Source organism: Pseudoclavibacter sp. RFBJ3 (genome assembly GCF_002931375.1).
GTDB lineage: Bacteria > Actinomycetota > Actinomycetes > Actinomycetales > Microbacteriaceae > Pseudoclavibacter.
In genome coordinates this window covers 1-55,980 of sequence record NZ_PSXZ01000011.1, presented here as the reverse complement: position 1 = coordinate 55,980, position 55,980 = coordinate 1, and the positions used below count along the sequence as shown (strand labels likewise).

Sequence of the window (55,980 nt, the reverse complement as noted above, 5' to 3'; positions counted from 1 at the left end):
CTTGGTTGTAAACGTTGTGTTTCCTGAGAAAAATCGGAGTCGTTGACAATTCTGTGGCATGCCAGCTAGCGTTCTTGTATGCAACAGATCACGCCGTTGGGTCTCAGCGATGAGGCGTACGCAGACCTCCCTCTCCTCGAGCGACTCCGCCGTCTCGTGACGAGCGGCACGTACCCACCCGGCGACCCGATGCCGGAGCTCGTGCTCGCGCAGGAGTTCGGCGTGAGCCGCACCCCCATCCGCGAGGCGCTCAAGCAGCTGGAGAACGAGGGTCTCGTCGAGATCCGTCCCCGCGTCGGGACGTTCGTGCGAACACCCACCCGGCGGGAGATCGTCGAGCTGTTCCAGCTCAAGGAATCGCTGGAAGGGCTCGCCGCGAACCTGCTCGCCCGCCGCGGCCCCACCTCGGAGGTCGCCGCCCTCTCGCGCAATCTCGACGAGAGCGACGCCGCCGCCAAGGCCGGCGACACGGCTGAGTACGCCCGCCTCGTGCACGAGTTCCACTGGACCATCGTGCTCGGCGCCGACAACGCCAAACTCGCGGAGCACTACGAGCGCCTCATGAACCAGCTCGCCTACCACCGCATCGTGCTGCGCACGATCGAGCGCCCCGGCCGTCTGCTCGCCTCCAACCACGAGCACCGCGCGGTTGTGCGCTCGATCGTGGAGAAGGATGCGATCGGCGCCGAGTTCGCCATGCGAACGCACGTCGAGGCGTCGAGCCGCGCAGCCCTCGCGCCGGCCGATCACGGCAACCCGGCCGACAGCGAGTCGATCACCGCCTGAGTCGCCGACGCCCATCCGGGCACATCAGACGTTCGAGGAGACCAGGAGCCACCATGACCACCACCGCCACAGCGACCGAGCGTCGCGGCGAGACGCTGCGCGAGCGCGCCGTCGCCCTCGGCGTGCGCAAGATCTCGACTGCCTACGAGGACATCATCTCGGACGGCGGCGTCGACGCCCCGACCGCGATCCGGCAGGCGAGCGCCGTCGCCGTCGTCCGCAACCCGTGGGTCGGGGCCGGACCCATCGCCGACCTCACGGAGGCCACGTCCGAGATCGCCCCCATCGTCGCCAAGCTCCTCAGCGACCGCCTCCTGGAGGCGCTCGGCGGGGCCGCGAACGTCGAAGCGTTCGGGAAGGCCGCCGTCGTCGGCGTCGACGGCGAGATCGAGCACGCCGGCGCGCTCATCCACACCCCGTACTTCGGCAACCTGCTCCGCGAGTTCCTCGAGGGCACCTCGATCATCTGCTTCTCGGACACGAGAGCCGAGGCCGGGGGCGACCTGCGAGTGCCGCTCTGGCACAAGACCGCCGCGGCAACGCGCAGCCACTACCAGTCGCTCGACGTGCACCTCGCGGATGCGCCGCACCGCGACGAGATCGCGGTCATCGCGGTCGCGTCGTCCGGCCCCCGCCCTCACCCCCGGATCGGAGACCGCACGACCGACGTGAAGGTCACCTCCGACATCCTGAAAGGAATCGCAGCATGAAGGTTCGCAGAGTCATCACCATCGTCGACGAGACACTCATCGAGGGCGGCCGCACGGTCTCGCCCGCGGCGAGGACCGCGGTCGTCGCCGCCATCATCGAGAACCCGTGGGCCGGCCAGGGCTTCGTCGAGGACCTGAGCGCCGGCATCGACGCCGTCGCATCCGAGCTCGGAGCGCTGCTCGCCCCCCGCGTCATGGAGGCACTCGGAGCACCGCTCGAGGCATACGGCAAGGCCGCGATCATCGGGTTGAACGGCGAGGTCGAGCACGGCTCGGCGCTCATCCACACGCTCAAGTTCGGCGACCACTTCCGGAAGGCGGCGAACGCGAGCACCCTGCTGCCCGCCGTCGAGAAGCGCGGGCCGGCCGGTGTCGCGTTCGACATCCCGCTCAAGCACTTCACCGACGCGACGATCCGGTCGCATCATCAGTCGTTCGAGGTGCGGATCGCGGACGCGCCGCACCCGGACGAGATCCTCGTCGCCCTGGCCGGGGCTGCCCAGGGGCGCCCGCAGCAGCGACTCGCGGCGCTCTCGACCGAGCTGTAGCGGGGCGCCGACGTGAGCTCGACGCCGACACGCACGCCCATCGTGCTGCTGCACGGGGTGGGGCTCGATCGGACCATGTGGGGCCGCGTCGAGGAGCTGCTCGACCGGCCGACGATCGCCCTCGACCTGCCGGGGCATGGAGCCCAGCCGCGGCTGCGCGGGGCGATGTCGCTCGCCGAGTTCGCGGCCGACGTCGCCGAGCGACTTCCGAGCGGGCCGGTCCACCTCGTGGGCTTCTCGCTCGGGGCGCTCGTCGCCCAGCGAATCGCGAGCCACTCGATCGACCGAGTCCGGTCGCTCGTCTGCGTCAGCTCCGTCTGCCAGCGGACCCCGGAGGAGCGCGACGCCGTGCTCGCCCGGCTCGCCTCTGCGCGGACCGACTTCGCAGCGACCGTCGAGCGCTCGCTCGAACGCTGGTACTCGGGGAGCGACGTCGCTCCCGAGACGGTCGACGCGACGAGGCGCGTGCTCGAAGCCAACGACGTCGAGTCGTTCGGGCACGCCTACGAGATCTTCGCGACGGGTGACCGGCAGATCGAAGCTGATCTGGCGTCCATCTCCGTCCCGACCCTCGCCATCACGGGGGAGCTCGACCCCGGCTCGACGCCCGACATGAGCCGCAGGCTCGCGGCCGCCATCCCGGATGCCCGGTCGCGCATCGTCGCCGGCGTGCGGCACATGCTTCCCGTCGAAGCGCCCGAGGCCTTCGCCGCGGAGCTCGCGGAGCACATCGAAGACACGGAACTCGCCAACTCCAGGCACCACGAAGGAGCACACCATGACTGACCGCTACGGACATTTCATCGACGGGGGCTGGCGCGATCCCGCCGGCGGCGCCTACTTCGAGAGCATCAACCCCGCGACCCTCGACGTGCTGTACGAGGCGGCGAGGGGCGACGCCGCCGACGTCGAGCTGGCGGTCTCCGCCGCCAGCCGGGCGTTCGAGGCGCCGAGCTGGCGTGGCCTCACGGCGACGCAGCGGGGCAAGCTGCTGCGCCGCCTCGGCGACCTGGTAGCCGAGAACGCCGACGAGCTCGCCCGCCTGGAGAGCCTCGACAACGGCAAGCTCCTGCGCGAGATGCGCGGCCAGCTCGCGTCACTGCCCGAGTACCTCTACTACTACGGCGGGCTCGCCGACAAGATCCAGGGCTCGCAGATCCCAACCAGCAACCTGCAGATCCTCAACTACACGCAGCACGAGCCGCTCGGCGTGGTCGGCGCGATCACGCCGTGGAACTCCCCGCTGACGCTCACGACCTCGAAGCTCGCGCCTGCGCTCGCAGCCGGGAACACCGTCGTCATCAAGCCCAGCGAGTACACCTCGCGCACGGTGCTCCGCTTCGCCCAGCTCGCGAGCGAGGCCGGGTTCCCCGACGGCGTCGTCAACGTCGTCACGGGCCTCGGCGCGGAGGCAGGCGCGGCGCTCGTCGAGAGTCCCCTCATCGCGAAGATCTCCTTCACGGGGTCGACGCGCACGGGCTCGGCCATCGCGGCGAGCGCGGCGGCACGCTTCATCGGATGCACGCTCGAGCTCGGCGGGAAGAGCCCGAACATCGTGTTCGACGACGCGAACATCGAGAACGCGGCGATGGGCGTCATCGCGGGTATCTACGCCGCGGCGGGCCAGACCTGCATCGCCGGGAGCCGCGTCTTCGCGCATCGCTCCGTCTACGACGAGCTGCTCGAGCGCGTCTCCGCTCGTGCGAAGTCCATCGTCATCGGCGACCCCCTCGACGATGCGACCGAGCTCGGCCCCCTCGCCTTCAGCGACCAGCTCGAGAAGGTCAGATCGTATGTCGGCATCGGTGTCGACGAGGGCGCGACCCTCTACGCCGGAGGCGGCCGCCCCGACGTGCAGCTCCCCGGCTACTACTTCGAGCCCACCGTGCTGACCGACGTCACCAACAGCATGCGCGTCGTCCGCGAGGAGATCTTCGGGCCCGTCGCCGCCATCATGCCCTTCGACACGGAGGACGAGGTCGTCGGGCTGGCCAACGACACCGAGTTCGGCCTCGCGGCCGGCGTGTGGACGCAGAACCTCGCCCGCGCCCATCGCCTCTCGCGTCGCCTCGACGCCGGCACCATCTGGGTCAACACCTACCGCGCCATGTCGCCCATGTCGCCGAGGCAGGGCTTCAAGAACTCCGGCGTCGGCATCGAGCACGGCATCGAGTCCATGCACGAGTACACGCGCCTCAAGAGCGTGTGGATCAACACCGACGAATCGCCCGTCGCCGACCCGTTCGTGATGCGGGGGTAGGGCCGCATGCCACTCATCGACATCTCCATCGCCAAGGGGCGCACCCCGGAGCAGCTCAGGGCCCTCATCGACGGCGTGCACCGCGTCGCAGAGGAGACCGTGGGCGCCGCACCCGAGAACATCACGGTCGTCATCCGCGAGATCGAGCACGAGCACTGGTCTCGCGGGAACACCACCATCGCGGAACGCGCCAGCCGCCGCTGACGGCAGCAGCACCTCCACTCTCGAAAGGACACGACAATGCGTTTCTCTCTGTTCATCCACATGGAGCGCTGGGACGACTCCGTCAGCACCGAGCAGCTCTTCGCCGAGCTCGTCGAGCTCACGCTCCTGGCCGAGAAGGCCGGTTTCAGCACGGTGTGGATCGGCGAGCACCACTCGATGGAGTACACGATCTCCCCGAGCCCCATGCCGCAGCTCGCGTACCTCGCCGCGGTCACCACGAAGATCCGCCTCGGCGCAGGCACGATCATCGCCCCCTTCTGGAACCCGCTCCGGGTGGCCGGAGAGACGGCCCTGCTCGACGTCATCAGCGGCGGGCGCGCCGAGGTTGGACTGGCGCGCGGCGCGTACCAGTTCGAGTTCGACCGCCTCGCGGGCGGCATGCCAGGCAAGGAGGGCGGCAAGCACCTGCGCGAGCTGATCCCCGCCGTGCGCGAGCTCTGGCAGGGCGACTATGCCCACGACGGCGAGGTCTGGCAGTTCCCCGTCTCCACGAGCGTCCCGAAGCCCGTGCAGCAGCCGACTCCGCCGATGTGGGTCGCGGCCCGCGACCCCGACACGCACGACTTCGCGGTCGCCAACGGCTGCAACGTCATGGTGACGCCGCTCATGAAGGGCGACGAGGAGGTCGCCGACCTCGTGACCAAGTTCGAGACGGCGGTGTCGAACCATCCCGAGGTCGCACGCCCCGAGATCATGGTGCTGCGCCACACCTACGTGCACGAGGAGAGCGACCCAGACGGCTGGCGACCGGCCGCAGAGGGGGTCAACAAGTTCTACCGCACCTTCGATGCCTGGTTCGGCAACACGACCGACCCCGTCGACGGGTTCCTCGAGCCGAGCCCGGAGGCGAAGTTCTCGGAGCGGCCCGAGTTCACGCCCGAGTCACTGCACAAGACCGCCATGATCGGCACGCCGGACGAGGTCATCGCCCGCCTGCGCGAGTACGAGTCGCTCGGGGTCGACGAGTTCAGCTTCTGGAGCGACAACTCCCTCTCCCACGAGCAGAAGAAGCGCTCGCTCGAGCTGTTCATCGAGCACGTCGTACCCGCCTTCCAGTAGCTCGGGGCTCACGCGCCCCGGCCGAGGTCAGGGGCGCGTGAGCTTCAGCAGGAGCACGGGCGTCTTCGCCTTGTACTCCTCGTAGTCGGCGTCGCCGCCCCACTTCTTGTCGGCCTTGGCCTCGAGCAGCGGCACTCCGCTGACCTTCGAGAGCAGCAGCACGACGAAGACCGGCGAGATGAGCGCGATCCACTGCCAGTCGACCAGGACGGGGATGGCGACGATGGCGACGCCAACCCAGAGCAGGATCTCGCCGAAGTAGTTGGGGTGGCGCGAACGCGACCAGAGGCCCGTGCGGATGAACCGACCCTTGTTCGCCGGGTCGGCCTTGAACGCGTTCTTCTGCAGGTCGGCGACGACCTCGATGACGAACCCGGCCACCCAGATGACGATGCCGACGATGCCGAGCCAGCCGATGGGCTCGCGCTCCGCGGTGCCCCCGGCGATCGCGATCCACGCGGCGGCGGCCGTGAGGCTCACCCAGAGGCCCTGCATGATCCAGACCCGCAGGAACCGCAGCTTGTCGCCCTTGATGTCGTCGAAGCGATCGTCGGAGCCCGAGCGGTGGATGCGCGCGAAGAGGAACGAGCCGAGCCGCAGGGCCCACAGGATCACCATGGCTCCGAGGATCCAGGAGCGAGCATCCGGTGCCGGTGCCGCGATGAGCAGGCCGATGGTGACGACGATGAACGTCGCGCTTCCCGTGAGGTCGAAGAACCGCTCGGTCTTCGCCGCCGCCGAGGGCAGGTAGACGAGTACCTGGATGAGGAACGCGGCCGCGACGGCCCACGCGTAGAGCGGGAACCCGGCCAGCTCCGCCCCACCCTGGCTGCCGGCGAGCGCGACGAGCGCGCCGATCAGCACGGCGATGGCGATCGTGATGATCGTCGCCCGGTTCTTGCTTCCCGCGGTGCTCGTGCCGCCTGGGGTGATGTCGCTCGTCATGCTGCTGCCTCTCGAGGCGCTGTGCGCCAGGGGGAATGGGGTGATCAGGAAGAGTGGTGATCAGGAAGAGTAGAGGGCGTCGACGACGTCCGTGCTGCGCTGCAGCACCGCTGCGCGCTTGAGCTTGAGCGTCGGCGTCACGAAGGTCGGATCGTCGAGGTCCGTCGCGATGAGCGTGAAGCGTCGCACCTGCTCGCTGCGGGCGACGAGCTCGTTGGCGCGGTCGACGGCGCGCTGGACGTGCTCGCGCGCCTTCGCATCCACCACCGTCAGGAGCTCATGCTGCTCTGGCCTCGGGTGGGCGCTCGCTGCGACCTCGGCGGAGAACTCGGCGAGTGCCACTGGGTCGAGGATGATGAGCGCCGAGAGGTAGTTGCGTCCCTCGCCGATCATGACGGCGTGCGAGACGAGGGAATCCGACTCGACGGAGGACTCCCACCGCATGGGAACGATGGTCTTGCCGTTCGAGGTGACGATGACGTCCTTCAGGCGGCCCTCGAGGACAACCCGGCCCTGCTCGTCGAGGCGGCCGAGGTCGCCGGTGCGGAAGAAGCCGTCGACGAACGCGTCTTGGTTGTGCTCGGGGTTGCGGTAGCCGCTGAAGACGCCGATACCGCGGGCCAGGATCTCCCCGTCGTCGCTGATGCGGACCGTGGAGCCGGGCAGCGGCCGACCCACCGTTCCCGAGCGGATGTCGCTCGGGAGGTTGCCGGTCAGGGGCGCCGTCGTCTCGGTGAGGCCGTAGCCCTCGATGACGGGCACGCCGATGCCGCCGAAGAAGAGGGAGAGCTCGGCGTCGAGGGTGGCGCCTCCGGAGAGGATGTGGGTGACGCGGCCGCCCATGACCTGCCGCAGTCGGCGGTAGAAGACCGAGTCGAAGAGGCGGTGCCGGATGCGCAGGCCAAGAGGGGCGCGTGCGGCCGGAGCTCTCGTCTCGAGGAACTCACCCCACTGGACGGCGGTGCTCTGCGCCGACGCCCAGACCTTGGCGAGCCCGCTCGCGGCGGCCTTGGCACCGGCTGCAGCCTGGATCTTCTGCAGGACGCGGGGCACGACGACGAGGAACGTCGGCTTCAGCTGCCCGAGGGTGCCGACGACGGCGGTCGGGTCGGCGAGGTGGGCGATGCGCATGCCGCTCGCGAGGCAGATGAGCTGCAGTCCGCGGGCGAGCACGTGGGCGAGGGGCAGGAAGATGATGGTGTTGCCCGCGGGATGCACGACCTCGCCGTAGGCGGCTGCGATGTTGAGGACCTGGCCGAGGAAGTTCTCGTGCGTGAGCACGGCCCCCTTGGGCTCTCCCGTGGTGCCGGAGGTGTAGACGATCGTCGCGGGGGAGTCGGGGGTCGCGAGCAGGCGGCGCTCCTCGAGGGCCTCGTCGGCGACGCCGAGCCCGAGGGCGGCGAGGCGCTCGAGGTCTCGGTGCTCGCCGGGGCCGTCGGCCGCATCCATCGACCAGACGCCGAGCGCGTCGGATCCGCGCGCATCGAGCGGCGTCGTGAGCAGTCCCACGTGGTGGGCGCTGCCGCCGACCGCGAGCACCACCTTGGCGTCGTGGATGATGGCCGAGACCTGGGTGGGTGCCGAGGTCTCGTAGATCGGCACGACGACGCCGCCGGCGAACCACACCGCGAGGTCTGCGACGGCCCACTCGTAGCGGGTGGGCGCCATGATGGCGATCGCGTCGCCGGGGCGCACGCCGATGGCGAGCAGCCCCTTGGCGACGGCTCGCACGGTCTCCGTGAACTCGCTCGTCGATACGTTGCGCCACGGAGCACTCGGATCGGTGGGGTCACTCGGCACCTCGAATGCCGCGTGGTCCGGGGCGATCTCGGCACGTCGGGCGAGCAGATCGGTGACGTTGCGGTACCCGCCAGGGGCTCCGATGACGTCGGGGCCCACGAGGAGGGGAGTCGAGGATTCCAGCACTGCAGCCGCCTTTCGCGCGCCGGGCTGTCTCGCCCGTGTACGAAGGATTCGGAGCAGGGGAAGCCGGTGGATTGGACCGTATCGTGTCTTCGGCTTCGGGGGCTATCGACCCGCCAGATTTTTGCTAGCCAGGCTAGCTATTACGCCGTCTGGGCGACTGCGTGGCGCTCAGCGCTGGCGGTGCGAGCGCTGCGCGGTCGACGCAGGAGGGCGTCGACGGCCCACCGTCCGCCTCCCGTGAGGACAAGCGCGAAGCCGAGGAGTGCCAGGACGAGCACGAACTCGTAGCCGCCGTCCTGCGCGAAGAAGCCGGCCGTGAAGTGCACCGTGAACATGGCACCGAGTGAGACGAGCGCGAGCAGGGCTGCGGCGACGCGAGTGAAGAGGCCCGCGATGAGCAGTGCCCCCGCACTGATCTCCACGAAGGGGAGGGCGACGCCGGCCACGTCGGCGAGCGGGACGCCGAGACCCGCGAGCATCTCCTGGACCCCGCCGATTCCCGTGGTCGTGAGCTTCTGGACTCCGTGGAGCAGCATGGTCGCGCCGAGCGCGATACGGAGGATGAGCAGAGCGGCATTCGCTGAGGTTGACATGCGGTCGACGCTAGGAAGCGAGGCAAGCGGGAACCTGAGAAGCGCGGGGCGGGGGCGACGCCGAGCTGTCCGGGTGCGCCCCGGGTGTTCCAGCCCGTCCGCGAGGCGAGCTTCACCGACGCTTTTGCCAGGCCCGCGGGGGCGTGCCTGGTGGAAAACCGGGAGGGTGAACGGCTCTTCATCCCGAACCCGTCTGTATGACTTTGCTATGACTCAGAGCTCCCCAGCCCTGGCCGGGCGTGCCTGCCCGGCGTGGTCGCCGGGGTCAGCCGGCGAGCGGCTCGATCGTCGTGCCGCTCTCGATCGTCGTGCCGCTCTCGTTCGCTTTGCCGAACTTCGGTGCCTCGCCGACGAACGTGCATCCGCGGAACGTCGTGGCTGCGTTGAACTTGGCTCCGGTGAAGCTGCAGTCGATGAACCGCGTGTTCGTGAACTCGGCGCCGGAGAGCTCGGCGCCATCGAAGGCGCAGTTCGAGAAGACCGTGCCGGGGACGGCGCGGAGGCGTCGCAGCTTCGCGTCGCGGAACGTGCAGTCGGAGACCTCCGGCCCGATGGAGGCCTGCGGGATGCTCGCGCCCGTGAAGGCGCAGGCCCGCAGGGAGCCCTCGAGTCGGGTGTGCGCCGTCAGCTTGGCGCCGTCGAAGTGGCAGTGCGTGAGGGTGCTGTTGCTGATGCTGAGTCCGCCGACGAGTCCGCTGGCGTCGACGTTCGAGAGCTCCAGGTGCGCGATGGCGATGCCGAGACTGCCGGCCTGCAGCTCGCGGAGGTCCGTGGCTCCAGCGGACGCGTCGTGCCAGCTGGGGGTGAGCCGATGCGGGCCGGGCACGACGCTCGAGAGGCGCGAGAGCTGGGTGCGCAGCGACGAGAGCTCCGCGGAGGTCCAGCGTTCGCGGAGGGTCTTGCGTTCGGCGGCGCTCATGCCCTCGAGCGTAGCGGGCCAGGCTCATGGGGCTGAGCTGAGGGGATCGGGCAGACGTGGGGTAGGAGCCTCGGGCAGGCGCGGGTCGCCTTCGTCTTCGCTATCCTGTTCGCAGCGTCGCGTGCCGCTGGCAGTTCGTGTCAGGCATGGAGGCGCCGAATCGAAGGAGAACGGCGATGATGTCGTCACCCCCTTCGCCCTCGTGTGACTGAGGGCGAACCTGATGAGTGCGAACGAGAAAGCCAGGCTCATTGCCTGGAGCAGCGAGCTGAGGGACGTGCACGCGCGTCTGCGCGCCGCCCTGCGAGTCACCAGGGAAGCGGTCGAGAACGGTGATCCGGCAGAGCCGGCGGCGAGGGACCTGTTGCTGTACTGCCACGGTTTCTGCTCGGCGCTCGATGGGCACCATCGTGGCGAGGACCGCGAGCTGTTCCCGGCGATCGCGGCGGCGCATCCCGAGCTGCGCGACACGCTGCGGTACCTGCAGCAGGACCATTCGATGATCGCGCACCTCCTCTCGGGGCTGCAGTCGTCCGTGGACGCGGGTGCGTCGCCCCGTGTGCTCGACCGCCACCTCGAGGGCATCGCGGCGATCATGGAGTCGCACTTCCGCTACGAGGAGCGGCAGTTGCTCGAGGTGCTCGAGACGCTGGCGTTCGACGCCGATCCCTCTGCCGTGCTCGGGCCCCTGTAGTGCGTCAGTCGCGGTGCCTCTCGGTGTCGGTCGTGTCGCTGGGCTCGGTCCGCTGCCGCTGCTCGCGGGGCGCGCGGGATCGGTGCGACGACCAGGCGGCCCACAGCTCACGGTAGGGGCCCTCGGAATCGAGCAGCTCGTCGTGCGTTCCGTCCTCCACGATGCGGCCGTGCTCCATGACGAGCACCCGTTCGGCGCTGCTCGCCTGCGTCAGGTGGTGGGCGACGGTGACGACCGTCCGCCCCGCGAGGGCCCGCCGTGCCGCGGCCTCGAGGGCGCGTGCGTCGGTCGTGTCGGCGTCGGCCGTCGCCTCGTCGAGGATGACGATGGGGGCGCGGGTCACGAGCGCACGAGCGAGGGCGAGACGGTGCGCATCCGTGGCCGTGAGCTCGGCGTTGCCCTCGCCGATGAGCGTCTCGAGGCCGTCGGCGAACGTGTGCCGCCATCGTGGCCCCGCGACCGATTCGAGGGCTTCGTGCAGCTCCGCGTCACTTGCGTTCTCGCGCGCCATGAGGAGGTTGTGGCGGAGGGTCCCCGAGAAGACGTGCACGTCCTGGCTCACCATCACGACCCGTCGCGCCCGCTCGTTCTCCTCCATGAGCGCCGGGTCGAGACCGGCGACGTCGACGCGCCCTTCGCGCACGTCGAGGAGCCCCATCAGCACGCGCGCGAGGGTGCTCTTGCCTGCGCCGGACGAGCCGACGATCGCGACGCGCTGGCCTGCCGGGATGCGCAGCTCGTCGATCCAGAGGACCGCCGGGCGGCCAGGGTATGTGGCGACGACGCCGCGCAGCTCCACGTCGGGGGTGGCTGGCTCCCCGGCGACGGCGGCCGCGATCGCGGCGCCTGCCGCGGAGGCGGGTGCGGAGAGCCCGGCCGGTGCCGGAGCGAGCTGGATGACGCCCGCGACGCGGGCGAGCGAGGCGCCCGCCGACTGCAGGTCGTCGACGAGCATGAGCAGCGCGATGAAGGGCCCGAAGAGGGCTTGGAAGAGCAGCGCCGCGGTCGTGACCTCGCCGATCGTCGCCGAACCGCTGAAGGCGAGCCAGGCGCCGACGAGGAGGACCGATGCCAGGCCGACGGCCTCGGCCATGTTCATGCGGAACCCGAAGCGGCTCTGCACGATGCGGGTGCGCAGCGACCAGCGCAGCACGTTCCAGGAGCGCGTGCGGATGCGCTCGGTGATGGCCTTGCCCCACCCGAAGGCGTGCACGGTGGGGAGGGCCTGGATGGCGGAGACCATCTCGCGGGAGCGCGCCGCGACGGCGACCCGCTCGGCGGCGTAGAGGCGTGGCGCCTTCCGCAGGTAGCGCCACAAGGCGAAGGCGTGCACGGGCACGACGGTGAGCATGGCGAGCAGGAACAGGGGGTTGAGGACGGCGAGGCCGATGCCCGTCGCGATGACCGCGAGGCCCGCCGAGACGACGGCAGGCACGGCGCCCGTGGTCACCTCGCCGACGGTGTCGACGTCGTCGGTGGCCCGGGAGACGAGCTCGCCGTCGGCGATCTCGTCGACGAGGACGGGCGGCAGGGAGAGCGCGGCGGAGACGAAGTCCTCGCGGAGGCGGGCGAGCGCCGTCTCCAGGACCGCGGCGAGCGCCATCGAGCCGAGGGCGCCGAGGGCCGCGCTGCCCGCGATCCCGGCGATGAGCAGGAGCGCGACGTCGAGGAGGCTGTGGTCGACGCCCGTGACGGCGTCGACGAGACGCCCCAGCCCCGTGGGCACGAGCAGCGCTGCGCCCGCGGCGGCCCCGAGCAGGGCGATCGAGAGCACGAGCATCCACGGGCGAAGGGTGAGCAGATGCCAGGCGAGCCTGGCTGCGCGCTTGCCGCTCGCGGTCGGCAGCGTCGCGGGCTTGGCCGACGAGTGCACGCCCGTCATGCGACCGCCTCCGCGTAGCGGGGGTCCGTCGACATCAGCTCGTCGTGGGTTCCCTCTGCCGCGATGCTGCCGTCGCGGAGCACGAGCACGCGGTCGGCCCTGACGAGGAGCTGCGGGTTGGAGCAGACCACGACGGTCGCGCGCTGGGCCGTGGCCGTGCGCATCCGCTCGCCGATGTGCTGCTCGGTGACGGCGTCGATGGATCCGGTCGGCTCGTGCAGCACGAGGACGGGGGCCGGGGCGGCGAGGGCCCTGGCGAGGGCGAGCCGCTGGCGCTGGCCGCCGGAGAGGGTGCGCCCCGCACCGCCGAGTGGGGTGCGGATGCCGTTCGGCAGCTGCTCGAGCACGTCCTCGAAGGCGGCGGCCGCGAGCGCGTCGTCGGGCGATCGTCGCGCGCCGGCGACCCCGGTCACGCCGACGACGTTCGCCGCGACGGTGCCCGGAACGGTGTGGGCGGCGTGGGGCGCCGCGGTCACGAGCTCGTGGAGGCGTTCGGCGTCGACTTCCGCGAGCGGGAGCCCGTCGACCGTGATGGTGCCGAGGGGCGGGTGGATGCGCCCGCCGAGCAGTCCGACGAGCTCGGCGGCGTCGTGGGCGTCGGCGACGACGCCGATGATCTCGCCCCGCTCGACCGTGAAGCTCACCTCGCGGAGGTGCGCGCCGGTGAGGCCGGAGACCGCGAGTGCCGGGGTCAGGCCCACACGGACCGGGCGCGCTGCGGTCGGGCGCTCGCGGGCCGACGCGCCGCCCGAGGTCTCCGCACTCGGGTCGACGGCTGGTCCGTCGCCTTCGCGCGGCTCCCGCGCGTAGGGGGCCTGGAGCAGGGAGAGCACGCGCTTCGCGGAGGCGCCGGCTCGCGCCCACACGGCGCCCACGTTGACGGCGAGCGCTTCCATGGGGCCCATGACGACCTGGACGACGCCGACGACGGTGATGAGCTGCCCGACCGTGATGCTGCCCTGGGCGGCGAGGGCCGCGGCGATGAGGCCGATCGCGACGACGAAGATCCCCGTCGCGGTGCTCGAGACGCCCACGAACCACGCCTCGGCTCGCCTCGTCGCGATCGCCGCGACGCGCGCCCGCTGGCTCGCCTCCGCATAGCTGCGGGCGGCCCGGCCCGTCGCCCCGAGCGCTGTGAGGGTGCGGAACCCCGCGATGGCGTTGGCGGCGAGCGACGCGGAGTCGGCGGTGAGCCGCTGCTGGTCTTCGGCCCGCGCGCGCAGGTGCCTGCCGAAGCGGTCGAGCAGCAGGAGGAAGAGGGGGCCGCCGACGATCACGGCGACCCCGAGCGGCCAGGCGATGCTGATGAGCACCACGCCGGCGGCGATGACGGCGGCGAGCTCGGCGACGGGGTGCACGAAGAGGAGACCCCCGAACGCGACCCGCTGCACGTCGGAACCGCCGACGCCGAGCAGCTCACCCGTGGGCCGCTGCCGGTCGCCGAACCCTCGGGGGTCGAGGCTCCGCTCGCTCACCCGCATCCGCAGCTCGTGGTGTGCTCGCTGGATGCCGTTCACGAGGAAGTAGACGCCGGTCCGGTACGACCAGGCCAGCAGCACGAAGACGGCGACGAGCACCGCGACCCACACCGCGAGCTGGGGTACGTCCCGGTCGACGATGCCTCGGTCGATGACGAGGCCCACCACGACCGGCACCGCCACCTCGCAGAGCTGGTGCGACACGAAGAGGGCCGTCGCCGGGGCGAGCCAGCGCTTGACACTCATCGCGGTCTGCACGATGAGGCGCCTCGGCCCGGTCGTCTGCGCTGCTGCCACGCGGTGGCCTCCTGCTTGGTGCGGTCGACGTGCTTCGGATGTGCGGGAACTGAGCCGCGAGACGCCTCGGGTTAGGGCGACCTTGCTATTTTTCCCTAGTTTCGAGAATTCCGCGCCCATGTCGCTCGTGTGCGGCATTCACGTGCGCGGCGTTCACCGGTGCGGCATCCACGTGCGGGGCGTTCAGTCGAGGGAGAGCCATCCGCCGAGATGGGCGGCGACGCTGACGTCGCCGGGCAGGGCCCGGACCGTGGCGTCGGGCCGCTGCTCGGTGCGCCACGCGGCGGCCGCACCCCAGCGCTCGGTGCGACGGAGCGCGCGCTCCGACCTCACGACGACGTGCTCGCCGAGGCGGACCGCCCCGAGGTCGGAGATGCCGACCTCGGACACGGCGCGCTGCAGGGTACTCGCCTCGGGTCGACCGAAGCGCACGGCGGCGTCGATGTCGATGCGGACTCGCCCGCGAGGGAGGGCGCGCGAGGCTGGGACCACCCTCGTGTCCGAACCGAAGACCCGGTGGTGCTCGTCCGGGACGACGACGCTCGCGTGGGGGAGGTGCTCGAGGAGGCTGTCCACGCAGACGAAGGCGGCACCTGCGCTCGGCGCAGCGGCCAGTACGGCGATGACGTCGGGGGCCGCCGTGCGGAGTGCGCGGGGTCGAGAGCCGTCGACGCCGATCTTCCGCGAGAGCAGCAGGGTCTCGTCGTTCTTGTGCACCTGGCTATCTGCGTCGGCGGCGGTCCTTCCCGCCCAGTCCGGGCCGTCGTGCCACGCCACGGCGGCCGGCTCATAGGCGAGCACCGCCCCGGCGAGCCAGGCTCGGTGGGTCCACTCCCAGTCTTCGCCGCCGTAGCCGAGGAAGTCCTCGTCGAAGCCACCCGTCTGGTCGAAGAACCAGCGGGTGCAGGAGAAGACGGCGCCGATGACGAACCGGTAGGAGCGGTCGTCGGCATCGAGCAGCCTGCGCGAATCACGGTAGGCGTCGGCGAGCCAGGCGGGTTCCTCGAGTTCGTGCTCGGGCCCGGCGACCTCGACCGCAGCGTCTGTGTCGATGCCGGCGAAGTCCGCGTGCTTGCGGTGCCCCGCGACGACAGCCTCCGGGAGGAGGGACGGCAGCGCCGCCATCCGCGACACGTACTCGGGCTCCGGTGCGGTGTCGGCGTCGAGGAAGCACAGCACGTCGCCCGTCGCGGCGCGCGCGCCGAGGTTCCTCGCGGCACCGGCCCGGAAGCCGAGGTCTTCTTGGACGAGGAGGCGCACCTCCGGTGGCACACGTGGCGCCGCTCGCGACCCGTCATCGACGACGATGACCTCGAGCAGCTCGGTCGGATGCGTCTGCCGCGCGAGGGCCGCGAGGGTGCGGTCGAGCTCCGCCTGCTGCTCGAAGTGCACGACGATGACCGAGACGCTTCGCGGTTCGGGGTCCCCGGCACGTGCATCAGCGCCAGTGCCAGTGCCACCGCAACCGTCATTGCTGGAGCCAGCGTCAGCGAGGGCGAGGTCCCAGCGGTTGCCGGGCACCGGGCGGCCGAACGGGGGCAGCTCGGATGCGCTTGCGCTCACAGCGCCGCCCACCAGGTGAGGTAGGCGCGGGCGATCTCCTCGATGCTCGGCGAGGTCGACGTGGTCTCGTCGAGCCACGTCGACTCGGGCTCGCGGAGCGCACCTCGCAGCGCCTCGGCGAGCTGGCCATCCCGCACGAGCAGCATGGTCTTCGGGCGGATGGTGTCCATCTCGCGGAAGTAGTCGGAGTCGACCGTGAGCGGCCTGCGGCCTGCGGACAGCCAGTCGGTGAGGGAGCCGGAGGCCGACACGTGCTGGTGCGCGATGATCGGCACGGCGACGGCCCGGCTGCGCGCGAGGCGATCCTCGGGGGAGAGGAACCCGGTGCTCGTGAACTCGACGCCCAGCTCGGCCGCGTACCTGCCGAGGTCGACGAGCTCCTGCTCGTGCCCGGCGGACGCGCATCCGAGGGCCACGACGCGCGGACGATCGGAGGCCGGGATGGTGGCGACGGCCTCGACGACCTCGAGGTGCCCCTTGCCCGGGTAGTAGAAGCCGAGCACGGCGATCTCGTCGCTCGGCTGCCAGTCGACGGGGCGGGGCTGCGGTGGCTGCGCCGGGAGCGGCACGACGTGCACCTCCACGCGGCGGCCGAGGGCGAGCTCGAGGAGTCGCTGCTCGTGGGCGCTGTTGCAGACGGTGCCGGCCGCGGCCGCCACGACCCTGCGGTAGCAGTCGGTGCGACGGGGGAAGCCGCGTTCACCGTCGGAGGGCTGTGGGACGTCGTGGAGGGTGACGCTCACTGGTCCGCGCGCGGCGAGGCGCTCGAACCGCTCGGCGGCGCGTTCGGGGGTGCTGCCCCAGAGGCGGTCGGTGAAGTGGACGTGCGCGAGCTGCGAGGAGTCGAGCCCGTGCGCACTGCGGTACGTGACGGCGGAGTCGAGCTTCGCGACGGCTGTCGCGACGGCGCGCGCGTATTGGTCGACGCCGTGGGTCTCGTCGTCGCGGTGCAGGAGCAGGGGCGTGGTGCTCACGCGGCCCTCAGCGCTTCCAACGTCGCCCCGTGCCTGGCGAGCCCCGCCGCGACGGCATCCGGGTGCTCCCGGTACCAGGCGAGGTGGGCATCGCGGATGCGGTCGGCTGGGATGGCCTTGCCTTCGACGGTCCACGACTCGGTCGCGACGTCCTCGAGCCCCCACGCGTCGATGACGGACTGCTCGCGGGGTGCGTGGATGGAGTTCAGGATCTCGCGGTCGAGGGTGATGGCAACCTCCGGGAGGCCGAGGCGATCGCGCACGCGGCTCGCGGTCTCGAGCCAGATGGGGTTGCCGGGGTGGTTGATCGTGCGCGCCTGCGCGAACGTGGGGTGCCGGAAGAGGTCTGAGACCGTCACGGTGCCGTGGTGCTCCTCGCGGGTGCGGAGCTGGGCGATCGACTCGGCGGCGACGGCCGCGACCGCGTTCCGCGAAGCGGACACGGGGAGCGCATCCACCCCCGCCGCCTCGGCCAGGATGCGGAGGTCGTGGTACGGCACGAGGGGTGGCACCAGCGAGGTGTCGGACGGTGGGCGGATGATCGCCTGGAAGGGGTAGAGGCCAGCGAACCGGATGACGGGGAACAGGGCCACGCGCGCGTCGCTCGGCAGCTGTGCTGCGAGCTGCCGCGTGCCGACGGGCAGCCCGCGGTAGTCGTCGCGCACGGGCTGGGAGACGAGGAAGCTCGCGCGGCCGAGCCAGGCCTCGAGGTACGGGAGGTCGGTGGCCTCGAGCTCGTGCACCGGCGGAGTGCGCACGAAGCGGACGTCGTCGCCGAGCGCGAGACGGAGCGATTCTGCCTGGCAGTTGCCGATGGCGAGCCCCACGGGGCGGTCGTCCTCGGAAACGGGGCCGTTCTCGGGTGCGAAGAACTCCGCGAGGTGCGCGAGGCGTGCGGTGGCGTGCGTCATCGAGGGGAGCGTTCTCCGAACCTGCCGAGGTGGGTGGGGGTGGGGGTGCCGCTCAGCCTAGCTCCCGGGCGACCTGCCGCAGCGTGGGGTTGAGTTCGGGGTGCACAAAGTGGTAGCCGGCCTCCGTGAGGCGCTCCGGCAGCACCCACCGGCTCTTCAGGATGAGCTCGGGCTCGGTGCGCAGCACGGCCATCGCGGGCTCGAGCATCCACCGCCAGGACGGCATGCCGAAGGGGGCCCGCACGGCGCGGCGGATGCCGGCCATGAGAGTGCGGTTGTCGCTCGGGTTCGGGCTGGACACGTTCACGACGCCGTCGAGCTCCGCTCGGTCGAGGAGGAAGCGGACGGCCCCCACGACATCGTCGACATGCACCCAGCTGAACTTCTGGCGGCCTCTCGTGCGGTACTGCGGGGCGCGTCCGTCGCCGCTCGGCGCGCTGCCGATGCCCCGGTAGCGACGGTGGTTCGGCGCCCAGCCGTCGATGTTGGGCCCGCCGAGGCCGATGCGGGCAAGCGTGAAGAGCTTGCTCGCGGCGGGGCCGTCGCCGAGCACGATCGCCATGCGGAGCGCGACCCGACGAGTGCCGGGCAGCTCGCCCTCGAAGAACGCGTGCTCCCAGCTGCGGGCGACGTCGACGGAGAAGCCCTGCCCCAGCTCGCCCGTCGACTCCGTGTTCGGCCGGTCGGTGGCATGGCGGTAGATGGTGGCCGTCGACGCGTTGAACCAGACGCGCGGAGGGGCGGTCGCGGTCTCGACGGCGGACCGCAGTGCGCTCGTCGTCTCGACCCGCGAGCGCAGGATCTCGTTCCTGTTGGCATCGGTGTAGCGGCAGTTCACGGACTTGCCGGCGAGGTTGATGAGCACCTCGGCGCCGTCGATGGCCCGCTGGATCGCCGCGGGATCGCCCCAGCGCACCGACTCGTGTCTGCCGATGCGCGTGATCTCCCAGCCGTCGCGCTCGAAATCGGCGGCGAGGGCTCGGCCCACGAACCCGCTTGCCCCGGCGATGACGACGCGGCGTCGGCTGGTGGCGGGGGACTGCGCGGCGTGGTTCTTCGGTTCCATGTGGCCGAGTGTAGTACTTTCTGAACATGTTCAGTTCTAAGGGCGGCGAGATGATCGAACCGGGAGCGACACCCACGAAGCGCGAGCGGACCCGCGCCCTCATTCGCGACATCGCACTCCGGTCCTTCCGCGAGCGCGGCTACGACGCCACGACGGTGCGGCGCATCGCCGACGAGGCCGGGGTGTCGGTCGGCACCACCAACTACCACTTCGCCACCAAGAACCACCTCGTGCAGGAGCTGTACCTCGACGTCCAGCTCGGCCACGCCGCCGCAGCAGAACCACAGCTGGACGGTGTGCGCGACCTCGTGGATCGCCTCGCCGTCGTCTACCGCACCGGACTCGAGCAGCTCGAGCCCTACCATTCGCACGCCCCGGAGTTCCTTGCGGCCTCGGTGTCGCCGCGCTCGCCCATCAACCCGCTCTCCGAGGAATCGGCGCCGGCGCTCGCGGTGATCCGGGGGCTCTTCGAGAGCGCCGTCGAGGGGGCGAAGTCGCCGCTTCCCGACGAGTTCAGGGCTGGCCTGCCGCAGGCGCTCGTGCTGAGCCACCTGCTGCTCGCGCTGCTCTGGGTCTACGACTCCTCGCCCGGGCGCGAGCGCACGAGCCGCATCCTGGACCGCGCGCTCAACCTGCTGCGGATGACGCTGCCGCTCACGCGGATCCCCGTCGTGCGGGCCCCGCTGCGCGAGCTCCTCGCGCTGGCCTCCGACGTGAGGGCCTGATGGCCGGGGGAGAGGGTGCGGCGGAGCGTGGGATGAAGTGCGGGCTGGACCGCGAGATGGACCGCGCTGGCGTACCCGAGCCCGAGCCCGAGCCCGAGCCTGGCGTCGGGGCCGGCGTCGGGCTTGGCGTCGAGCCGCGGGCCGTGGGGTCGCTGTCCGTCTCCGAGGCGGTGCTCGGTGACGACTTCGCGCGCCTCGACGCCCAGCTTCAGCGCTACTTCGGGCCGATCCCGGCCGGGCATGAGGGCCGCGGGCGAGGTGTCTACGCCTGGGCCGGTTCCCGCTACCGGCTGCTGCGCCCGGTGCTTGCCTGGCTCGCGTGGCGTCACGTCCTTTTCCCCGAGCGCGGCCGCGACGTGCCGTTCACCGTCGTCAACCGGCCGGATGGGCCCGGGGCGCTCTCCGCGCGACGGGAGTTCGAGTTTCCCCACGTGACCCGCGTGATGGAGGACACCATGAGCGTCATCCGCAGCCCGGGAGCGCGGCCGCGCCTCGTCGACCGGCTCGGCAGGCGTCGCGGGCTCGAGGTCGAGCTCGAGCTGTCCGTCGAAGACGGCGGCCTGCGGATGCGATCGACGAGGCTCGCGCTCAGGCTCCGCATGCCGCACCTGCCGACGCGCGGCGTGCGCGGGGTGCGCCGGGTTCACGGGGTGCGCGGAGTGCCCGGGGCGGACGCCGCGTCACCCATCCGGCACCTGCGCATCCCGCTGCCGCGCATCGTGACCATGACGCTCGACGAGCGCGCGCATCCGGACGGCGACGGGCGCCAGTGCGTCGACGTGCGCCTGCGGGCGCCGCTGCTCGGGGACGTGTTCCGCTACCTCGGCGAGTTCGAGTACGGCATCGTGCCGGTGCTCGCCCCGGGGGCGGTGCGGCTGCCGGTGTCGGTCTCAGCCCCGGAGCCAGAGCCGTTGCCGAAACCGGAGCAGCCGTCGAGGTCGGGCGACTCCGGAGGATTCCCGGGCACGAGCGCGTAGTCTCGCGCCGGAACGAGCCCCACAGGGACCGGCATCCCGAGACCAGCATCCCGAGACCAGCATCCCGAGACCAGCATCCCGAGACCAGCATTGCGAGGCCGCATGGACACGAGCACCGAGACGCCCGAGATTCCGGAGATCGCCATCGGCGGCCCGGTCAGACGCACGATCGCCATCCTCGGCGCGGGCGGCGACCTGACGGAGCGCCTGCTGCTGCCCGGCATCGCGAAGGTCGTCGACGCGAGCCCGGAGGTCGAGGTGCACCTCATCGGGGCTGCCCGCACGCCGCAGTCCCGCGACGAGTGGCGGGGCGTCGTCCGCCGCAGCCTCGAGGCCGCCAGCGTGTCCGCCGCGACCATCGATGGGCTCGTGGCGAGGTCCGAGTTCGTGGCGACCGACGCATCGTCGCCCGAGGAGCTGCGGGAGCTGCTCGATGCGTGCCCGACCGCGCCGCTGCTCTACATCGCCCTGCCGCCCGCCATGGGCAAGAAGGTCGCTGCGGCGCTTGCCGAGCTCGAGCTGCCGGGGGAGCTGCGGATCGCGATCGAGAAGCCCTTCGGAGAGAGCGAGGCCGATGCACGAGAACTCAACGAGGCCCTCGCCAAGGTCGTGCCCGACGAGCGACTGTGGCGCATCGACCACTTCCTGGGCACGCCGGCCGCCGTCGAGCTGATGCGCTCACGCGAGGTCGTCGACGCGAGCGGCGTCCCCCTCGTCGAGGCGAGCGAGGGCGGCCCCCTCGGGCGGGTCGAGATCGTCTTCGAGGAGGAGCTCGGCATCGAGGGACGCGGTGCCTTCTACGACGAGACCGGAGCGCTGCGCGACATGCTGCAGAGCCACCTCATGCTCATGCTCGCGCTCACGGCCATGGAGCGGCCGGGCGACCAGGAGAGCGCGCGCGATGCGGCGCACGACGGCGAGCCGGCCGGCACGCTCGACGACGCCATGATCGACGTGCTCCGCAACGTGAGCGTGTGGGACGACGAGCCGGTCTCTGCACGCCGGGCGCGCTACACGGCGGGTGAGGTCGGCGGCAAGCAGCTCCCGGCGTACGTCGACGAAGAGGACGTGGAACCCGAGCGCGGCACCGAGACGCTCGCGGAGATCACGCTGCGGGTCGAGACGCCGAGGTGGCTGGGCATCCCGTTCCTCCTGCGCTCCGGGAAGGCCATCGGGGCTGCGAGGCAGGAGATCGTCCTGACGCCCGCCGATCCGGGAGCGGAGCCGACGCGCATCCCGCTCGACGCCCCCGCCGACGACAACAGCGCTGACCCCTACGCGAGGGTGATAGCGGGCATGCTCGGTGGCAGCACGCTGCTCTCCGTGCGTGGGGATGTCGCCGAGGAGCTCTGGCGCATCGTGGGTCCCGTGCTCGACGCGTGGGACCGGGACGCGGGCGACCTGGGGGAGTACGAGGCCGGCTCGGCGGGGGAAGTCGGGAACGAGGACGAGGGCGGCCGCTGAGCGGTTCACGCCCGAACCCGCCCCGCGCCAGGAAAGGACCTGCCCCGTGAGAGGAGGGAAGCACGTGCTGCGTGCATGTCGAATCGGCATCGGGTCATGCAGATTCTGAAGCGCCACTGTCGGTGGTCGGCCATAGCCTCGAAGGAGGACTCACCACAGCGCGAGGCTCACTCCAACGCATGAGGCTCACTCCAACGCACGGGCCTCGCTCCAACGCGCGAGGCTCGCTCCAACGCACGAAGAAAGGCACGCAATGACGCTGGCACCACATTCGCTCATCGCCGGAAGCAGCGAACTCGGGGGCGGCGACGAGCTCGTTGCTCGTCGCGCCGCGGACGGGGCGGTGCTCGCGCCGACCTTCCGCAGCAACACGAGCGAGGAGCTCGAGGCCGCCGTTCAGGCGGCGCACGAGGCGTTCGACGAGTACCGCTCGACGTCACCGGCTGATCGGGCGGCCTTCCTGGAGCGGATCGCGGCGGAGATCGAGGCCGACAAGGACGAGATCATCGCCCGCGCCCACGAGGAGACCGGGCTCCCGGTCGCGCGGCTGACCGGCGAGGTCGGGCGCACGACCGGGCAGCTGCGCCTCTTCGCCAAGGTCGTGGCCGAGGGCAGCTGGCATGGCGCCCGCGTCGACGAGGCGCTGCCGGACAGGGCGCCCCTCCCACGCGCCGACATCCGCCAGCGGAAGATCCCGCTCGGCCCCGTCGCCGTCTTCGGCGCGAGCAACTTCCCGCTCGCGTTCTCGACGGCGGGCGGCGACACGGCCTCCGCGCTCGCGTCGGGCAGTCCCGTCGTGGTGAAGGCGCACAGCGGCCACCTGGGCACGGCGGCGCTCGTCGGCCACGCGATCGCGCGCGCCGTCGAGGCCTCCGGCCTGCCGAGCGGCGTCTTCTCGCAGCTGTACGGCTCCGGGCGGGTCATCGGGCAGGGCCTCGTGGCCGACCCGCGCATCAAGGCGGTGGGCTTCACCGGCTCACGTTCCGGCGGGCTCGCCCTCGTGCGCGTCGCCCAGCAGCGAGCGGAGCCGATTCCGGTCTACGCCGAGATGAGCAGCGTCAACCCCGTGTTCGTCCTGTCGGCGGCGCTCGCCGCCGACCCAGCGAAGGTCGCAGCCGACTACGTCGGCTCGCTCACGCTGGGCTCCGGCCAGTTCTGCACCAACCCCGGGGTCGTCCTCGTGCCGAGCGGTGAGTCAGGAGACGCCTTCCTCGCCGAGGTGGGCACTCGCATCGCCGCGGCGAACGGCCAGACCATGCTCACGTCCGGCATCGGCGACGCCTACCGCGAAGGGGTCGCCGAACGCGAGGCCTCCGGTGCGACGGTCGTCGCGCGTGGGCAGGCCGACACTGCGGCGAACGCCCCGGCGCCGATCGTGTTCAGCGATGCCGTCGAGGCCTTCGGCGAAGCGCTCGAGGGCGAGATCTTCGGCGCCGCCGGGCTTGTCCTTCGCTACGACGGCACCGAGCAGCTGCGCGAGTTCGCGGAGCAGCTCGAGGGGCAGCTGACGGCAACGGTCCTCGCGGCCGACGCTGACGCCGACGAGGCCCGAGCCCTCCTGCCCGTGCTCGAGCGCAAGGTCGGGCGCATCCTCTTCAACGGTTGGCCCACCGGCGTCGAGGTCGGCTACTCCATGGTGCACGGCGGGCCGTACCCGGCGACGTCGGATGCGCGCTCGACGTCGGTCGGGGCGCTTGCCATCGAACGGTTCCTGCGCCCCGTCGCCTACCAGGACGTGCCGGACGCTCTCCTGCCCGAGGCGCTGCGCGACGCCAATGAGTGGGGCGTTCCTCGCATGGTCGAGGGGCGCATTCAGCTGCCCGCCAAGTACTGAATCACCGCCAGTCGTGCTGAGTCGCCGCTGGTGGCGCTGAGTCGACACCGGTGGCGCTGAGTCGACACCGGGGCTGGGTGTCGCCACCGGTAGTCCGACGGCGCCACCGGTTCCGCCCCCGTCGAAAGCCCGTGACACGAGGAAGACCTCACCCGAACCGGGGTGAGGTCTTCCTCGTGTGGTCAGGTGCGCTGAGCAGTCAACCGGCGCGCTCAGCGCTGCACTGGCCTGCTCAGAGCTTCACTGGGGTGCTCAGAGCTTCACGGGGGTGAGCAGGGTGCCGTTCTCGAGCCAGGATGCGAGGTTGTCGAGGACGAGCTGCCGCATGTCCGCTCGGGTCTCGACGGTCCCGCTGCCGAGGTGGGGGAGCAGGATGACGTTGTCGAGGTCGAGGAGCTCCTCTGGCACGTTCGGCTCGTCCGCGAACACGTCGAGGCCGGCTCCGCGGATCGTGCCGGCCGTCAGGGCGGCCACGAGCGCGTCCTCGTCGACGACGGAGCCACGGGAGATGTTCACGAGCGCCCCGTCCGGGCCGAGCGCCTCGAGGACCTCTGCGGAGATGAGCTTCTGCGAGTCCGGCCCTCCCGCCGCGGCCACGACCAAGGCGTCGCTGCGGCGTGCGAGCTCGACGAGCGAGTCGACGTACGGGAACGGGGAGCCCGGGATCTCGCGGCGGTTGTGGTAGCTGATGCGGCAGTCGAAGCCCTGCAGACGCTGCGCGATGGCGGAGCCGATCCGCCCGAGGCCGACGATGCCGACTCTGGTTCCCGTGAATCTGGTCGTGAGCGGGAAGTTGCCCGAGGCCCAGGAGCCGGCTCGCACGTAGCGGTCGGAGGCGCTGATGCCCCGGTACACGTCGAGCAGGAGCGAGAGGGCGGTGTCGGCGACGCAGTCGTTCAGGACGTCGGGGGTGTTGCTGAGCGCGATGCCGCGCTCGCGGGCTGCGACGGTGTCGGTCGTGTCGTAGCCGACCCCGAAGTTCACGATCGCCTCGAGGGCGGGGAGGCGGTCCATGAGCGCTGCGGACACGCCGAAGCGTCCGCCCGTGACGACGACGCGCACCTGCGTGAGCTCCTGCTCGCGCTCCGGTGTCAGCTCGTCGGCGACGGCCGAGATGCGTGGAGCGTCGAACTCGGCGATGAGCTCCTTCTCCAGCTGCGGCATGAGCGGTCCGACGCGCAGCACGGTGGCCGCAGTGCCGGGCGAGGGGGGCACGGGCGTGGTGTCGGGCGGGCCGTTGGGTGCGGTGGCTGGGGTCGACGCGAGAGGGGTTTCCATGTCTGGATCGTAGGACGCACGACCGATGCTGGTCCAAGATGCACTTTGCATAGATTGATTCACTCGGAGCATTGATGTGTGTGTTGCCAGTAATCGCAAGGGAACGCGGGTCGCTAGTGTTGAGTCCGGCCCCGCGCCTCCCGCCGTCCCCCGCGGCTCCCTCGCTCAGCTCTGTTGACGCCGCCGAATCTGCGGACACAAGCTGAAGGCGTCTCAACGAGGAGAACCACTGACTCAGGGCAAGGCTCTCGAGTTCACAACACCGGAGGAACAACGATGTCTTCTTCACACGAACCGTCCCCGACCATCGGGCGATCCCCAGCTCACCGCCCGTCACGCGCACGCCGTCCCATCGCATCCGTCACCAAGGCCGTCGCCGTCGGGGCCGCCGCGCTGCTCCTCACGAGCTGCGCCGTCGCCAACTCGGACGGCGCCGCGGGCGGCACTGGCGGCGGAGCGGCCGGTGCGCTCCGGGTCGTCCTCCAGCAGGAGCCGCCGACGCTCGAGCCCTGCGAGGCGAACCTCACCTCGACGGGCGTCGTCGTGCGCTCGAACATCACGGAGCCGCTCATCGAGCGCAACCCCACGACGGGCGACCTCGACCCGCTGCTCGCGACCGAATGGGAGCAGACGAGCGACACCGAGTGGACCTTCACGCTGCGTGACGACGTCACCTTCCAGGACGGCACGCCCTTTGACGCCGAGGCTGCGGCCTTCTCGATCGACCGCGCCGTGAACAGCGACCTCGGCTGCAACGTCGAGGGCTACGTCTTCGGCGAGACCGACCTCGAGGTGAACGCGGTCGACGCGACGACGCTCACCGTCACGACGCCCGAGGCCGACCCCATCCTCCCCCTGAAGCTGTCCTTCATCGAGATCGTCCCGACCACGACGAGCACCACCGACAAGGTGCGTGAGCCCATCGGCACCGGCCCGTACCAGATCGGGCAGTGGGACGTGGGAACGAAGCTCACGCTGAACGCCTACGACGGCTACTGGGGCGACGCCCCCGCCTACCCGCAGGTCGACTACCAGTGGCGCGGCGAGGGCACGGTCCGTGCCGCCATGATCACGGGCGGCGAGGCCGACATCGCGATGGGCCTCAGCCCGGATGACGGCATCGGCGAGAACGGCGTCAGCTACCCGAACAACGAGACGATCGCGCTCCGCTTCTCGGGCGACATCGCGCCGCTGGATGACATCCGCGTCCGTCAGGCGATCAACTTCGCCGTCGACAAGGAGGGCATCATTTCCTCCCTCTACCCGAACGGCGACGTCGTCGCCTCGCAGCTGATCCCCGAGGGCGTCGTCGGACACAACGACTCGCTCGAGCCGTGGGCGTTCGACCTCGACAAGGCGAAGGCGCTTGTTGCCGAGGCCAAGGCCGACGGCGTGCCCGTGGACACGAAGATCACCCTCGTGACGCGGACGGCGCAATTCCCGAAGGTCAACGAGCTCTCGCAGGTCCTGCAGGAGCAGCTCACCCAGGCGGGCCTGAACGTCGAGCTCCGCATGGTCGACACGACGCAGCACCTGCAGTACCAGCTGCGCCCGTTCGTCACGAACGAGGGCCCCATCGCGCTGCTCGTGCAGCACGGCAACCAGGCCGGTGACGCCCAGTTCACGGTCGACCAGTACATGAGCTCCACGGGAGCCCAGTCGACGTTCGGCACCCCCGAGTTCGACCAGAAGCTCGACGCTGCGGCGAAGACCTCCGGCGACGAGCGACAGACGGCGTACGAGCAGATCTTCGCCGACCAGAACGAGGAGATCGTGCAGTTCGCGCACATCGCGCACCAGACGGGCCTGCTCGGCATCGCGTCTGGCATCACCTACGAGCCGAACTCGGCGAGCGGCGACGAGCTGCGCATCGCCGAGGTGAAGCCAGCGGCCTGACGGCCGCCCGCCACCCCGGAGAAAGCAGCCGCTCATGTGGACCTATCTCAGAACCAGAATCGTCTCCAGCCTGCTGCCGCTCGTGGCCGTCGTCCTCGGCGTGTTCATCCTGGCTCGCCTCACCGGAAACCCGGCGAGCCTGTACCTGCCGCTCAACGCGACGGAGCAGATGAAAGAGGACTTCGCGGTCCGCAACGGGCTCGACCAGCCGCTGTGGATGCAGATCGTCAACTACTTCTCCGGGGTGCTGCGCTTCGACTTCGGCGAGTCCCTCCGAACGGGAGAGCCCGCAGCAGCCATGGTGCTGCGGGCCTTCCCGGCCACGCTGCAGCTGGCCGGCGTCACGATGCTCCTCACCGTGGTCCTCGCCGTCATCATCGGCAGCTGGGCGGCGCTCAAGCCCAACGGCGTCGCCGACCGCATCGCGAGCTTCTTCTCGATGGCCGCCGCCAGCGTTCCGGACTTCTGGCTGGCCATCATGGGCATCTGGATCTTCGCGATCACGCTCGGCTGGCTGCCCACCTCGGGCGTCGACAGCGGCGGGCTCTCCTGGATCCTCCCCATAGCGACGCTCATGCTGAGGCCCGTCGGGGTGCTCACGCAGATCGTCCGCGGCTCCATGGTGAGCGTGCTCGGGCAGCCGTTCATCAAGGTGGCCCGCAGCAAGGGCGCAGGCCAACTCCGGGTCGTGTTCAAGCACGCGCTGCGCAACGCGGCGGCCCCAGCTCTGACGGTGGCGGGTGACCTCACGGTCGGCCTCATCAACGGCGCGGTCGTCGTCGAGACGATCTTCGGCTGGCCCGGCATCGGGAAGCTCATGATCGACTCGATCCTCCAACGCGACTTCGCCGTGCTGCAGGCCGCCGTGCTCATCACTGCCCTGTCGATCTTCATCCTCAACATCCTCATCGACCTCGGCTACGCGCTCCTCGACCCGCGGGTCAGGCCCGCCGCGAAGCAGTCGCGCATCCGCCCGACGAACAAGGACGACAAGCGGGATGCGGCCGGAGCTGCCGCTCGCACCTCCGGCAGCAACGCAGAGAAGGGCAAGGCGCATGTCTGACCCCCAGAACCCACCGATCTCGGGCGGCCCGAGCACGGGAGCCGCTCCGCAGCAGCCCCCCGCGACGACCAACGTGCTCCTGCAGAAGGAGAAGCGCGAGCGGAACGTCGCCGAGCGGCCCTCCATGTTCACGCTGCTGCTCAAGGACAAGGTCGCGACGGTCGCGGCCGCCGTCCTCGCCGTCGTGGCCGTCGTGGCGGTCTTCGGCCCGCTCATGGTGGGCGAGCTCGCGTCGAAGCAGGACCTCACGGCGATCAACCTGGCCCCGTTCAGCCTCGACAACGGCTGGGCGTTCATCCTCGGCAGCGACTCGCTCGGCCGCAGCATGCTGGCGCGCCTCGTCATCGCGACGGGGACGACGCTCGGCGTCGCGGTGCCCGCCGTGCTCGTGGCGCTCATCATCGGCTCCATCTGGGGTGTCTGGGCCGGCTACTTCCGGGGCTGGCGCGAGTCGGTGTCGATGCGCATCGCCGACATCATCATGAGCTTCCCGTCGCTGCTGCTCGCCGTCGTCATCCTGTACGTCTTCAACCCGAGCCTCGCGAACATCGTGGCGGTGCTCGCGCTGACCCGCATCCCGATCTACCTGCGTACCGCGCGGGCCGAGGCCGCTGAACTGCGCTCGCGCATGTTCGTGGATGCGGCGACCAACTTCGGGACCAAGCCGCGGAGCATCATCTTCCGCCACATCGTGCCGAACGTCGTGCCGACCCTCGTCACGCTCGCGACGCTCGAGTTCTGCTACGTCATGCTCGCGGAGTCGTCGCTGAGCTTCCTCGGCATCGGCGTGCAATCGCCAGACGTCAGCTGGGGCCTCATGGTGGCGCAGGGACGCCAGTACCTGCAGCAGGCGTGGTGGCTCTCGGTGCTTCCCGGCCTCGCGATCGTCATCACGGCCGTCGCCGCGAACGTGCTGGCCTCCTGGCTGCGCATCGCGACCGACCCGAACCAGAAGTGGCGCCTCATGCAGAAGGCCACCAAGGTGAAGCTCCGCCCGGCGCTCCCCACGCGCGAGCCCGCCGGCGAGGTGTGAACCTCATCCAGGATCTGCAGTCTGAGCCTGCGGTTGGCGCCGCAGTCACCCACTCGGCCGGAGTCGCACGATGACTCCGGCCGAGTGGGTTGCGCTCGTCGTCATCTTCCTCGCCGCGTCCTGTCTACAGGCCGGCATCGGATTCGGCATGGGGATGCTCGCGGCCCCGTTCATCGCGCTCATCGACCCGGCCCTCCTGCCGGCGACCGTCATCATCATGTCGATCCTCCTCACCTCTATCGTGACGGTCGCCGAGAAGGACTCGCTCGACCTACGGGGCGCGGGCTGGGCCCTCGTCGGCCGCGTTCCCGGCAGCGTCGCGGGGGCGCTGCTCGTCACGGTCATGGCACCCGCCGTGCTCTCGTGGGTGGTGGTCGCGACCGTCGTCACCGGAGTCGTGTTCTCGCTGCGCGGGTGGGCCCCGAAGGTCACCAGGTGGTCGCAGATCGTGGCGGGTGCCGCATCCGGCGTCATGGGCACCACCACCTCCATCGGCGGGGCGCCCATGGCCATCATCTGGCAGGGCTCGGACTCGGCTCGTCTGCGCGGCACGCTGTCGGCGTTCCTGCTCGTCGGGTCGATCATCTCGTTCGGCCTGCTGCTCGCCTTCGGCGCGGTCGCCCCGCAGACGTGGCTCGTCGTCGTGTGGATGATCCCCGTCGTGCTGCTCGGCTTCGTCGCGAGCAGGTTCATCACCCCGCATCTCGACAAGACGCGCACGAAGCGGCTCGCGCTCGGCGCGTCCCTCCTCGGCTGCGTGCTCCTCGTGGCGACGCAGCTCGTGCAGTTGCTCGCCTGAGCGCTCGCACTCGCGCCTGTGCCGGTGTCTGCTCCCTTGCAGCGCAGACCTGGGGTTCGCGCATCCCGCCGGGCAGCCGTTGACGTCGAACCCCCCCCCAGGTCTGGAGTGGTGCCGGGCATGCTGTGCAGACTCTGGGGTTGCGCACCTGCTGGGCCGGGCGTGGGTGCTGAAGTCCCAGGTCTGTGGGGGCGCGGGGGCGTGCTGTGCAGACCTGGGGGTTGCGCACGTGTTGGGCCGGGCGTGGGTGCTGAAGTCCCAGGTTTGTGGGGGCGCGGGGGCGCGCCGTGCAGACCGTGGGGTTGCGCACGCGTCGGGCCGGGCGCGCTATGCAGACCTGGGGGTTGCGCACGTGTTGGGCCGGGTGTGGGTGCTGAAGTCTCAGGTTTGTGGGGGCGCGGGGACGTGCTGTGCAGACGTGGGGGTTGCGGACTTGTTGGGCTGCGCGTGGGTGCTGACGTCCCAGGTTTGTGGGGGCGCGGGGGCGTGTTGTGCAGACCTGGGGGTTGCGCACGTGTTGGGCTGCGCGTGGGTGCTGAAGTCCCAGGTTTGTGGGGGCGCGGGGGCGCGCCGTGCAGATATGGGGGTTGCGCACGTGTTGGGCCGGGCGTGGGTGCTGACGTCCCAGGTTTGTGGGGGCGCGGGGGCGTGCTGTGCAGACCTGGGGGTTGCGCACGTGTTGGGCCGGGCGTGGGTGCTGACGCCCCAGGTTTGTGGGGGCGCGGGGGCGCGCTGCGCAGGCCTGGGGGTTGCGCACGTGCTGCGCTGCGCGTGGATGCTGAATCCACAGGTCTGGGCGAGCAGGCGGACGCGCACGCACCGCAGCATCCGCGAGACCATCTCCCCGTGAGCCTGCGGCAGGGGAGGGGCAGTGGCAGGGGCAGGGAATGGGGCTAGCGGATGACGCGCTCCAGGGGCAGGCCGGCCGCGCGCAGGTCGATGTTGCGCGCGATGTCGGCGGCCCGCAGCTCGAAGACCTGGCGGGCGTGGCCGGAGTGGTGAGGTGTGAGCACGGTGTTGGCGAGGGGCGAGAAGCGCTCGACCGACGCGGGAGCATGGCCGTCCGCATCCGGAGCTCCCCACCACACGTCGATGCCGGCGCCGGCGATGCGTCCCTCGGCGAGCGCGTCGAAGAGGGCGTCTTCGTCGACGACCCCGCCGCGCGCGACGTTGATGAGCACCAGCTCGGGCTTCGCGGCGGCGAGCTCGGCGGCGCCGATCGCGCCGCGCGTGCGCTCCGAGAGGGGGATGGAGACGACGAGCACGTCGGACGCCGCCACGAAGTCGAGCATCCGGTCTGGCCCGAAGACCTCCGCGAGGTCGATCCCGTCGGGGAGGGGAGCATCCGGCCGCTGCCGGAGCGCGATGAGGCGCATGCCGAGGGCCTGCGCGAGGCGACCCACCTCGGTCCCGATCTCGCCGACCCCGAGGAGCCCGAGGGTGGTTCCGCGCAGCATCGGGTGGAAGGGGACGCTCGCGTCGTTGCCGATGGTGCGCCACTCGCCCGCGCGCATCTGCGCATCCGCCTGCAGGGCTCGCCGGCGCAGCATGAGCGCCGTCATGACGACGTGCTCGGCGATGGCCGCGCCGTGATGGCCGGTGTTGCAGATCGTCACCCCCGGTGGCAGGGCGTCGACGCTCACGCGGTCGGCCCCCGCGCCGGTGACGTGGAGGAGCGCGTCGGGTCGGAGCGACGACGCCTGCTGGGCGGTGAGTACGGAGGCGATGACGATGTCGGCCCCGCGGAGCGCGCTTTCCAGCTCCGCGGGGCCGAGCTCGGCCGCGAAGCTCCATTCGTGCTCCCGCTCGGTGCGGGCGAGGAGCTCCGCGAAGCGGGCGATGATCGGGTCGGTCACGAGGATGCGCATGGCGGTCTCCGGCTCTCTCGAAGGGGCGGCGGGGCTCGCGGCTACCAGCGTGGGCTGGCGACGGTGTAGTCGGGCTGGAAGCGCTGCATGTAGCCGGTGTCGTCGCGCTGCGTGATGCCGCTCGCCAGGAACTGCTCGTGCAGCTTCGCGAGGCCGTCCTCGTCGAGCTCGACGCCGAGGCCGGGACCGGTCGGCACTCGGACGGCGCCGTTCACGAACGAGAGGTCGTGCGTGACGACGTCCTCGTCTGCCTGCTTCCACGGCCAGTGGGTGTCGCACGCGTAGCTGAGCGAGGGGGTCGCGGAGGCGAGGTGCACCATGGCGGCGAGGCTGATGCCCAGGTGCGAGTTGGAGTGCATGGACAGGCCCCAGTCGAGCGACTCGGCGAGCCCGCCGAGGGTGCGCGAGCGGGTGAGCCCACCCCAGAAGTGGTGGTCGGAGAGCACGATGTCGATGGAGCCCTGCTCGACGGCGGGCTTCACGTCGGCGAAGCTCACGACGCACATGTTGGTGGCGAGCTGCAGCGTCGTGCCGCGGCGCACCTCGGCCATGCCGGCGAGGCCGGGGGTCGGGTCCTCGAGGTATTCGAGCGAAGATTCGAGGGCCTTGGCGACACGCAGGGAAGTGTCGACGCTCCAGGCGGCGTTCGGGTCGAGTCGGAGCCCCAGGTCTGGGAAGGCGTCGGCGAGGGCGAGGATCGCGGCGATCTCCTGGTCGGGTTCGAAGACGCCGCCCTTGAGCTTGAGGGCCGTGAAGCCGTAGCCGTCCACCAGCTGGCGTGCCTGCTCGACGATGCCCTCGGGGGTGAGGGCTTCGCCGAACTCGTCGTCGCCAGCGCCGGGATGGCCGGCCCACTTGGAGGACCCACTCGGAGCAGGGGGATGGCCCGCCCACTTGTAAAACAAGTAGCCGCTGAAGGCGACCTCCGGCCGGAGGGCGCCCCCGAGGAGCGAGCTGACTGGCACTCCGAGGATCTTGCCCTGCAGGTCGAGGGCGGCGACGTCGAAGGGGGAGAGGACGCGGTCGGCGGTGCTCGACCCGGTCACCATGCCGCTCATGCCGTGCCCGCCCTGCGAGGTGTCGGCGACGAGGGCCGCCGCCACCTGGAAGCGCAGCCGGTTGGTATCGAACACGTTCACGCCGACGACGGCATCCGCGGCGAGGGAGAGACGGTGCAGGTGGGGTGCATCCCCGTAGGTCTCGCCGAGCCCCATGAGCCCGGCTCGTGTCCGGACCTGCACGATCGCGCGCAGCGCGTACGGCTCGTGGACGCCGACCGTGTTCAGCAGCGGCGGGTCCTTGAAGGCGACCGGCGTGATCGTGACGCTCGCGATCTCGTTCCCGGGGTTCCGGTCGAAGGGCTGTGGACGCCCGGTCTCTGCTGCTGAAGCGGCTGCGGTCTGCGTGGTTGTGCTCGACGCGGTCATGTCGTCTCCCTCGGTTCGTCGTTGAACGTCGCGGTCGGTGGTCAGATGGGTGCACCCGATTGTGCCCGACGGGCACAATCGGGTGCCCTCAGCTCAGCGTCAGGCGACGGTGGCTGCGACGCGGTCCTGCTCCGTGGGGGAGTCGGCGCGCTTCGCGAGGAGTGCCCTCGTGTCGTCGATGAGTCGCTTCAGCTCGGTGACGTGCTCCGGCTTTGCGTCGATGAGGGGCGCGCGCACGTGGCCGGCGTCGATGCCCGACAGCTTGGTGGCTTCCTTGACGAGCGAGACGGCGTACCCGGGAACCGAGTTCCGGAGGCGGACGAGCGGGTGGTAGAAGCTGCGGTTGAGCTCGGCGAGGCGTTCCTTGTCGCCCGACTCAACCGCGTCGTAGAACGCCAGGGCGATGTCGGGGGCGAACGCGAAGGACGCGGAGGAGTACAGGGGCACGCCGATGGCCTTGTAGGCCTCCTGCGCGATCTCGGCGGTGGGGAGGCCGTTGAAGAAGAGGAAGTCCTCGCCACGCGACTGGGTGTCGTCGGTGACGGAGCGCACGATGCGCGACATGAGGTCGATGTCGCCGACGCCGTCCTTGAGGCCGATGACGTTCGAGATGCGCGAGACGGTGACGGCGCTGTGCTCGTCGAAGCGGGCGGTGCTGCGGTGGTAGACGATGACGGGGAGCGTCGTGGCCCCGGCGACCTCCTCGACGTAGGCGACGAGCCCCTCGCTCGGGCCTGCGACGAGGTAGGGCGGGAGGAGGAGGATGCCGTCGGCGCCGACGGCTTCCGCGCTGCGCACCTGCGCCTTGGCGTCGGCGACCGTGCCGCCGGCTCCCGCGAAGACGGGGGTCGCCTTCTTGGTGGTCTTCACGGCGGTGTCGACGACGGTCGTGTACTCGTCGAGGCTCAGGGCGTGGAATTCGCCGGTGCCGCAGGCGATGAAGATGCCGCCGGGCTCATGGGCGAGGCCCTGCTCGAGGTGCTGCGCGAGGGCTGCGACATCGACGGCATCGTCAGCCGTGAAGGGGGTGACCGGGAAGAAGAGGATTCTGTCGAGCACGTCGATCTCCTTAGTTGCGTGTCTCCGCGGTGCGTCGTTGCACGGTGCGGCTGTTCCGAGTTGTTTGCCCGGCTATCTGCGACGCTATGGTCTTATGGATGCGCAAACAAACTAAAGTGTGGATGAATCAATGTTGGGAGTGAATTGATGTTTACCCTGGTCCAGCTTGAGTGCTTCGTCGCCGTCGCCGAGGAACTGCATTTCGGGGCGGCCGCCGAGCGGCTCCGGATGACGCAGCCGCCCATCAGTCGTCAGATCCAGCAGCTCGAGCGCGAGCTCGACACGCAGCTGTTCGTGCGCACGAGCCGCCGGGTCGCGCTCACGGAGGCGGGGCGCACGCTGCTGCCGAGTGCTCGCAAGCTCATCGACCTCTCAGCGAAGGCGGCCGCCGACGTCCGCGCGGTCGGCGAGGGCGCGACGGGCACGCTCACGGTGGGCTACACGGCGGTCGCCGCGCACAGCGTGCTCCCCAAGCTGCTTCGGGCGGCGGCCGAGGAGCTGCCGGGCCTCCAGCTCATCCTGCAGGAGTCGGTGACCGTCGACCAGATGGATGAGCTCGAGCGCGGGACGGTCGACATCGGCCTGCTGCGTCCCATGCGCGACCGGCCTGGCGTGCAGTCGACGACGGTGCTGACGGAGCGTCTGGTCCTCGCCCTCCCGAAGGGCTCGAGGCTCGCGGAGTTCAGTGGACCGATCTTCCTGAGCGACCTCAACGACGAGGCGCTGCTCATGTACTCGCCGGGCGGTGCGCGCTACTTCCACGACCTGCTGCTCAGCATGTTCGTCGCCTCCTCGAGCCACCCGCGCATCGTGCAGTACGCGGGCCAGGTTCCCGCGCTGCTCGCCCTCGTGAACGCCGGCATCGGCGTGGCCCTCATCCCGGAGTCGGCGACGCAGCTCGCCCCGGATGGGGTCATCTGCCGGCCGGTCGCCGACGGCGACCGCTCCGAGCCCTACAACCGCGTGCATCTCGATATCGCGTGGCGCGAGGATTCCGAGAACCCCCTCGTGAAGGCGGTCGTCGAGCTCATGCAGCGCCACGCGTGAGGCGCCGGGTCCAGGGTCGAGCTCTCGTGATCAATGTCGAAGGCGCATCCGATCATGCCGAATTCGCCCTCGATCGAATGGATGCTGCTCTTTAGAGTGGCAATACGGCACCGTGGCCAACGCCACGCGTGACCAGTCAGCGCGGCGATGGAGGCGGAGCTATGAACCAGGTGACGGTCGAGAAGTGGGACGTGATTCCCGTGGCGGGCCACGACAGCATGCTGCTGAATCTCAGCGGAGCCCACGCGCCCCTCTTCACACGCAACCTCGTGAAGCTCACGGACAGTGACGGGCGCGTCGGCATCGGCGAGGTGCCGGGCGGTGAGAGCATCCGCTCCACGCTCGTGGCCTCCGCGGAGCTCATCGTCGGCAGGCCGGTCGCCGACTACCGGGCGATCCTCCGCAGCATCAACGAGGAATTCGCCTGGCAGGACAGCGCGGGACGCGGCGCGCAGACGTTCGACCTCCGCACCACCGTGCACGTCGTCACCGCCTGGGAGTGCGCGCTGCTCGACCTCCTCGGCCAGCAGCTCGGCCTGCCCATCTCGTCCCTCCTGGGCGAGGGCAGGCAGCGCGAGACGGTCGACGTGCTCGGCTACCTCTTCTTCGTCGGCGACCCCGACGCCACTGGCCTCGACTACCTGCGCGGCGACGACGACAGCGACGCCTGGGGTCGGGTGCGGCGCGAGACGGCGCTCGACAGCGACGGGGTCGTCCGGCTCGCGACGGCGGCGCAGGAGCGCTACGGGTTCCGCGACTTCAAGCTGAAGGGCGGCGTGCTGGAGCCATCCGTCGAGGCTGGGGTCGTCACCGACCTCGCCGCCGCGTTCCCGGATGCCCGCATCACGCTCGACCCGAACGGCTCCTGGCCGCTCGCGGAAGCCCTGCGCCTCGGCCCGGACCTCAAGCGGGTCCTCGCCTACGCCGAGGACCCGGTCGGCGCCGAGAGCGGCTACTCGGGCCGTGAGGTCATGGCCGAGTTCCGCCGTGCGACGGGCATGCGGACGGCCACGAACATGATCGCGACCGACTGGCGCGAGCTCGGCCACGCCATCCGCTCGCAGGCCGTCGACATCCCGCTCGCCGACCCGCATTTCTGGACCATGAGCGGCTCCGTGCGCGTCGCGCAGCTCTGCGACGAGCTCGGCCTCACGTGGGGCTCCCACTCCAACAACCACTTCGACGTGAGCCTCGCCATGTTCACGCACGTCGCGGCCGCCGCCCCGGGAACGCCGACGGCCATCGACACGCACTGGATCTGGCAGGACGGGGAGGAGCTCACGACGGCCGCCCCGAAGATCGAGGACGGCGTCATCCGCGTGCCGACGGCCCCCGGCCTCGGGGTCACGCTCGACGACGACGCCGTCCGCCGCGCGCACGAGCTCTACCTGGGTCTCGAGAACTCGGCGCGCGACGACGCGTTCGCGATGAAGACCTTCATTCCCGAGTGGGCATTCCACCCGAAGCGGCCGGCGCTCGTCCGCGCCTAGCGGGCGACGCACGAGCACCCAGAGCAACCAATCCAACACGACGAGGTGTGAGAATGGACCAGCGAATGACGCAGCAGCAGCTCCAGGCCGAAGAACTGGCCGAGGCGGCGGGGCGAGCCGAGGCTCCCCAGCCCGACCTGGTGGCGAACGACGACAAGGCCGGGAGGCCCATGCTCCTCTCCGTGCGCGACCTCTGCATCTCCTACGGCATCGGCGGCCGAGCCGTCGACGCGGTGCGGGGTGTCTCCTTCGAGCTGTACGCGGGGGAGGTCCTCGCGGTCGTGGGGGAGTCGGGCTCCGGCAAGAGCACCGTCGCGCACGCGCTCATCAACCTGCTCGCCCCCAACGCGACCGTGACGTCGGGCGAGATCAAGTTCGACGGTGAGCCCATCCAGGGGTTCAGCGACGCGCAGTGGCGCGGCATCCGCGGTCGCCGCATCGGGCTCGTCCCGCAGGACCCGGCCCTGTCGCTCAACCCGACGACGAAGGTCGGCGCGCAGGTCGCGGAGCCGCTGCTCATCCACGGACTCGCGAGCCGGAAGGACGCCCACGCCGAGGCGGTGCGCCTGCTCGACATGGCGGGGCTCACCGAGCCCGCCGCTCGCGCGCAGCAGTACCCGCACGAGTTCTCCGGCGGCATGAAGCAACGCGCGCTCATCGCGACGGCGCTCGCAGGTCAGCCCGAGATGGTCATCGCCGATGAGCCGACGAGCGCGCTCGACGTGACGGTGCAGAAGCAGATCCTCGACCACATCGACTCTCTTGTGCAGGAGCTGGGCACCGCGGTGCTCATGATCACGCACGACCTCGGGGTCGCCGCCGACCGCGCCGACCGCATCATCGTCATGCGCAAGGGGGAGATCGTCGAGACGGGCACCGCCGACGACGTCATGCTCCGACCGCAGCACGACTACACGAAGAAGCTCCTGCGCGCGGCGCCCAGCCTCCACAGCCACGAGGCGCGCACCGTGCTCGTGACGGACAAGGCGATGGGCAGGGCCGCAGGCGCGGTGACGGGAGCGGCCGCGGGGGCGAAGAGCGGTCAGGCCGCGGATGCGCGTGCCGGCGCTCCCGACATCAGCTCGCCGCTCCTGCGGGTCGAGAACCTCACGAAGGAGTTCGCCCTGCCCGGTGGGCGCGGCGGCAAGAAGAGCCTGACGGCCGTCGACAACATGAGCTTCGACCTGCACCGCGGCGAGACGCTCGCGGTGGTCGGGGAATCTGGGTCGGGGAAGAGCACGACCGCGCGGCTCGTGCTGCGTCTCGAGAAGCCCACCTCCGGCCGAATCGTCTTCGACGACCAGGACATCACCGACCTCGAGGGGGAGCGGCTGCGGGCGCTCCGTCGCAGGTTCCAGATGGTCTACCAGAGCCCGTACGCCTCGCTCAACCCGCGCTTCTCGATCGAGCAGCTCATCGCGGAACCGCTCGTCTCGTTCAAGCTCGGCGACTCGAAGTCGCGCGCGAAGCGGGTGCGGGAGCTCCTCGACCAGGTCGCGCTGCCGCAGCTGTTCCTCAACCGCGGGCCCGACGAGCTCTCCGGCGGTCAGCGCCAGCGCGTGGCGATCGCGAGGGCGCTCGCCCTCGAGCCGGAGTTCATCGTCCTCGACGAGGCCGTCTCGGCGCTCGACGTGTCCGTGCAGGCGCAGATCCTCGACCTGCTCACCGAGCTCCAGCAGGAGAACGACCTCACCTACCTGTTCATCACGCACGACCTCGCGGTCGTCGCGCAGATCTCCGACCGGGTCGCCGTCATGAAGAACGGGGTGCTCGTCGAGCTCGGGAAGACCGGGGACATCCTCATGAAGCCGCAGGAGCCCTACACCCGCAAGCTCATCGACGCCATCCCCGGGCACGGGAGCTCGCACGCCGCGTAGGCTCGGCGCCCATGGGCGACGACGGAGACGATGGAGACGAGGCAGACGCGGGCCGCGGAGGCTGTGGCGCTGAGCAGCCTGATGCCGCTGCACAGGGCGGTGATGCTGCGCAGGAGGGCAACGCTGGGCAGGACGGCGACGCTGGGCAGGACGGCAATGCTGGGCAGGGCGACGACGCTGCGCAGGACGACGAGCGGTGGCTCGTCGTCAAGGGTCGACGCTGGCGGCGCACCGACCCGGCGCTGCCTGCGGATATGGTGGAGCGCCTGAAGTCGCATCTCGGGCGCGGCCGTTCCGGGGTCGGTGCTGCAAAGCGCCGAGGTGACGATGTCGCGGTGGCTGAGGCTCGGACGAGGGTCGGCCTTGCCAAGCACGGCCTCGGGGAGCGCGGCCCACGTTGGTGGGACGAGCCTGAGGAGGCTCGTCTGCAGCGCGCCGGGGAGGCGCTCACTGATCTCGATGCCCTCGACGAGTCGGGCACCTGAGGTCTCGACCGCCACACGATCGACCACCACTGTTTACACGTGGGAAACTGTGTTCACTGGATACTTGGTTCATGAGCACTGAATTCCTGAGCGTCGACGCCGTGACCACCGCCGTACCGCCGTTCCGGGTGACCCCGGACTTCTGGTCCGAGCTGCCCCGGATGCCGCTCGAGCAGTACCCGGGCACTGACGGTTACATCGCGGACGTCTACTCGAACCCCGACGGATCCGCCATGTCGGCGGGCTACTTCGCCTTGAACCACACCGATGCGCCGCTCGACTACTTCTACGACTACGACGAGATGAAGGTCGTGCTCTCCGGCACGTTCCGCCTCGAGAACGTCGACACGGGGCAGGTCTCGTTCGCGGGCCCGCGGGACGCGATCTTCTTCCCGAAGGGATCGCGCATCCTGTTCAGCACCGAGGATTCGGCGCTCGCGTTCTACGTCGGCCACCGCTCCGTCGCGCCCTGACCGTGATGGAGGCGACAGTCGTGGAACCGGTGGCAGGCGGTGCAGCGGTCGAGACCGAGGTCGCCCATGGGGTGAGCCTGGCCGCGACGAGCTCGTCTCGCTGGCGGCGGCTGCTGGCTTCGGGGAGCAGCCGGGACGCGCATCCCGACCTGGGCGAGGACGCTCGCGCCCGCTGCATCACGTTCCTTGTCGACACGGCGGATGAGGCGTGTACCCGCGACGGGGCCGGCGCCGGCATCGTCGTCGAGCTCGGGGATGTGGCCTCGCCCGCATCCCGAGCACGGATCGACGCCGCGCTCGCGCGGGCCCGGACCGGGTGGCGATTCCGCGTCGGCGGCGACGAGGCCGCTCTCGGTGCGTTGCGGGCGATCCTGCACGGGGCGGGTGTCCTCGACGAGGAGATCGAGTTCGTGCTGGCTGCGCCCGGGCAGAGCGACGCGCAGGTCACGGTGTACTGCGGCCACTGCCACGCGAAGACGCGCACGACGGCGGCGCAGACGAGCAGTCCGGCGGATTCGGCGCAGCAGGCCGCGCCGGCCGAGCTGGTGTACTGCGGGGGATGCGGCATCGCGCTCACCGTGTACTACCACTATTCGCGTCGCCAGGGCGCCTACCTGGGGTACTTCGCCGGTGCAGAGCAGGGCCGTGCCGATCAGGAGCCTGCCGATCGGGACCCCGCCGAGCACCCCTCGGCGGGTCGACGCCCCGTCACGTGTGAGCGCTCAGAACTGGCGCTCGCGTGAGCGGCGCCGTCCTCGACCTTGTCGTCGCCGGTGTCAGCGAGCTCTGCGTCGGCGTCCGCGCCATCGAGCTGCGGGACCCGGCGGGCCGCGTGCTGCCGTCGTTCGCCCCGGGGAGCAGCATCGCGGTGCAGCTCGGCGACGGGTCGCGCAACTCCTACTCGCTGACCGGCCCCGGTCGCCGCCCCGGCCACTACTCCGTCTCGGTGCGGCTCGACGACCGCGGGCGGGGCGGGTCGCGGTGGATGCACGATCGCAGGATCGGCGACCCCGTCACGGTCAGTGTGCCCTCGAGTGCGTTCCCGCCGGTTCTGTCCGCCCGCCATCACCTGCTCGTCGCGGGCGGCATCGGCGTCACGCCGATCCTGTCCCATGCGAGGGCGGCGGCCGAGTGGGGTCGCTCGTTCGAAGTGGTCTACGCGTTCGGCGCCGGCGGGGGTGCGCACCGTGAGGAGCTCGAGCGCCTCAGCGGCGGGCGTCTCACCGTGTGCGGCAGCAGGACCGCGTTGGGTGAGCACCTCGACCAGGCGCTCCTCGACCAGCCCCTTGGCGCCCACCTCTACGTGTGCGGGCCGGTGGCCATGATCGACGCCGTCCGCAGGGCGGCGCTCGCCGCCGGGTGGCCCGCGGCGCGCATCCACGCTGAGGCCTTCACGGCTCCAGAGCTCGAGCCAGGCGATGCGTTCGACGCGCGGCTCCTGGGCCTCGGTCGGACGATCCGCGTCGAGTCGGGCACGACGCTCCTCGACGCCCTGCTCGCCGAGAACGTTCCGGTGCCGAACCTCTGCAGGCAGGGCGTCTGCGGTGAGTGTCGCGTCGGCGTCCGACCGGCGCGCGGCGCGGAGATGGCCGGCATCGAGCACCGCGACAGCTTCCTCACCGAAGAGGAGAAGGGCCGCGGCGACTGCCTCATGCCGTGCGTCTCCCGCCCGAGAGGCGAGATCCTGGAGCTTGAACTGTGACCGCATTCGCCGCCCGCGAGGTCGACCATTCGGTCGCCGTCGCCGGATTCCCCTTCCCGTTCCCCAAGGAGACCTACCGGTACAGCACGAACGTGGAGCCCGCCTCGGTGCCCCGCGCGACGCCGGTCGGCTCCTGGGGCGAGCATCCGGTCGACATCGACCATGCCTACCGCGGCGAGCTCGCTGAGCGGGCCCGCATTCTCAGCGCCGACCCCTCGCGGCTGCAGTGCCTGCCGCACATGGTGCCCGCCGCGTGGGATGCGATGTTCGTGCTCATGGAGCGGCTCTCCGAGGCCTACCCCGAGCACATGAGCCTCACGCGTGAGGGCGGGGGCTGGCACTGGCACAACGGACTCCTCGGCATCGACCGCTGCTTCGCGGTCGGTGAGTCCTCCTCGATGCCGGAGGGGCCCCTCGGGTTCATCGGCCAGCAGATGCAGGAGGACGTCGTGCTCCTCGACCAGCGCGACGACGAGCTCTGGGCCGACGCCGGGCTCGTGACGTTCGCCGCGGACTGGTCGTTCGGCTTCGACGTGGGCATGTCGTTCCTCGAGATCCACGGGCCGGTGCCTCGCGTGCACGACGAGGGGGTCATCCCTCGGGCCCAGGCGTTTCTCCTGCGGCTCGAGCCTGGTCAGAGCTACCGGCGCACGAACTGGACCCTGACCGTGGATGGGAAGCTGGACACGTCGACGGAGACGTACCCCGAGTGGGGGCCGGATAGGACCTCGCTCGTCGACGGACCGCTCGCGGACGTCGGCACGCGACTCCACCTTCGAACCGAGGTGCAGCACCTCATCCGCCTGCCAGAGTCGAACGCCATCATGTTCCTGATCCGCAGCTACCTGCTGCCGTTCGCGGCGCTCGCGACGGTGCCGGAGTGGGCGGTGCGGACGGCGGACGTGCTCGAGGAGCTCCCGGAGGACATGGCCGAGTACAAGGGCGTCAGTCGCACGCGCGAGGTGGGCATCCGCTGGCTGCGGGAGTTCGGCGGAGCCTGCGATGGCGAGGCCGCAGGGGCTGCCTAACTGCTCTGGTGGTTGCTGGTTGGTGGTCGCCGGTGCCGGCCAGCCACCGCTCGCGCCTCGGCGCCTCGAGCCCGCACGGCGGTGGCGTCGGGCTGCTGTGTAGCCTTGCCGTCATGGCTGATGCTGACCAGGTCCCATCCGAACTCGCCGACGAGACTGAGCCGCCAGCGCTCACCCAGCAGGAACGCGCCGAGGCGACGCTCCGGTCGATCATGTCGGGCGGCAACCTGACCGCCGAGACCATGAAGCTCTCGAACGAGTTCACCGACCGCCACGTGTCACGCCTGAAGGCGCTCTTCCGGCGGTCGCCCTAGCAGGTGCGGGCTGGCGGCCGGAGGCGAGGAGCGATCTCGGGCAGGCAGCGATGTCGGCCGAGAAGCGATCTCAGCGTCAGACGAGCAGGTAGACGGCGCCGGCGACCGTGAGTACGAGCACGATGCGGTCGAACACCTTCTGGCTCAGGCGGGGTGCGAGCCAGCGCCCGAGGAAGGCCCCGCCGATGAGGAGCGGCACGAGGAGCAGGTCGAGCACGAGGGTGCCCGGAGTGATGAGCCCGAGGCCGACCGAGAACGGCAGCTTGGCGATGTTGACGATCGCGAAGAACCAGGCGGCCGTCCCCAGGAAGGCCTTCACGGGGAACTTCGCGGCGAAGAAGTACATGGCCATGACCGGGCCGCCGGCGTTGGCGACCATGGTCGTGAACCCGCCGAGCGAGCCGTAGCCAGCGCGAGCGACCTTCGCCGCCCGATCGCTCGGCGTCTCCGGGGTGCGGTAGCGGCGCCACACGGTGATCGTGACGAGGATGAGCAGGATGATGCCGATGACACGGCGAACCCAGCTGTCGTCGGCGAAGGCGAGGAACGCGGCACCGGCGAGGAGGCCGACGGCGACGGCCGGGATGAGCTTGACGAGCGTCGGCCAGTCGGCGTGGCGGCGGTAGGTCCACAGGGCGAACATGTCGCCGACGATGAGGAGCACGAGCAGCGCCCCCGTCGACTGCTTGGCGGGGAGGACCGCGGCGAAGGTCGCGACGGAGAGCGTCGTGACCCCCGGCAGGGCGGTCTTCGAGACGCCGACGGCGAACGCGGCGACGGCGAGCAGCACCCAGGCGAACGTGGGGAGTTGGGGGAGCAGCTCGAGCATCAGAAAAGTCTAGGCCCGAACTCGGTTTTGTCCTGTCGTGACGACAACGGAGCGCTCGGTACCTGTCGGCCGGTGTCTCTGCGCCCGCGCCCGCTGCGCTCGCGCCTGCTGCCCCGCGCCCGTTGCCCCGCACCCGTCGCCGAGCGTCAGAACCCGAGCGCCGGATCCCGAGCACCAGCCTCCACCCTCCACCCCGAGGCACGGCCCCGAGGCACAGACCCGGGGCGCCCTAGCCGAGTCGGGGCGCTGGCTCCTCGCCGGCCAGCTCCTGCGGCCAGGGTGGGTTGGCGCCCGCACGCGCCACGGTGACGGCCGCGCTGCGTGCCGCGGTCGCGAGGGCCGCATCCGCCCACGCATCTTCATCGAGGCCTTCGACGAGCGCGTGGCGGGTGCTCGCGGCGGAGACGGCGTGCAGGAGTCCGGACATGAAGGCGTCGCCGGCGCCGACGGTGTCGACGACGCGGACCGGCGGAGCCTCTGCGGTGAGCTCACGCCGTGACGTGCGTGCGAGTGCGCCCTCGCTGCCGCGGGTCATGACGGCGAGGCGCGCTCCGAGCGTCGTGAAGCGCCGCAGCACCTCGGAGGGGGAGACGCCCGGGTAGAGCCACTCGGCGTCTTCGTCGCTCAGCTTCACGACGTGGCTGAGCGAGGCGAGTGCTTCGACGCGCTCGCGCACCGTCTCGCGGTCGCCCATGATCGCCGCGCGCACGTTGGGGTCGTAGCTCGTGAGGATGCCGCCGCGCGCCCTGGCCTCGGCGAAGGACGCACGGACGACTGCGCCGCCAGGGTCGACGACCGCGCCGATCGACCCGGTGTGGAGCACGTCGACGCCATCGAGGTGCGGTGTCGGCAGCGAGAAGTCGAGGTCGAACTCGTAGCTGGCGCTGCCCTGCGCGTCGAGGGTGGCCTTCGCCGTCGAGGTGCGCTCGCCGTCGAGTGCTCCGTCGACGAGCGCGACGCCGGACTCCTCGAGGTGCGTGAGCACGAGGCGCCCGAGCTGGTCGTCGGCGAGGCGCGCGGCGAGCTGGGAGGGATGGCCGAGACGCGCGAGTCCCACGGCGACGTTCATGGGGGAGCCGCCCGGCAGGGCGCGCCCCTCCGGGGAGTCGGCGTCTCCCGGCAGGAGGTCGACGAGGGCTTCACCGAGCACGAGGGTGCTCGCGAGGTGGGTGCTCGTGAGGTGACCTGCGGAGTCGTGGCGCTCGGACCTGTCGTGGCGTTCGGAACTGGACGCTGTGCTGTCGGTGGATGGTTCCCGCTGGTTCATGAGATCGCCTCCGGTGCGACATCGCGACCGCTCAGCCACATGAGCAGGTCGATGGCTGTTCCCCGGACGGCCGGCCCGTGGCCGAGCGTCAGAGATCGGTCTGGTGAGGCACCCGCGTCGATCGCGACGAGGGTGCGGTCGGCGGCGAGCTCCCGGCCGCCGCCCATGGCGACGGGCGTCTTGCGCTGGTGGGCGATCGCCTCGAGCACCGCGGCGCGCGGGTACGTGTGGGTGATGCCGAGGGGCCTGCGGATGTCCTCGCCGTGCACGAACGCTTCCACGTAGCGCGTTGCCGCGGGCGTCGGTGCGCTCGAGGTGCGTCCGGCGGCGGCTCGGAAGCGCTCGAGCGTGTCGCGCGGATGCTCCTGCCGCTCGGCTTCCATTCCGCGCTGGTTGAGGGCGTCGAAGTCGAACCGCGCCGACGCGAGCTGCGCGACGAAGCTGAACGGCGTGGTCTTCGCGTCGTTCACCAGGTGCGCGAGCACATCGTGCACCGTCCACCCCGTGCAGAGGGAGGGGGTCGCCCAAGCCGGGTCGTCGAGCCGCTCGAGGTCCGCGATGAGCGCCTCGCGCTCCGCGTGCACAACGCTCCAGGGTGCTCCCGATCGACTCACGTGCACGACGCTACCGCCTCGGCGAGCTCCCGGCGAGCCGCAGATGCGGCTGGGAAGTCAACCCCGCGCGGCGCAGAGGCGCCGGTCCGTAGCCTCGGGGCGAACCCCAGGGATCTCCGGGCGCCCGCTCGAGGCAGGCGCCCGTTGTCCCGCGAAGAGAGGAATCCTCATGCGCGCACTCACCTGGCAGTCGACCGGCAAGGTCACCGTCGAGACGGTCCCGAAGCCCCTGATCCAAGAGACGGGGGACGCGATCATCCGCGTCACCTCGGCCGCGATCTGCGGCTCCGACCTGCACCTGTACAGCGTCTTCGGGCCGTTCCTCGCGAAGGGCGACATCCTCGGCCACGAGACGATGGGCATCGTCGAGGAGGTCGGCGACGGGGTGACGAAGCTCAGCGTCGGCGACCGGGTGGTCGTGCCGTTCGTGATCGCCTGCGGCGACTGCGTCGCCTGTCATTCCGGCCTCTCCACGCAGTGCGAGGTGACGCAGAACACCGATCAGGGCACCGGTGCCGAGCTGTACGGCTACACGGAGCTGTACGGATCGGTGCCAGGCGGGCAGGCGGAGTACCTGCGCGTGCGCCTCGCCGACAACAACGCCATCAAGGTTGGCCACGAGCTGTCCGACGAGCGGTACCTGTTCCTCAGCGACATCCTCCCCACGGCCTGGCAGGGCGTCCAGTACGCGAACGTCCCGGCGGGCGGAACCCTCGCGGTCCTCGGGCTCGGACCGGTTGGCCAGTTCGCGGCACGCATCGGGAAGCACCTCGGCTACCGGGTGCTGGGGGTCGACCCGGTGCCCGAGCGTCGCGCGCTCGCGGAGCGCTACGGGGTCGAGGTCTTCGACTACGACTCGCAGACCGCGGAGGCCCTCCGCGCCGCGACCGAGGGGCGAGGGCCGGACTCGGTGGTGGATGCGGTCGGGCTCGAGGCGCACGGTGCCGGTGACGGCAGCGGGATCGCAGAGATCGCGCAGAAGGGCGCCGGGCTGCTCCCGGATGCGCTCGCCAAGAAGGTCATCGAGACGGTCGGCGTCGACCGACTCTCCGCCGTCATGCTGGCCATCGACGCGGTGCGCCGCGGCGGGACGGTCTCGCTCAGCGGGGTGTACGCGGGAACGGCCGACCCGATGCCGCTCATGACGATGTTCGACAAGCAGCTGACGCTGCGCATGGGCCAGTGCAACGTGCAGCGGTGGATCCCCGAGCTGCTTCCGCTCGTCGAGGACCGCAGTGATCCGCTCGGCACCGAGGACCTCGTCACGCACCGCATGCCGCTCGAGGATGCGCCCCGCATGTACGAGGTGTTCCAGAAGAAGACGGATGGGTGCATCAAGGTCGTCCTGAAGCCCCGAGGCTGACGCGCGACGTCTGAACCCGTGCGGCTGATGCACGTCGGCTGATGCAGCGAGGCTGACGCACCACGGCTGGCAGAGATCATGGGCTGCCAGCCGTTGCGCGTCTCGCAGGGCCGACCAGGCGACCCATGCGGGCGCCTGGTCGGCACGCGGAAGATCTCCCTCGCGCGCTGCAGCGCTTGACCTGTCAGCGAGCGACGTGCCTGGCGAGGTTCTCGAGAGCCTGGGTCCAGCCGTCGTAGACGTTGTCATCACCCGGCTCGCCCGCGATGCCTCGCACGTGCAGCGCGACCTCGGTCTCGTCGCCGCTCGCGGTGACGTCGACGGTCACGACAGGGGACTCCGCGGGGTCGTCGTCGGGGGAGCCCCACGTGAAGACGAGCCGGTCGGGTTCCGAGACGAGGAGGTAGGTGCCCGCCGTCGGATACTCCTCACCATCCTCGTCGTTCACCATCGTGTACCGGTGGGTGCCGCCCTCGCTCACGTCGACGGCGATGGAGTCCCGCGGCGTCGAGACCCCGGCCGGGTGATGCCAGAGGGTGAGCTCGTCCGGGTCGGTCCACGCACGCCAGACCCGCTCGCGGGGAGCCCCGACGCTGCGGTGCAGGGTGAATTCGGGTTGGGCGACGGCTTCCGGACTGGTCATGGCGTCTCTCCTCTGCCTCTGTCGACTCGAGGGCAGCTGCAGATTCGTCAGCATGCGAGCCGAGCTGGCAGCAGGTTAGATGCCACGGTTTGGAGTCGCCTCGGAGCGTCCGGAGCATCCGGAGCGTCCGGAGTGCCCGGGTCGGTCAGGTTGTCCGGGCCGGTCGGAGCGGCTGCAGGGTGCGATCAGAAGAGCGGCCAGGGGGCGGCGGGCATGTCGCCTTCAGGGGCGGGGAACTCACCGTCCTGAACCAGTCGGTCGACGCGCGCTGCGAGCTCGTGGAGCTCGACGTCGGACAGCAGCTCGGACAACCGCGCCCCGAGCCCAGAGTCGCGTTTGTCGTCGAGTGCCGCCCGGAGCTTCCGGACGCTTGCCAGCTCCTCGCCCGTGAACCCCTCACCGACCCAGCCCCAGAGCACGGTGCGCAGTTTCGGTTCGGCGTGGAAGGAGAGGCCGTGGTCGACGCCGTAGCGGTGGCCGTCTGCCATGGCGAGGACGTGTCCGCCCTTGCGGTCGGCGTTGTTGACGATGGCGTCGAAGATCGCCATGTGGCGCATGGTCTGGGAGTCCTCGTGCACGAGGACGACCTCGCGACCGGTCTCGTCCTCGCCGGTGAGCACGGTCCGCCATCCGGTGTCGGGCACCTCGGAGGCGTCGACGAGGTCGACGGCATCCTGAGACTCGTCGATGTCCTGCCACAGCTGCAGCATGCCTGGCCCGAACTGGCCGTCGCCGAGCCAGGTGCGGGGCACGATGTTCCAGCCGAGGCTCTCGGAGACGAGGTAGGCGGCGACCTCCCGCTTGGCGAGGTCGTTGTTCGGGAAGTCCCACAGCGGTCGTTCGCCCTGTGAGGGCTTGTAGACGACTTCGACGGGTTCCTCACCGAGCACCGTGTAGTTCCCGACGAAGGAGGCGTTGGAGGCGCCCATCAGCCTCGCGGTGAGCTCGAGGGTCGGCTCGTTCGGCGTCGTCTCGACGGACGAGGTCCCGTCGTCGGGTGTGTCATCGTGCGCCACGTCAGTGTTCGGTTCTGTGTTCGGTGCTGGGTCGGTCACAGGCCGTCGTCGGCCGGGCAGTCGTGGCCTTCGGGGTCCTTGGGGAGGCCGCAGCGCGGGCAGAGCGATCGGCCGGCGCCCACGATCTCGAGGGTGCGCTTCGCGAAGGCGCGCGCCGAGCCGACGGGGATGCGGACGCGCAGCAGCTCTTCCGGCTCGACGGCTTCGACGAGCTCGTCGAGGCCCGCCATGCGGGCGAGCTCGGCCTCGAGGGCCTCGGTGTCCGCATCCGCATCGATCTCGAGTTCGACTTCGACCACGGGGATCACCTCGAGGATGACCTGCGCGGTCGCCGGCTCCCAGCCGAGGCCGATGGTTCCCACGCGGAAGCGCCCGTCGACGGGCGTGTCGAGCGGTTCCTCGTCGATGAGCTCGATGGGGGTCGAGCTGGGGACGCTGTAGCGGTTCCCGTCCTCGAGCATCAGCTGGTCGAGGATCTCGTCGACCTTCTCGGCGAGCAGCGCCGACTGCTCCTTCTCGAGGATGACGCTGATGACGCGGGCGCCGTCGCGGGCTTGCAGGTAGAAGGTGCGCTCGCCGGGCTTGCCGAGCGTGCCGACGATGAATCGGTCCGGCCAGTCGAATTCGTGCACGAGGGTCGTCATGGTCTCAAGCCTATGCTCAGGACGCTCTGCCCGCGCCGCCGCCGACGGTCGCGTCGCCCGAGTGGGACGCGCCATCCGGGGAAGTCTGGGCCGGGACGAGCCAGGCGAGGTCGCCGGCATCGGAGTTGATGATGGGGACGCTCGGGCGCGCCTTGCCGTAGCTGATGATCGAGGTGGAGGCGGGGCCGACCGCGAGGCGCTGGAACAGGTCGAGGTGCATGCCGAGGGCGTCGGCGAGGATCGACTTGATGATGTCGCCGTGGCTCACGGCGACCCACACGGCGCCGGGTCCGAACTCGCGCTCGACCTCCGCGTCGTGGCGGCGCACGGCGGCGACTGCCCGAGACTGCATGGTGGCCATCGACTCCCCGTCGGGGAAGGTGACGGCGGAGGGCTGCGTCTGCACGCTCGCCCACAGCTCCTCCTTGGCGAGATCGGCGAGCTTCCGGTTCTGCCAGGCCCCGTAGCCGCACTCGGTGAGGTCGTCGTCGACGAGGTCGAGGGCCGGCTCCAGGTGCGCATCCGCGAACGGTGCGGTCGGCTGCTGGGCGCGAATGGCTGCAGCTGTCTCGAGGCAGCGCTCGAGGGGGCTCGTGACGAGCCGTGCCAGGGGCACCGCGGCGAGGCGAGCCCCGGTCGCTGCGGCCTGTGCGCGGCCGGTCTCGTCGAGGAGGACTCCGGGGGTGCGTCCCGCGAGCAGCCCGCTCGCGTTCGCAGTGGTGCGTCCGTGTCGGACGAGGATGACGGTGGCCATGCGGCACAGCCTAGGACGTGCGCGGCGGCGGGAGCCGTGCGGGCGTCCAGGTCCGAGCCGTGCGCGGCGGGAGGCTCTGTTGTCGGGAGGCTCTGCTGTCGGGAGGCTCCTGCGTTCGGAGGCTCCCGGGTGCGCCGCCGCGACCGTCACCGTTCCGTGAGCTGACCGCCCTCGACATGCCAGGCGCGGTTCAGCTGCACGGTCTCGAGCATCCGCCGGTCGTGCGTGACGAGGAGGAGGGTGCCCTCGTAGCTCTCGAGGGCCTGCTCGAGCTGCTCGATGGCGACGAGGTCGAGGTGGTTGGTCGGCTCGTCGAGCACCAGCAGGTTGACACCCCGGGCCTGGAGGAGCGCGAGCCCTGCCCGGGTTCGTTCGCCGGGGGAGAGCTCGTCGGCGCGGCGTCCCACGTGGTCGGCCTTGAGGCCGAATTTGGCGAGCAGGGTGCGCACCTCGGCGGTTGGCCAGTCGGGAACCTGGGCTTCGAACTGCTCCGCGAGCGGCGCTGGCCCGGTGAGGGCGGCCCTTGCCTGGTCGATCTCACCGAGGGCGACGCTGGAGCCGAGGCTCGCGGTTCCCGAGTCCGGCTGGATGTGCCCGAGCAGCAGGCGCAGGAGCGTCGATTTTCCTGCCCCGTTCGGGCCGGTGATGCCGATGCGGTCACCGGCGTCGACCTGCACGGAGACGGGCCCGAACGTGAAGCTCCCGAGGTGCAGCTCGGCGCGGGAGAGCGTCGAGACCACGGAGCTGGAACGGGGAGCCGTGCCGATCGTGAACTGCAGCTGCCATTCCTTGCGCGGCTCCTCGACCTCGTCGAGGCGCGCGATCCGGCTCTCCATCTGGCGCACCTTCTGCGCCTGCTTCTCGCTCGACTCCGTGGCCGCTTTCCGCCGGATCTTGTCGTTGTCCGGTGCTTTGCGCATGGCGTTGCGCACGCCCTGGCTCGACCATTCGCGCTGCGTCCTGGCCCGCCCGACGAGGTCCGCCTTCTTGTCCGCGAACTCCTCGTACTCCTCGCGTGCGTGGCGCTTCGCCGTTGCCCGCTCCTCGAGGAACGCCTCGTACCCGCCGCCGTACACGTGGTTGCTGTGCTGGGCGAGGTCGAGTTCCAGCACGCGGGTGACGCTCCTGGCGAGGAACTCGCGGTCGTGGCTCACGAGGACGACGCCACCGCGGAGGCCCTGGATGAACGCCTCGAGCCGTTCGAGCCCATCGAGGTCGAGGTCGTTGGTCGGCTCGTCGAGGAGCACGATGTCGAAACGGGAGAGCAGGAGGGCGGCGAGGCCGACTCTCGCGGCCTGCCCGCCGGAGAGGGAGGTCATGAGGGCGTCGGCGCTCAGCTCGAGTCCGAGCTCGGCGAGGACGACCGGGAGGCGCTCTTCGAGGTCTGCAGCTCCGCTCGCGAGCCAGCGCTCGAGGGCGACGGCGTATACGTCACCGGGGTCCGGGGCACCTGGCTTCACCTCCTCGGCGAGGGCCTCGGCCGCCGCATCCATCTCCGCGGTGGCTTCGGTGGTGCCGGTGCGGCGGCCGACGTACTGGGCCACGGTCTCTCCCGCGACGCGCTCGTGCTCCTGGGGGAGCCAGCCGATGAAGGCATCGGCCGGCGCGAGCGACACACTGCCCTCCATGGGTTCGTCGATGCCGGCGAGGAGGCGCAGCAGCGTCGACTTGCCCGCGCCGTTCGCGCCCACGACGCCGATCACGTCGCCGGGGGCGACGACGAGGTCGAGGGACGAGAAGAGCGTGCGGTGGTCATGGCCACCCGCGAGGTCCTTGGCGACGAGGGTTGCGGTCATTGCTCTATGTTCGCGCACTCTGGGAGCCCTTGCGGACGGCTCGCGGGCTCGCGCACCTCCGCGGCATTCGGCGGCCACCCCTTGACCGGGTGCGGGGCCGGGCCGACACTGAACTCACCGCCCACGAACCTCAGCTGGCTGGGGTGAGGCGCCATACATGATCCCGCCGTGCCGGATGCGAAGAAGCGATGCGAGCGGCACTGAGCCGCGCAGCTTTGTCGAGGCGGTGACGCACCGCGGCCTTCGCAGATCCGGGGCGAGTCCACGTCTCGCGTGCACGCCGTTCGGAGCCTCGAGTGCTTCCCTGGGGTGAGTGGGGCGGCAGTCAGTCGCCCGCGAGGATCCGAGCGCAGTGAGGCGGCGAAGATCATGGGAGTCACCAGCATCGAAGAGGGAGTTCCCGAGGGCGAGGAGAGGTGGCGAGACGAAGGCGGCTCCGGTGAGAGCACGCACTTCCACGCACACGGCTGGCGTCCCGACCCCGTGGTACCGAGCTCGGCGCCGTCAGCGGCGGCCGCCCCCGATGGGGTGACGCCGCCCGCCCCGGTGCCGACCGGCGCGGACGAACAGGCCCGCTAGCTCAGGGCCGCTCGCTGACAGTGGGACTCGAGGTCGCGCAGGAGGAGACGTGTCCGAGATCGCGTCCGGCACGACGCTGAGCGGGGCAGCCCTGGACTGGAGCGCTCGGCATGACGCAGCCGCACGAGGCAGTCCAGCTGGGTGCGCCGGTTTTGCGGCTGGGCCGCTAGCCGGACGCACCTGAAATTCTGATGCGCCCGCTCTCCGGATGCCGCCGCTTGCAGCTGGACCCGCCATCCGGACGCACCGCTGTGCAGATGCACCCGCTGTCCGGATGCACCCACCGTGCTCATGCGCCCGCTCTGCAGCGGGGCCGGACATCTGACTGGGGCCGCTACCCGGCTGTGCGGGTGTTGGCGGGAGCGCGGCGTCCGGTCCGGCGGCGCCGGGGACGTGCCGCCGCGACGTCCGATTGGTCGTGCTCGACGGGGAAGAGGGCCTCGGAGAGGGCTTCCTGGGCTTCGTCGAGCGTCCCGTAGTCGCCGATGCTCTGGCCCTGTGGGCCCTGGAGGGTGTGCAGTCCGGTGTCTGCGATCGTGATGAAGCCAGCGAACTCGTCGCTGATGGTTGCCGCGTACACGTCGTCGTCGGCTTGTCGCCAAGAGACTCGAGGTGCGGGCAGGGTAAATGGTATTGCGAGTGTGATGCGATTCTTCGTTTCGTTGCGGCGCAACCCGCCAGCGTTGGCGGGGCGCGTTCTTTCAAGCATGTGTGCGCCGCTGTGGGCGCCTGCTGGTCAGCCGACTCGTGCTCGTGAGCAGGGTGGGCGTCTCGGACTTGGGTCCTGGTGGCCACGGATCCGGTGGCGCGGATGGCGACAGGCAGGATCTGGAATGTCCGCGAGAAGCGGGGTGACCATGCGTCGACTCAACCACTATACGGCACGAACCCTGAATGGGAAGGTTTTCTCATGAGCGATGACATCGACGGCAGCGTCTGCGGGCCGCCGCTCTCGCTGACCGTGCTGCTAGTCGGTGGCGACCGGGTCGAGCGTCGGGTACTTCGGCGTGCGCGAGTCACCTGACGACTTGCCGGTGAGCCGACGGCCGATCCAGGGAAGCACGTACTCACGCCAGTACTCGGAGTTGCGGGGTCGCTGGATGCTGGGGGTCTGGGGTCCGAAATCAGGTGCTGGCACGTCGAGGGCGGTGAGGACGTTCGCGGCGACCCTCCGGTGGCCGCTCACACCCATGTGGAGGCGGTCGCGCGACCAGTAGTCGAGGTGGCGCAGCTCAGGGTCCGCCCAGTTGTCGACGAAGGTGATGCCGGGTTGCGGCGGCATCTTGGCGTGCACCGCGGCGGCGAGCGCGTCTCCGCGCGCGGCGATGCGCTTACCCATGGGGAGGTGGTCCGAGGGGTTCGCGCCCGAGAGGAGGATGACGTGGATGCCGGCATCGAGTGCCTGCTTGGCGCCGTCGACGAGCCGCTGGGCGACGTCATCGATGGACACGCGGGGGCGGAGGATGTCGTTGCCGCCGCCGTTGAGGCTCATGAGCTGCGGCTTGAGGGCAATGGCGGCGGGGAGCTGCTCTTCGAGGATCGCGTCGAGAAGTCGCCCCCGGATGGCGAGGTTCGCGTAGGTGACCGGCTCCGGCGACGAGACGGCGAGACCCTGCGCGACGAGGTCAGCCCAGCCGCGCACCCGGCCATCCGGCAGCTCATCGCCCACGCCCTCGGTGAAACTGTCACCAACGGCGACGAAACTCGTGAATCCCATGCGGAGAGTCCATCACACCGGAGCACCCGCGCCGCTCAGGAGCTGAGACGCGCGCCGGAGCCAACTCGCGCTCTTCCTGCTGCCTCGGCGGCGGGGGAGTTCAGAGCCGAGCTGCTGTGCGCGACGCTGCTCTGCCCTGCCCTGCCCTGTGCTGCCCTGCCCTGCTCTACTCAGATCAGGCAGGCGTCGCCCTCGCAGGCGATGCCTGCGTCCCCCAGCATCGTGAAGCCGCCTGCCTGAACGGACCCCTGAGCGGCGTCCGAGTTTGCGTCCACTGCAGCTGGCGTCACGCCCGAAGCGCTCAGGGTGCCAGTGCTCACGCTCGAAGTGCCCGTGCCCGTGCCAGTGCTCACGCTCGAAGTGCCTGAGCCCGTGCCCGTGCCCGAGCCCGCAGTCGCGGCCGCATGCGCAGTTGCCCCTGGAGTCGCCGTCGCCGTCTGCGGAGCCGCCGCAGCTGGATCCACGGCCGCAGCAGGAGTGGGGGCGTCGGTCGTGGCGGTGGCGGACTCGTTCACGCCGTCGGTCAAGTGGTCGGTCACGCGGTCGTGTTGTCGCGGTCGGTGGTGACCTTGTTCAGGACATCCGCGAAGGTCGCCGCTTCCTGGGCCCCGGAGACGCCGTACTTGCCGTCGATGACGAAGAACGGGACGCCTTGGATGCCGTACGCCTGCGCCTGCTGCTGGTCGGCGAGGACATCGTCGTGGTGGACTCGCTCTTCGAGCGCGTGCACGGCAGCGGCGCGGTCGAGGCCGAGCTCTTCGGCGAGGTCGGCGAGCACTGCGATGTCGCTGAGGTCGCGTCCTTCGACGAAGTAGGCCTTGAGGAGGCGCTCCTTCGCGTCGAGCTGGCGACCGTTGGCCTTCGCGAAGTGGATGAGCTCGTGCGCGCGCACGGTGTTGACGTGCTGGACGGAGTCGAAGTCGTAGTCGAGGCCGACGTCCTTCGCGATGCCGGTGACGCGGTCGAGCATCTGCTCGACCTGCACGACGGGGAGTCCCTTGCGCTCGGCGAGGTACTCGGTGGTCGAGCCGTGGAAGTCGATGGGCGTATCGGGGGACAGCTCGTAGCTGTGGTATTCGATCTCCACGGTCGGGGCGTCACCCGACGCGGAGAACTGCTCGATGCCGCTCTCCAGTTTCCGCTTGCCGATGTAGCACCAGGGGCAGGCGATGTCCGACCAGATGTCGATGCGGATCGGAGCCTGGGTTGATGCGGCCTGAGATGTGTTCTGCGCTGCTGTCGTCACACGCAATGCAACAGGGCCCCTTTCTCGCCTATTCCCAGGCGAAGCCTGCGGGCCGACGGTCCAGACGGCACGCCGACGGACCCCTTCCTCAACCCTCGAGTGGAGTCGAGTCGAGTCAGAACGGTGGCTCGGGAGGGGCGCTGGGCGCCGCGGGCGGAGGATCCTCGTCTCGTTCGCGGGGCGGTTTGCTGCCTCGCCGCCAGGGCAGGTCGTCGGTGGGTGTGAAGGTGGGGCCGTGGGGTTCGGGGTGGTCTGTGTAGGTTTTTCCGCTTGGGGTGGTCCATTCGAGGGTGCCGCCGTCGTGTTGGGTGACGGTCCAGGCGGTGTGGTGCTTGATGATGTGGTGGTTTTTGCAGAAGTCGCTGAGGTTCCAGGTGGCGGTTGTCCCGCCGTATTGGTGGTCGATGGTGTGGTCGAGTTCGCAGTTCGTGGCGGGTTGGCGGCAGCCGATGAAGCGGCAGTGGATGTCTCGGGCTTTCAGGAAGGCGCGCATGGCCGCGGTGGGGGTGTAGGAATCGACGGTTTGGACGGCTCCGGTGATGGGGTGGGTGAGGAGGCGGATGAAGGCGGGTGCGGTCGCGGCGAGGCGTTTCGCGTCTTCGATGGGCATGGGGGACATGCCCTCGAGCAGCGCCGGGGCGCGGCGAGGGCGGCCATCTCTGCCGGTTTCGGTCGGGCCGCCGCCGCCGCCGCCGCCGCCGCCTCCGCCTCCGCTGCCGTCCACGCCGGTGTCGGTGAGGGTGAGGAGTGTCGTGATGGGGATGCTGAGCTGGACGGTGGCTTGAATGCCTTTCGCGGCGCTCGAGACGGTGGGGTCGCTCGTGAGGAGCAGGTCCG

The 55,980-nt window shown here is 70.6% G+C and carries 53 protein-coding genes and 1 pseudogene; 27 read left to right on the top strand and 27 right to left on the bottom strand.

The genetic code is table 11. The features are described from left to right. Positions 1-78: 78 nt before the first annotated feature. From C5E07_RS11770 to C5E07_RS11740, 7 genes are read left to right on the top strand one after another with little or no spacing between them, the layout of a single operon-like run. Complete coding sequence (locus tag C5E07_RS11770; RefSeq protein WP_104240960.1) at positions 79-786, top strand: GntR family transcriptional regulator; 708 nt, start codon at positions 79-81, stop codon at positions 784-786. Positions 787-839: 53 nt separating this feature from the next. Continuing rightward, entirely contained in the window at positions 840-1,496 is a 657-nt protein-coding gene (locus C5E07_RS11765) for an amino acid synthesis family protein (protein WP_104240961.1), read from the top strand. Continuing rightward, positions 1,493-2,044 (top strand): amino acid synthesis family protein, encoded by a 552-nt coding sequence (locus C5E07_RS11760; RefSeq protein ID WP_104240962.1) that lies wholly within the window; start codon positions 1,493-1,495, stop codon positions 2,042-2,044. The genes C5E07_RS11765 and C5E07_RS11760 overlap by 4 nt, the downstream gene beginning before the upstream one ends. A 12-nt stretch (positions 2,045-2,056) precedes the next feature. Next, on the top strand, positions 2,057-2,830 hold the full coding sequence (locus tag C5E07_RS11755; protein WP_258063914.1) for an alpha/beta fold hydrolase: 774 nt from the start codon (positions 2,057-2,059) through the stop codon (positions 2,828-2,830). Next, entirely contained in the window at positions 2,823-4,304 is a 1,482-nt protein-coding gene (locus C5E07_RS11750; protein WP_104299566.1) for an aldehyde dehydrogenase, read from the top strand. The genes C5E07_RS11755 and C5E07_RS11750 overlap by 8 nt, the downstream gene beginning before the upstream one ends. Positions 4,305-4,310: 6 nt before the next feature. After that, a complete protein-coding gene (locus tag C5E07_RS11745) occupies positions 4,311-4,508 on the top strand; it encodes a 2-hydroxymuconate tautomerase (RefSeq protein WP_104299565.1) in 198 nt (65 codons plus the stop codon). Between the two features lie 36 nt (positions 4,509-4,544). Further along, entirely contained in the window at positions 4,545-5,588 is a 1,044-nt protein-coding gene (locus C5E07_RS11740) for an LLM class flavin-dependent oxidoreductase (RefSeq protein WP_104240965.1), read from the top strand. 27 nt (positions 5,589-5,615) lie between these two features. Here C5E07_RS11740 and C5E07_RS11735 read toward each other — a convergent pair whose 3' ends face one another. From C5E07_RS11735 to C5E07_RS11720, 4 genes are all read right to left on the bottom strand, one after another. Further along, complete coding sequence (locus C5E07_RS11735) at positions 5,616-6,533, bottom strand: DUF1295 domain-containing protein (RefSeq protein WP_104299564.1); 918 nt, start codon at positions 6,531-6,533, stop codon at positions 5,616-5,618. 60 nt (positions 6,534-6,593) lie between these two features. Then, positions 6,594-8,459 carry a long-chain fatty acid--CoA ligase gene (locus tag C5E07_RS11730; protein WP_104299563.1) on the bottom strand — a complete coding sequence of 622 codons (1,866 nt, stop codon included), beginning with the start codon at positions 8,457-8,459 and terminating at the stop codon, positions 6,594-6,596. A 140-nt stretch (positions 8,460-8,599) separates the two neighbouring features. Beyond that, on the bottom strand, positions 8,600-9,052 hold the full coding sequence (locus C5E07_RS11725; protein ID WP_104299562.1) for a DoxX family protein: 453 nt from the start codon (positions 9,050-9,052) through the stop codon (positions 8,600-8,602). 265 nt (positions 9,053-9,317) lie between these two features. Next, on the bottom strand, positions 9,318-9,971 hold the full coding sequence (locus C5E07_RS11720) for a pentapeptide repeat-containing protein (protein ID WP_104299561.1): 654 nt from the start codon (positions 9,969-9,971) through the stop codon (positions 9,318-9,320). Positions 9,972-10,194: 223 nt separating this feature from the next. Here C5E07_RS11720 and C5E07_RS11715 point away from each other — a divergent pair, with 223 nt between their 5' ends. Further along, positions 10,195-10,665, top strand: coding sequence for a hemerythrin domain-containing protein (locus tag C5E07_RS11715; protein ID WP_104240970.1), 471 nt, complete (start codon positions 10,195-10,197; stop codon positions 10,663-10,665). A 4-nt stretch (positions 10,666-10,669) separates the two neighbouring features. On the opposite strand, the gene C5E07_RS11710 is transcribed toward C5E07_RS11715, so the two are convergent. The 6 genes from C5E07_RS11710 to C5E07_RS11690 all read right to left on the bottom strand — a co-directional run bounded on the left by C5E07_RS11710 (position 10,670) and on the right by C5E07_RS11690 (position 18,836). Beyond that, positions 10,670-12,547 (bottom strand): ABC transporter ATP-binding protein, encoded by a 1,878-nt coding sequence (locus C5E07_RS11710; protein ID WP_104299560.1) that lies wholly within the window; start codon positions 12,545-12,547, stop codon positions 10,670-10,672. Beyond that, positions 12,544-14,322: an ABC transporter ATP-binding protein gene (locus C5E07_RS11705; RefSeq protein WP_181057968.1), complete on the bottom strand. Its 1,779-nt coding sequence runs from the start codon at positions 14,320-14,322 to the stop codon at positions 12,544-12,546. Before C5E07_RS11705 ends, C5E07_RS11710 begins: the two co-directional genes overlap by 4 nt. 183 nt (positions 14,323-14,505) lie before the next feature. Then, on the bottom strand, positions 14,506-15,885 hold the full coding sequence (locus C5E07_RS11700) for a glycosyltransferase family 2 protein (protein ID WP_181057966.1): 1,380 nt from the start codon (positions 15,883-15,885) through the stop codon (positions 14,506-14,508). Further along, on the bottom strand, positions 15,882-16,859 hold the full coding sequence (locus tag C5E07_RS19520; protein ID WP_181057964.1) for a hypothetical protein: 978 nt from the start codon (positions 16,857-16,859) through the stop codon (positions 15,882-15,884). Before C5E07_RS19520 ends, C5E07_RS11700 begins: the two co-directional genes overlap by 4 nt. Further along, entirely contained in the window at positions 16,856-17,770 is a 915-nt protein-coding gene (locus C5E07_RS11695) for a WcbI family polysaccharide biosynthesis putative acetyltransferase (protein WP_104299557.1), read from the bottom strand. The genes C5E07_RS19520 and C5E07_RS11695 overlap by 4 nt, the downstream gene beginning before the upstream one ends. A 52-nt stretch (positions 17,771-17,822) precedes the next feature. Next, positions 17,823-18,836, bottom strand: a complete 1,014-nt coding sequence (locus tag C5E07_RS11690) for an epimerase (protein ID WP_104299556.1) — start codon at positions 18,834-18,836, stop codon at positions 17,823-17,825. Between the two features lie 26 nt (positions 18,837-18,862). Here C5E07_RS11690 and C5E07_RS11685 point away from each other — a divergent pair, with 26 nt between their 5' ends. The 4 genes from C5E07_RS11685 to C5E07_RS11670 all read left to right on the top strand — a co-directional run bounded on the left by C5E07_RS11685 (position 18,863) and on the right by C5E07_RS11670 (position 23,836). After that, the gene (locus C5E07_RS11685) at positions 18,863-19,561 is read left to right on the top strand and encodes a TetR/AcrR family transcriptional regulator (protein ID WP_258063911.1); all 699 of its coding nucleotides are present in this window, start codon (positions 18,863-18,865) and stop codon (positions 19,559-19,561) included. A gap of 32 nt (positions 19,562-19,593) precedes the next feature. Next, positions 19,594-20,538: a DUF4166 domain-containing protein gene (locus C5E07_RS11680; RefSeq protein ID WP_181057962.1), complete on the top strand. Its 945-nt coding sequence runs from the start codon at positions 19,594-19,596 to the stop codon at positions 20,536-20,538. Positions 20,539-20,640: 102 nt separating this feature from the next. Then, positions 20,641-22,002: a glucose-6-phosphate dehydrogenase gene (locus C5E07_RS11675; protein WP_104299553.1), complete on the top strand. Its 1,362-nt coding sequence runs from the start codon at positions 20,641-20,643 to the stop codon at positions 22,000-22,002. A gap of 253 nt (positions 22,003-22,255) precedes the next feature. Continuing rightward, positions 22,256-23,836: an aldehyde dehydrogenase (NADP(+)) gene (locus C5E07_RS11670; protein ID WP_104299552.1), complete on the top strand. Its 1,581-nt coding sequence runs from the start codon at positions 22,256-22,258 to the stop codon at positions 23,834-23,836. Positions 23,837-24,088: 252 nt separating this feature from the next. Here the strand turns inward: C5E07_RS11670 and C5E07_RS11665 are convergent, their stop codons facing one another. After that, entirely contained in the window at positions 24,089-25,114 is a 1,026-nt protein-coding gene (locus C5E07_RS11665; RefSeq protein ID WP_104299551.1) for a 2-hydroxyacid dehydrogenase, read from the bottom strand. 276 nt (positions 25,115-25,390) lie between these two features. Between C5E07_RS11665 and C5E07_RS11660 the strand changes: the two genes are divergently transcribed. From C5E07_RS11660 to C5E07_RS11645, 4 genes are all read left to right on the top strand, one after another. Then, positions 25,391-27,010 carry an ABC transporter substrate-binding protein gene (locus tag C5E07_RS11660; RefSeq protein WP_104240981.1) on the top strand — a complete coding sequence of 540 codons (1,620 nt, stop codon included), beginning with the start codon at positions 25,391-25,393 and terminating at the stop codon, positions 27,008-27,010. A 34-nt stretch (positions 27,011-27,044) separates the two neighbouring features. Next, complete coding sequence (locus tag C5E07_RS11655; RefSeq protein ID WP_104240982.1) at positions 27,045-28,073, top strand: ABC transporter permease; 1,029 nt, start codon at positions 27,045-27,047, stop codon at positions 28,071-28,073. Then, positions 28,066-29,106, top strand: a complete 1,041-nt coding sequence (locus C5E07_RS11650) for an ABC transporter permease (RefSeq protein WP_104240983.1) — start codon at positions 28,066-28,068, stop codon at positions 29,104-29,106. Before C5E07_RS11655 ends, C5E07_RS11650 begins: the two co-directional genes overlap by 8 nt. Before the next feature lie 70 nt (positions 29,107-29,176). Then, positions 29,177-29,905, top strand: coding sequence for a sulfite exporter TauE/SafE family protein (locus C5E07_RS11645; protein ID WP_104240984.1), 729 nt, complete (start codon positions 29,177-29,179; stop codon positions 29,903-29,905). Positions 29,906-30,798: 893 nt separating this feature from the next. On the opposite strand, the gene C5E07_RS11635 is transcribed toward C5E07_RS11645, so the two are convergent. The 3 genes from C5E07_RS11635 to C5E07_RS11625 form a co-directional block, all read right to left on the bottom strand. Continuing rightward, positions 30,799-31,773 carry an NAD(P)-dependent oxidoreductase gene (locus C5E07_RS11635; RefSeq protein WP_104299549.1) on the bottom strand — a complete coding sequence of 325 codons (975 nt, stop codon included), beginning with the start codon at positions 31,771-31,773 and terminating at the stop codon, positions 30,799-30,801. Between the two features lie 41 nt (positions 31,774-31,814). Continuing rightward, positions 31,815-33,200 (bottom strand): enolase C-terminal domain-like protein, encoded by a 1,386-nt coding sequence (locus tag C5E07_RS11630; RefSeq protein ID WP_104299548.1) that lies wholly within the window; start codon positions 33,198-33,200, stop codon positions 31,815-31,817. Positions 33,201-33,299: 99 nt separating this feature from the next. Then, a complete protein-coding gene (locus tag C5E07_RS11625; RefSeq protein WP_104299547.1) occupies positions 33,300-34,259 on the bottom strand; it encodes a 5-dehydro-4-deoxyglucarate dehydratase in 960 nt (319 codons plus the stop codon). Between the two features lie 147 nt (positions 34,260-34,406). Here C5E07_RS11625 and C5E07_RS11620 point away from each other — a divergent pair, with 147 nt between their 5' ends. The 9 genes and pseudogenes from C5E07_RS11620 to C5E07_RS11580 all read left to right on the top strand — a co-directional run bounded on the left by C5E07_RS11620 (position 34,407) and on the right by C5E07_RS11580 (position 42,675). Beyond that, a complete protein-coding gene (locus C5E07_RS11620; protein WP_104240988.1) occupies positions 34,407-35,306 on the top strand; it encodes a LysR family transcriptional regulator in 900 nt (299 codons plus the stop codon). Positions 35,307-35,467: 161 nt separating this feature from the next. Further along, positions 35,468-36,796, top strand: a complete 1,329-nt coding sequence (locus C5E07_RS11615; protein WP_104299546.1) for an enolase C-terminal domain-like protein — start codon at positions 35,468-35,470, stop codon at positions 36,794-36,796. A 65-nt stretch (positions 36,797-36,861) separates the two neighbouring features. After that, entirely contained in the window at positions 36,862-38,673 is a 1,812-nt protein-coding gene (locus C5E07_RS11610; protein WP_308471366.1) for an ABC transporter ATP-binding protein, read from the top strand. A 170-nt stretch (positions 38,674-38,843) separates the two neighbouring features. Next, positions 38,844-39,158 (top strand): annotated as a pseudogene (locus C5E07_RS19830) (biopolymer transporter Tol); the annotation flags it as partial. A gap of 71 nt (positions 39,159-39,229) precedes the next feature. Further along, the gene (locus C5E07_RS11600) at positions 39,230-39,631 is read left to right on the top strand and encodes an ethanolamine utilization protein (protein WP_104240990.1); all 402 of its coding nucleotides are present in this window, start codon (positions 39,230-39,232) and stop codon (positions 39,629-39,631) included. A 20-nt stretch (positions 39,632-39,651) separates the two neighbouring features. Beyond that, positions 39,652-40,374, top strand: coding sequence for a dimethylamine monooxygenase subunit DmmA family protein (locus C5E07_RS11595; protein ID WP_104299545.1), 723 nt, complete (start codon positions 39,652-39,654; stop codon positions 40,372-40,374). Beyond that, positions 40,371-41,333, top strand: coding sequence for a PDR/VanB family oxidoreductase (locus C5E07_RS11590; protein WP_104299544.1), 963 nt, complete (start codon positions 40,371-40,373; stop codon positions 41,331-41,333). Before C5E07_RS11595 ends, C5E07_RS11590 begins: the two co-directional genes overlap by 4 nt. Further along, on the top strand, positions 41,330-42,361 hold the full coding sequence (locus tag C5E07_RS11585) for a DUF3445 domain-containing protein (RefSeq protein ID WP_104240993.1): 1,032 nt from the start codon (positions 41,330-41,332) through the stop codon (positions 42,359-42,361). The genes C5E07_RS11590 and C5E07_RS11585 overlap by 4 nt, the downstream gene beginning before the upstream one ends. Positions 42,362-42,474: 113 nt before the next feature. Further along, positions 42,475-42,675 (top strand): hypothetical protein, encoded by a 201-nt coding sequence (locus tag C5E07_RS11580; protein WP_104240994.1) that lies wholly within the window; start codon positions 42,475-42,477, stop codon positions 42,673-42,675. Between the two features lie 76 nt (positions 42,676-42,751). Here C5E07_RS11580 and C5E07_RS11575 read toward each other — a convergent pair whose 3' ends face one another. The 3 genes from C5E07_RS11575 to C5E07_RS11565 form a co-directional block, all read right to left on the bottom strand. Then, a complete protein-coding gene (locus C5E07_RS11575) occupies positions 42,752-43,504 on the bottom strand; it encodes a sulfite exporter TauE/SafE family protein (RefSeq protein ID WP_104299543.1) in 753 nt (250 codons plus the stop codon). A gap of 229 nt (positions 43,505-43,733) precedes the next feature. Continuing rightward, entirely contained in the window at positions 43,734-44,771 is a 1,038-nt protein-coding gene (locus C5E07_RS11570) for a carbohydrate kinase (RefSeq protein ID WP_104299542.1), read from the bottom strand. After that, entirely contained in the window at positions 44,768-45,385 is a 618-nt protein-coding gene (locus C5E07_RS11565; protein WP_104299594.1) for a maleylpyruvate isomerase family mycothiol-dependent enzyme, read from the bottom strand. Before C5E07_RS11565 ends, C5E07_RS11570 begins: the two co-directional genes overlap by 4 nt. A gap of 169 nt (positions 45,386-45,554) precedes the next feature. On the opposite strand from C5E07_RS11565, the gene C5E07_RS11560 reads away from it, so the two are divergent. Beyond that, the gene (locus tag C5E07_RS11560) at positions 45,555-46,748 is read left to right on the top strand and encodes a zinc-dependent alcohol dehydrogenase (protein ID WP_104240997.1); all 1,194 of its coding nucleotides are present in this window, start codon (positions 45,555-45,557) and stop codon (positions 46,746-46,748) included. A gap of 184 nt (positions 46,749-46,932) precedes the next feature. On the opposite strand, the gene C5E07_RS11555 is transcribed toward C5E07_RS11560, so the two are convergent. From C5E07_RS11555 to C5E07_RS11535, 5 genes are all read right to left on the bottom strand, one after another. Next, on the bottom strand, positions 46,933-47,391 hold the full coding sequence (locus tag C5E07_RS11555) for an SRPBCC domain-containing protein (protein WP_104299541.1): 459 nt from the start codon (positions 47,389-47,391) through the stop codon (positions 46,933-46,935). A gap of 185 nt (positions 47,392-47,576) precedes the next feature. Beyond that, positions 47,577-48,320, bottom strand: a complete 744-nt coding sequence (locus C5E07_RS11550) for an SCO1664 family protein (protein WP_104299593.1) — start codon at positions 48,318-48,320, stop codon at positions 47,577-47,579. A 122-nt stretch (positions 48,321-48,442) separates the two neighbouring features. Further along, positions 48,443-49,051 (bottom strand): DUF3090 domain-containing protein, encoded by a 609-nt coding sequence (locus tag C5E07_RS11545; protein ID WP_104241000.1) that lies wholly within the window; start codon positions 49,049-49,051, stop codon positions 48,443-48,445. Positions 49,052-49,067: 16 nt separating this feature from the next. Next, positions 49,068-49,805: an MSMEG_4193 family putative phosphomutase gene (locus C5E07_RS11540; protein WP_104299540.1), complete on the bottom strand. Its 738-nt coding sequence runs from the start codon at positions 49,803-49,805 to the stop codon at positions 49,068-49,070. 146 nt (positions 49,806-49,951) lie between these two features. Further along, positions 49,952-51,601 carry an ABC-F family ATP-binding cassette domain-containing protein gene (locus C5E07_RS11535; RefSeq protein ID WP_104299539.1) on the bottom strand — a complete coding sequence of 550 codons (1,650 nt, stop codon included), beginning with the start codon at positions 51,599-51,601 and terminating at the stop codon, positions 49,952-49,954. Positions 51,602-51,970: 369 nt separating this feature from the next. On the opposite strand from C5E07_RS11535, the gene C5E07_RS11530 reads away from it, so the two are divergent. Beyond that, a complete protein-coding gene (locus C5E07_RS11530) occupies positions 51,971-52,180 on the top strand; it encodes a hypothetical protein (protein WP_104299538.1) in 210 nt (69 codons plus the stop codon). A 334-nt stretch (positions 52,181-52,514) separates the two neighbouring features. Here C5E07_RS11530 and C5E07_RS11525 read toward each other — a convergent pair whose 3' ends face one another. The 5 genes from C5E07_RS11525 to C5E07_RS19210 form a co-directional block, all read right to left on the bottom strand. Further along, positions 52,515-52,760: a hypothetical protein gene (locus tag C5E07_RS11525; protein ID WP_104241004.1), complete on the bottom strand. Its 246-nt coding sequence runs from the start codon at positions 52,758-52,760 to the stop codon at positions 52,515-52,517. 387 nt (positions 52,761-53,147) lie between these two features. Next, a complete protein-coding gene (locus C5E07_RS11520) occupies positions 53,148-53,897 on the bottom strand; it encodes an SGNH/GDSL hydrolase family protein (protein WP_104241005.1) in 750 nt (249 codons plus the stop codon). Between the two features lie 170 nt (positions 53,898-54,067). Continuing rightward, the gene (locus C5E07_RS11515) at positions 54,068-54,436 is read right to left on the bottom strand and encodes a hypothetical protein (RefSeq protein WP_104299537.1); all 369 of its coding nucleotides are present in this window, start codon (positions 54,434-54,436) and stop codon (positions 54,068-54,070) included. Further along, positions 54,433-55,143 (bottom strand): DsbA family oxidoreductase, encoded by a 711-nt coding sequence (locus tag C5E07_RS11510; RefSeq protein ID WP_104299536.1) that lies wholly within the window; start codon positions 55,141-55,143, stop codon positions 54,433-54,435. Before C5E07_RS11510 ends, C5E07_RS11515 begins: the two co-directional genes overlap by 4 nt. Positions 55,144-55,258: 115 nt before the next feature. Beyond that, on the bottom strand, positions 55,259-55,980 hold a 722-nt coding region (locus C5E07_RS19210), incomplete at its 5' end, for an HNH endonuclease signature motif containing protein (RefSeq protein WP_219820076.1).

Excerpts from the sequence above, each read along its gene's own strand:
- C5E07_RS11770 (WP_104240960.1), top strand. The coding sequence starts at position 79 with ATGCAACAGATCACGCCGTTGGGTCTCAGCGATGAGGCGTACGCAGAC.
- C5E07_RS11765 (WP_104240961.1), top strand. The coding sequence starts at position 840 with ATGACCACCACCGCCACAGCGACCGAGCGTCGCGGCGAGACGCTGCGC.
- C5E07_RS11760 (WP_104240962.1), top strand. The coding sequence starts at position 1,493 with ATGAAGGTTCGCAGAGTCATCACCATCGTCGACGAGACACTCATCGAG.
- C5E07_RS11750 (WP_104299566.1), top strand. The coding sequence starts at position 2,823 with ATGACTGACCGCTACGGACATTTCATCGACGGGGGCTGGCGCGATCCC.
- C5E07_RS11745 (WP_104299565.1), top strand. The coding sequence starts at position 4,311 with ATGCCACTCATCGACATCTCCATCGCCAAGGGGCGCACCCCGGAGCAG.
- C5E07_RS11740 (WP_104240965.1), top strand. The coding sequence starts at position 4,545 with ATGCGTTTCTCTCTGTTCATCCACATGGAGCGCTGGGACGACTCCGTC.
- C5E07_RS11735 (WP_104299564.1), bottom strand. The coding sequence starts at position 6,533 with ATGACGAGCGACATCACCCCAGGCGGCACGAGCACCGCGGGAAGCAAG.
- C5E07_RS11725 (WP_104299562.1), bottom strand. The coding sequence starts at position 9,052 with ATGTCAACCTCAGCGAATGCCGCTCTGCTCATCCTCCGTATCGCGCTC.
- C5E07_RS11720 (WP_104299561.1), bottom strand. The coding sequence starts at position 9,971 with ATGAGCGCCGCCGAACGCAAGACCCTCCGCGAACGCTGGACCTCCGCG.
- C5E07_RS11715 (WP_104240970.1), top strand. The coding sequence starts at position 10,195 with ATGAGTGCGAACGAGAAAGCCAGGCTCATTGCCTGGAGCAGCGAGCTG.
- C5E07_RS11710 (WP_104299560.1), bottom strand. The coding sequence starts at position 12,547 with ATGACGGGCGTGCACTCGTCGGCCAAGCCCGCGACGCTGCCGACCGCG.
- C5E07_RS11695 (WP_104299557.1), bottom strand. The coding sequence starts at position 17,770 with ATGACGCACGCCACCGCACGCCTCGCGCACCTCGCGGAGTTCTTCGCA.
- C5E07_RS11690 (WP_104299556.1), bottom strand. The coding sequence starts at position 18,836 with ATGGAACCGAAGAACCACGCCGCGCAGTCCCCCGCCACCAGCCGACGC.
- C5E07_RS11685 (WP_258063911.1), top strand. The coding sequence starts at position 18,863 with ATGTTCAGTTCTAAGGGCGGCGAGATGATCGAACCGGGAGCGACACCC.
- C5E07_RS11680 (WP_181057962.1), top strand. The coding sequence starts at position 19,594 with ATGAAGTGCGGGCTGGACCGCGAGATGGACCGCGCTGGCGTACCCGAG.
- C5E07_RS11675 (WP_104299553.1), top strand. The coding sequence starts at position 20,641 with ATGGACACGAGCACCGAGACGCCCGAGATTCCGGAGATCGCCATCGGC.
- C5E07_RS11670 (WP_104299552.1), top strand. The coding sequence starts at position 22,256 with ATGACGCTGGCACCACATTCGCTCATCGCCGGAAGCAGCGAACTCGGG.
- C5E07_RS11665 (WP_104299551.1), bottom strand. The coding sequence starts at position 25,114 with ATGGAAACCCCTCTCGCGTCGACCCCAGCCACCGCACCCAACGGCCCG.
- C5E07_RS11660 (WP_104240981.1), top strand. The coding sequence starts at position 25,391 with ATGTCTTCTTCACACGAACCGTCCCCGACCATCGGGCGATCCCCAGCT.
- C5E07_RS11655 (WP_104240982.1), top strand. The coding sequence starts at position 27,045 with ATGTGGACCTATCTCAGAACCAGAATCGTCTCCAGCCTGCTGCCGCTC.
- C5E07_RS11650 (WP_104240983.1), top strand. The coding sequence starts at position 28,066 with ATGTCTGACCCCCAGAACCCACCGATCTCGGGCGGCCCGAGCACGGGA.
- C5E07_RS11645 (WP_104240984.1), top strand. The coding sequence starts at position 29,177 with ATGACTCCGGCCGAGTGGGTTGCGCTCGTCGTCATCTTCCTCGCCGCG.
- C5E07_RS11635 (WP_104299549.1), bottom strand. The coding sequence starts at position 31,773 with ATGCGCATCCTCGTGACCGACCCGATCATCGCCCGCTTCGCGGAGCTC.
- C5E07_RS11630 (WP_104299548.1), bottom strand. The coding sequence starts at position 33,200 with ATGACCGCGTCGAGCACAACCACGCAGACCGCAGCCGCTTCAGCAGCA.
- C5E07_RS11620 (WP_104240988.1), top strand. The coding sequence starts at position 34,407 with ATGTTTACCCTGGTCCAGCTTGAGTGCTTCGTCGCCGTCGCCGAGGAA.
- C5E07_RS11615 (WP_104299546.1), top strand. The coding sequence starts at position 35,468 with ATGAACCAGGTGACGGTCGAGAAGTGGGACGTGATTCCCGTGGCGGGC.
- C5E07_RS11610 (WP_308471366.1), top strand. The coding sequence starts at position 36,862 with ATGACGCAGCAGCAGCTCCAGGCCGAAGAACTGGCCGAGGCGGCGGGG.
- C5E07_RS11600 (WP_104240990.1), top strand. The coding sequence starts at position 39,230 with ATGAGCACTGAATTCCTGAGCGTCGACGCCGTGACCACCGCCGTACCG.
- C5E07_RS11580 (WP_104240994.1), top strand. The coding sequence starts at position 42,475 with ATGGCTGATGCTGACCAGGTCCCATCCGAACTCGCCGACGAGACTGAG.
- C5E07_RS11575 (WP_104299543.1), bottom strand. The coding sequence starts at position 43,504 with ATGCTCGAGCTGCTCCCCCAACTCCCCACGTTCGCCTGGGTGCTGCTC.
- C5E07_RS11570 (WP_104299542.1), bottom strand. The coding sequence starts at position 44,771 with ATGAACCAGCGGGAACCATCCACCGACAGCACAGCGTCCAGTTCCGAA.
- C5E07_RS11560 (WP_104240997.1), top strand. The coding sequence starts at position 45,555 with ATGCGCGCACTCACCTGGCAGTCGACCGGCAAGGTCACCGTCGAGACG.
- C5E07_RS11555 (WP_104299541.1), bottom strand. The coding sequence starts at position 47,391 with ATGACCAGTCCGGAAGCCGTCGCCCAACCCGAATTCACCCTGCACCGC.
- C5E07_RS11550 (WP_104299593.1), bottom strand. The coding sequence starts at position 48,320 with ATGGGCGCCTCCAACGCCTCCTTCGTCGGGAACTACACGGTGCTCGGT.
- C5E07_RS11545 (WP_104241000.1), bottom strand. The coding sequence starts at position 49,051 with ATGACGACCCTCGTGCACGAATTCGACTGGCCGGACCGATTCATCGTC.
- C5E07_RS11540 (WP_104299540.1), bottom strand. The coding sequence starts at position 49,805 with ATGGCCACCGTCATCCTCGTCCGACACGGACGCACCACTGCGAACGCG.
- C5E07_RS11535 (WP_104299539.1), bottom strand. The coding sequence starts at position 51,601 with ATGACCGCAACCCTCGTCGCCAAGGACCTCGCGGGTGGCCATGACCAC.
- C5E07_RS11530 (WP_104299538.1), top strand. The coding sequence starts at position 51,971 with ATGGGAGTCACCAGCATCGAAGAGGGAGTTCCCGAGGGCGAGGAGAGG.
- C5E07_RS11520 (WP_104241005.1), bottom strand. The coding sequence starts at position 53,897 with ATGGGATTCACGAGTTTCGTCGCCGTTGGTGACAGTTTCACCGAGGGC.